The organism is Phytoactinopolyspora halotolerans, assembly GCF_010550675.1.
Classification (GTDB): Bacteria; Actinomycetota; Actinomycetes; order Jiangellales; family Jiangellaceae; genus Phytoactinopolyspora; species Phytoactinopolyspora halotolerans.
This window is the reverse complement of the sequence record NZ_JAAGOA010000030.1, coordinates 1-57,671: the sequence shown is the minus strand read 5'-3', so window position 1 is coordinate 57,671 and position 57,671 is coordinate 1. Positions and strand designations below refer to the sequence as shown.

Annotated in this window: 53 protein-coding genes (1 of these 53 running past the window's edge); 33 read left to right on the top strand and 20 right to left on the bottom strand. The window is 67.1% G+C overall.

Going from position 1 to position 57,671, the window contains the following annotated elements; genetic code table 11:
• Together G1H10_RS28915 and G1H10_RS28910 are read left to right on the top strand one after the other, a co-directional pair.
• Positions 1-698 carry the 3' portion of an ROK family protein gene (locus G1H10_RS28915; protein ID WP_163744525.1) on the top strand. The gene continues 259 nt to the left of window position 1, outside the view, so 698 of the gene's 957 nt are visible here — the last part of the coding sequence; its start codon lies beyond the left edge, outside the window; the stop codon is at positions 696-698.
• A complete protein-coding gene (locus G1H10_RS28910) occupies positions 695-1,747 on the top strand; it encodes a LacI family DNA-binding transcriptional regulator (RefSeq protein WP_163744524.1) in 1,053 nt (350 codons plus the stop codon). Before G1H10_RS28915 ends, G1H10_RS28910 begins: the two co-directional genes overlap by 4 nt.
• On the opposite strand, the gene G1H10_RS28905 is transcribed toward G1H10_RS28910, so the two are convergent.
• The 4 genes from G1H10_RS28905 to G1H10_RS28890 form a co-directional block, all read right to left on the bottom strand.
• Complete coding sequence (locus G1H10_RS28905) at positions 1,744-3,783, bottom strand: HelD family protein (RefSeq protein ID WP_163744522.1); 2,040 nt, start codon at positions 3,781-3,783, stop codon at positions 1,744-1,746. The two genes, G1H10_RS28910 and G1H10_RS28905, sit on opposite strands and share 4 nt — an antisense overlap.
• A 140-nt stretch (positions 3,784-3,923) precedes the next feature.
• On the bottom strand, positions 3,924-4,277 hold the full coding sequence (locus G1H10_RS28900) for a hypothetical protein (protein ID WP_163744520.1): 354 nt from the start codon (positions 4,275-4,277) through the stop codon (positions 3,924-3,926).
• 2 nt (positions 4,278-4,279) lie between these two features.
• Positions 4,280-5,869: a peptide chain release factor 3 gene (locus G1H10_RS28895; RefSeq protein WP_163744518.1), complete on the bottom strand. Its 1,590-nt coding sequence runs from the start codon at positions 5,867-5,869 to the stop codon at positions 4,280-4,282.
• Positions 5,866-6,267 (bottom strand): MerR family transcriptional regulator, encoded by a 402-nt coding sequence (locus G1H10_RS28890; RefSeq protein ID WP_163744573.1) that lies wholly within the window; start codon positions 6,265-6,267, stop codon positions 5,866-5,868. The genes G1H10_RS28895 and G1H10_RS28890 overlap by 4 nt, the downstream gene beginning before the upstream one ends.
• Before the next feature lie 154 nt (positions 6,268-6,421).
• On the opposite strand from G1H10_RS28890, the gene G1H10_RS33535 reads away from it, so the two are divergent.
• A complete protein-coding gene (locus G1H10_RS33535) occupies positions 6,422-6,622 on the top strand; it encodes a DUF2795 domain-containing protein (RefSeq protein WP_163744517.1) in 201 nt (66 codons plus the stop codon).
• A 13-nt stretch (positions 6,623-6,635) separates the two neighbouring features.
• Here G1H10_RS33535 and G1H10_RS28880 read toward each other — a convergent pair whose 3' ends face one another.
• Positions 6,636-7,595, bottom strand: coding sequence for an ADP-ribosylglycohydrolase family protein (locus tag G1H10_RS28880; protein WP_163744515.1), 960 nt, complete (start codon positions 7,593-7,595; stop codon positions 6,636-6,638).
• A gap of 411 nt (positions 7,596-8,006) precedes the next feature.
• Between G1H10_RS28880 and G1H10_RS28875 the strand changes: the two genes are divergently transcribed.
• The 3 genes from G1H10_RS28875 (at position 8,007) to G1H10_RS28865 (ending at position 9,786) form a co-directional block, all read left to right on the top strand.
• A complete protein-coding gene (locus G1H10_RS28875) occupies positions 8,007-8,213 on the top strand; it encodes a DUF2795 domain-containing protein (protein WP_163744514.1) in 207 nt (68 codons plus the stop codon).
• 455 nt (positions 8,214-8,668) lie between these two features.
• Positions 8,669-9,010: a hypothetical protein gene (locus G1H10_RS28870; RefSeq protein WP_163744512.1), complete on the top strand. Its 342-nt coding sequence runs from the start codon at positions 8,669-8,671 to the stop codon at positions 9,008-9,010.
• 62 nt (positions 9,011-9,072) lie between these two features.
• A complete protein-coding gene (locus tag G1H10_RS28865) occupies positions 9,073-9,786 on the top strand; it encodes a polyamine aminopropyltransferase (RefSeq protein WP_163744510.1) in 714 nt (237 codons plus the stop codon).
• Between the two features lie 90 nt (positions 9,787-9,876).
• On the opposite strand, the gene G1H10_RS28860 is transcribed toward G1H10_RS28865, so the two are convergent.
• From G1H10_RS28860 to G1H10_RS28845, 4 genes are read right to left on the bottom strand one after another with little or no spacing between them, the layout of a single operon-like run.
• On the bottom strand, positions 9,877-11,397 hold the full coding sequence (locus G1H10_RS28860) for an aldehyde dehydrogenase (NADP(+)) (protein WP_163744509.1): 1,521 nt from the start codon (positions 11,395-11,397) through the stop codon (positions 9,877-9,879).
• A gap of 58 nt (positions 11,398-11,455) precedes the next feature.
• Positions 11,456-12,115 carry an RraA family protein gene (locus G1H10_RS28855; RefSeq protein WP_163744507.1) on the bottom strand — a complete coding sequence of 220 codons (660 nt, stop codon included), beginning with the start codon at positions 12,113-12,115 and terminating at the stop codon, positions 11,456-11,458.
• Positions 12,112-13,359 carry an AGE family epimerase/isomerase gene (locus G1H10_RS28850; protein WP_163744505.1) on the bottom strand — a complete coding sequence of 416 codons (1,248 nt, stop codon included), beginning with the start codon at positions 13,357-13,359 and terminating at the stop codon, positions 12,112-12,114. The genes G1H10_RS28855 and G1H10_RS28850 overlap by 4 nt, the downstream gene beginning before the upstream one ends.
• A gap of 50 nt (positions 13,360-13,409) precedes the next feature.
• Entirely contained in the window at positions 13,410-14,237 is an 828-nt protein-coding gene (locus tag G1H10_RS28845; protein ID WP_163744503.1) for an IclR family transcriptional regulator, read from the bottom strand.
• Between the two features lie 142 nt (positions 14,238-14,379).
• Here G1H10_RS28845 and G1H10_RS28840 point away from each other — a divergent pair, with 142 nt between their 5' ends.
• The 13 genes from G1H10_RS28840 to G1H10_RS28780 all read left to right on the top strand — a co-directional run bounded on the left by G1H10_RS28840 (position 14,380) and on the right by G1H10_RS28780 (position 27,698).
• The gene (locus tag G1H10_RS28840) at positions 14,380-15,129 is read left to right on the top strand and encodes an SDR family NAD(P)-dependent oxidoreductase (protein WP_163744501.1); all 750 of its coding nucleotides are present in this window, start codon (positions 14,380-14,382) and stop codon (positions 15,127-15,129) included.
• 17 nt (positions 15,130-15,146) lie between these two features.
• Entirely contained in the window at positions 15,147-16,076 is a 930-nt protein-coding gene (locus G1H10_RS28835; protein ID WP_163744499.1) for an MBL fold metallo-hydrolase, read from the top strand.
• 18 nt (positions 16,077-16,094) lie between these two features.
• Positions 16,095-17,297: an enolase C-terminal domain-like protein gene (locus G1H10_RS28830; protein WP_163744498.1), complete on the top strand. Its 1,203-nt coding sequence runs from the start codon at positions 16,095-16,097 to the stop codon at positions 17,295-17,297.
• Positions 17,291-18,433, top strand: a complete 1,143-nt coding sequence (locus tag G1H10_RS28825) for an ABC transporter permease (protein WP_163744496.1) — start codon at positions 17,291-17,293, stop codon at positions 18,431-18,433. Before G1H10_RS28830 ends, G1H10_RS28825 begins: the two co-directional genes overlap by 7 nt.
• A gap of 49 nt (positions 18,434-18,482) precedes the next feature.
• Entirely contained in the window at positions 18,483-19,628 is a 1,146-nt protein-coding gene (locus tag G1H10_RS28820) for a sugar ABC transporter substrate-binding protein (protein WP_163744494.1), read from the top strand.
• Positions 19,625-20,488: an ATP-binding cassette domain-containing protein gene (locus G1H10_RS28815; protein ID WP_216853769.1), complete on the top strand. Its 864-nt coding sequence runs from the start codon at positions 19,625-19,627 to the stop codon at positions 20,486-20,488. The genes G1H10_RS28820 and G1H10_RS28815 overlap by 4 nt, the downstream gene beginning before the upstream one ends.
• Positions 20,485-21,357, top strand: coding sequence for a fumarylacetoacetate hydrolase family protein (locus G1H10_RS28810; protein WP_163744493.1), 873 nt, complete (start codon positions 20,485-20,487; stop codon positions 21,355-21,357). Before G1H10_RS28815 ends, G1H10_RS28810 begins: the two co-directional genes overlap by 4 nt.
• 180 nt (positions 21,358-21,537) lie before the next feature.
• On the top strand, positions 21,538-22,917 hold the full coding sequence (locus G1H10_RS28805) for an ABC transporter substrate-binding protein (protein WP_163744491.1): 1,380 nt from the start codon (positions 21,538-21,540) through the stop codon (positions 22,915-22,917).
• Positions 22,918-22,936: 19 nt separating this feature from the next.
• Positions 22,937-23,896: a carbohydrate ABC transporter permease gene (locus G1H10_RS28800; RefSeq protein WP_163744489.1), complete on the top strand. Its 960-nt coding sequence runs from the start codon at positions 22,937-22,939 to the stop codon at positions 23,894-23,896.
• The gene (locus G1H10_RS28795) at positions 23,893-24,801 is read left to right on the top strand and encodes a carbohydrate ABC transporter permease (protein ID WP_163744487.1); all 909 of its coding nucleotides are present in this window, start codon (positions 23,893-23,895) and stop codon (positions 24,799-24,801) included. Before G1H10_RS28800 ends, G1H10_RS28795 begins: the two co-directional genes overlap by 4 nt.
• A complete protein-coding gene (locus G1H10_RS28790; protein ID WP_163744485.1) occupies positions 24,798-25,805 on the top strand; it encodes a zinc-dependent alcohol dehydrogenase family protein in 1,008 nt (335 codons plus the stop codon). Before G1H10_RS28795 ends, G1H10_RS28790 begins: the two co-directional genes overlap by 4 nt.
• 139 nt (positions 25,806-25,944) lie before the next feature.
• Positions 25,945-26,868 (top strand): ABC transporter ATP-binding protein, encoded by a 924-nt coding sequence (locus tag G1H10_RS28785; RefSeq protein WP_163744569.1) that lies wholly within the window; start codon positions 25,945-25,947, stop codon positions 26,866-26,868.
• On the top strand, positions 26,865-27,698 hold the full coding sequence (locus G1H10_RS28780) for a DUF2705 family protein (protein WP_163744483.1): 834 nt from the start codon (positions 26,865-26,867) through the stop codon (positions 27,696-27,698). Before G1H10_RS28785 ends, G1H10_RS28780 begins: the two co-directional genes overlap by 4 nt.
• Before the next feature lie 20 nt (positions 27,699-27,718).
• Here the strand turns inward: G1H10_RS28780 and G1H10_RS28775 are convergent, their stop codons facing one another.
• Positions 27,719-28,378, bottom strand: coding sequence for a TetR/AcrR family transcriptional regulator (locus G1H10_RS28775; RefSeq protein ID WP_163744481.1), 660 nt, complete (start codon positions 28,376-28,378; stop codon positions 27,719-27,721).
• 136 nt (positions 28,379-28,514) lie between these two features.
• Here G1H10_RS28775 and G1H10_RS28770 point away from each other — a divergent pair, with 136 nt between their 5' ends.
• Positions 28,515-29,837: an MFS transporter gene (locus G1H10_RS28770; protein WP_163744479.1), complete on the top strand. Its 1,323-nt coding sequence runs from the start codon at positions 28,515-28,517 to the stop codon at positions 29,835-29,837.
• Between the two features lie 34 nt (positions 29,838-29,871).
• On the opposite strand, the gene G1H10_RS28765 is transcribed toward G1H10_RS28770, so the two are convergent.
• The 3 genes from G1H10_RS28765 to G1H10_RS28755 are packed head-to-tail and all read right to left on the bottom strand — an operon-like array spanning position 29,872 to position 32,461.
• Positions 29,872-30,516, bottom strand: coding sequence for a response regulator transcription factor (locus G1H10_RS28765; RefSeq protein ID WP_163744477.1), 645 nt, complete (start codon positions 30,514-30,516; stop codon positions 29,872-29,874).
• Positions 30,507-31,715, bottom strand: a complete 1,209-nt coding sequence (locus G1H10_RS34810) for a sensor histidine kinase (protein ID WP_216853765.1) — start codon at positions 31,713-31,715, stop codon at positions 30,507-30,509. The genes G1H10_RS28765 and G1H10_RS34810 overlap by 10 nt, the downstream gene beginning before the upstream one ends.
• A 20-nt stretch (positions 31,716-31,735) precedes the next feature.
• A complete protein-coding gene (locus tag G1H10_RS28755) occupies positions 31,736-32,461 on the bottom strand; it encodes a DedA family protein (RefSeq protein WP_216853764.1) in 726 nt (241 codons plus the stop codon).
• A 242-nt stretch (positions 32,462-32,703) separates the two neighbouring features.
• On the opposite strand from G1H10_RS28755, the gene G1H10_RS28750 reads away from it, so the two are divergent.
• Together G1H10_RS28750 and G1H10_RS28745 are read left to right on the top strand one after the other, a co-directional pair.
• Positions 32,704-32,910, top strand: a complete 207-nt coding sequence (locus G1H10_RS28750; RefSeq protein ID WP_163744475.1) for a hypothetical protein — start codon at positions 32,704-32,706, stop codon at positions 32,908-32,910.
• Between the two features lie 139 nt (positions 32,911-33,049).
• A complete protein-coding gene (locus G1H10_RS28745) occupies positions 33,050-33,691 on the top strand; it encodes an alpha/beta fold hydrolase (RefSeq protein WP_163744474.1) in 642 nt (213 codons plus the stop codon).
• Between the two features lie 70 nt (positions 33,692-33,761).
• Here the strand turns inward: G1H10_RS28745 and G1H10_RS28740 are convergent, their stop codons facing one another.
• From G1H10_RS28740 to G1H10_RS28725, 4 genes are all read right to left on the bottom strand, one after another.
• Positions 33,762-34,079 (bottom strand): hypothetical protein, encoded by a 318-nt coding sequence (locus G1H10_RS28740; protein ID WP_163744472.1) that lies wholly within the window; start codon positions 34,077-34,079, stop codon positions 33,762-33,764.
• A gap of 21 nt (positions 34,080-34,100) precedes the next feature.
• Positions 34,101-36,374: an outer membrane protein assembly factor BamB family protein gene (locus tag G1H10_RS28735; protein WP_163744470.1), complete on the bottom strand. Its 2,274-nt coding sequence runs from the start codon at positions 36,372-36,374 to the stop codon at positions 34,101-34,103.
• Positions 36,375-36,958: 584 nt separating this feature from the next.
• Positions 36,959-38,104 carry a sensor histidine kinase gene (locus G1H10_RS28730; protein ID WP_163744468.1) on the bottom strand — a complete coding sequence of 382 codons (1,146 nt, stop codon included), beginning with the start codon at positions 38,102-38,104 and terminating at the stop codon, positions 36,959-36,961.
• Positions 38,097-38,792 carry a response regulator transcription factor gene (locus G1H10_RS28725; protein WP_163744467.1) on the bottom strand — a complete coding sequence of 232 codons (696 nt, stop codon included), beginning with the start codon at positions 38,790-38,792 and terminating at the stop codon, positions 38,097-38,099. The genes G1H10_RS28730 and G1H10_RS28725 overlap by 8 nt, the downstream gene beginning before the upstream one ends.
• 87 nt (positions 38,793-38,879) lie before the next feature.
• Here G1H10_RS28725 and G1H10_RS28720 point away from each other — a divergent pair, with 87 nt between their 5' ends.
• Genes G1H10_RS28720 through G1H10_RS28710 form a run of 3 tightly spaced genes read left to right on the top strand, consistent with a single transcriptional unit; the run spans position 38,880 to position 41,775 of the window.
• Positions 38,880-39,623: a M15 family metallopeptidase gene (locus tag G1H10_RS28720; protein WP_216853763.1), complete on the top strand. Its 744-nt coding sequence runs from the start codon at positions 38,880-38,882 to the stop codon at positions 39,621-39,623.
• The gene (gene alr / locus G1H10_RS28715) at positions 39,620-40,753 is read left to right on the top strand and encodes an alanine racemase (protein WP_216853762.1); all 1,134 of its coding nucleotides are present in this window, start codon (positions 39,620-39,622) and stop codon (positions 40,751-40,753) included. The genes G1H10_RS28720 and alr overlap by 4 nt, the downstream gene beginning before the upstream one ends.
• Positions 40,750-41,775 carry a D-alanine--D-alanine ligase family protein gene (locus G1H10_RS28710; protein ID WP_163744465.1) on the top strand — a complete coding sequence of 342 codons (1,026 nt, stop codon included), beginning with the start codon at positions 40,750-40,752 and terminating at the stop codon, positions 41,773-41,775. Before alr ends, G1H10_RS28710 begins: the two co-directional genes overlap by 4 nt.
• On the opposite strand, the gene atzF is transcribed toward G1H10_RS28710, so the two are convergent.
• The 3 genes from atzF to G1H10_RS28695 are packed head-to-tail and all read right to left on the bottom strand — an operon-like array spanning position 41,672 to position 45,693.
• Positions 41,672-43,387: an allophanate hydrolase gene (gene atzF, locus G1H10_RS28705; protein WP_163744463.1), complete on the bottom strand. Its 1,716-nt coding sequence runs from the start codon at positions 43,385-43,387 to the stop codon at positions 41,672-41,674. The two genes, G1H10_RS28710 and atzF, sit on opposite strands and share 104 nt — an antisense overlap.
• Before the next feature lie 35 nt (positions 43,388-43,422).
• Positions 43,423-44,115, bottom strand: a complete 693-nt coding sequence (locus G1H10_RS28700; RefSeq protein ID WP_163744460.1) for a TetR/AcrR family transcriptional regulator — start codon at positions 44,113-44,115, stop codon at positions 43,423-43,425.
• A 54-nt stretch (positions 44,116-44,169) separates the two neighbouring features.
• On the bottom strand, positions 44,170-45,693 hold the full coding sequence (locus tag G1H10_RS28695) for a high affinity choline transporter 1 (protein ID WP_163744459.1): 1,524 nt from the start codon (positions 45,691-45,693) through the stop codon (positions 44,170-44,172).
• A 368-nt stretch (positions 45,694-46,061) separates the two neighbouring features.
• Between G1H10_RS28695 and G1H10_RS28690 the strand changes: the two genes are divergently transcribed.
• The 8 genes from G1H10_RS28690 (at position 46,062) to G1H10_RS28655 (ending at position 57,581) form a co-directional block, all read left to right on the top strand.
• Positions 46,062-46,967 (top strand): urea amidolyase associated protein UAAP1, encoded by a 906-nt coding sequence (locus G1H10_RS28690; protein WP_163744457.1) that lies wholly within the window; start codon positions 46,062-46,064, stop codon positions 46,965-46,967.
• Between the two features lie 14 nt (positions 46,968-46,981).
• A complete protein-coding gene (locus G1H10_RS28685; protein WP_163744455.1) occupies positions 46,982-47,611 on the top strand; it encodes an urea amidolyase associated protein UAAP2 in 630 nt (209 codons plus the stop codon).
• Positions 47,608-51,180: an urea carboxylase gene (uca, locus tag G1H10_RS28680; protein ID WP_163744453.1), complete on the top strand. Its 3,573-nt coding sequence runs from the start codon at positions 47,608-47,610 to the stop codon at positions 51,178-51,180. Before G1H10_RS28685 ends, uca begins: the two co-directional genes overlap by 4 nt.
• Positions 51,181-51,352: 172 nt before the next feature.
• Entirely contained in the window at positions 51,353-52,324 is a 972-nt protein-coding gene (locus G1H10_RS28675) for an SgcJ/EcaC family oxidoreductase (RefSeq protein WP_163744451.1), read from the top strand.
• Positions 52,325-52,395: 71 nt separating this feature from the next.
• Complete coding sequence (locus tag G1H10_RS28670) at positions 52,396-52,725, top strand: Rossmann-fold NAD(P)-binding domain-containing protein (protein WP_163744449.1); 330 nt, start codon at positions 52,396-52,398, stop codon at positions 52,723-52,725.
• Positions 52,726-53,280: 555 nt separating this feature from the next.
• Entirely contained in the window at positions 53,281-54,576 is a 1,296-nt protein-coding gene (locus G1H10_RS28665; protein ID WP_163744447.1) for an ice-binding family protein, read from the top strand.
• Between the two features lie 498 nt (positions 54,577-55,074).
• Positions 55,075-56,607: an HD domain-containing phosphohydrolase gene (locus tag G1H10_RS28660; RefSeq protein ID WP_163744445.1), complete on the top strand. Its 1,533-nt coding sequence runs from the start codon at positions 55,075-55,077 to the stop codon at positions 56,605-56,607.
• 47 nt (positions 56,608-56,654) lie between these two features.
• Positions 56,655-57,581 carry an MFS transporter gene (locus G1H10_RS28655; protein ID WP_163744444.1) on the top strand — a complete coding sequence of 309 codons (927 nt, stop codon included), beginning with the start codon at positions 56,655-56,657 and terminating at the stop codon, positions 57,579-57,581.
• The last annotated feature ends 90 nt before the right edge of the window (positions 57,582-57,671 follow it).

Genomic DNA, 57,671 nt, shown 5'->3' with positions numbered 1-57,671 from the left:
CGGTTCCGGGTCCTTTCGACTATGACCGCGGCGTTGCCTGGTTCGACGGCGTGGGAAAGTTCGCGTCGCTGTACGGCGTCGACGTCCGCGCCACGCTGGCGGAGCGGTTGGGAGTGCCGGCCGATCGCGTACGATTCACCAACGATGCCGACGCCTTCCTGCTGGGCGCCCTGTCCGGCGGCTCGATCGCAGGCCATTCCCGGTGCATGGCCCTGACCCTGGGGACCGGCGTCGGCTGTTCGTTCGCCGTGGACGGTCGGCTCGTCCCCGAAGCGGAGAACGTCATCCCCGGAGGCCGCCCACACGTGTTGTTCTATGGCGGTCGTCCCTTGGAGGATGTCGTGTCCACCCGTGCCATCGTCGCGGCGTACCGGGCGGCCACGGGCCGGTCGGTCGATGGGGTCAAAGAGGTGGCGGAACGCGCCCGCCGCGACGAGTCCGCGGCTCGGAGCGCACTCGACGACGCCATGGTGAGCCTGGGGCGGACGATGCGGCCCTTCCTGGAGAGCTTCGGCGCGACGGCGGTCGTCGTCGGCGGCTCCATCTCCCGCTCCTGGGACGTCATCGAACCGTCCCTGCGCCGCGGTCTCGGGTATGAGGAAGCACCGCCGTTGCTGGTCTATGAGCCCGACACCGAGGGATGCGCGCTGGCCGGCGCGGTCGCCGGCGCGTTCGCCAGCGAGGAAGGAGGAGCGTGACCGCCACCGCACCGGGACCGTCCCGCCGCCCGACCCTCAGTGACGTCGCCCGGCGGGCGGGCGTGAGCCCGATGTCGGTGTCCCGCTCGCTGCGCGGCGACACCGGGGTATCCGCCGCGACCCGAGCCAGAGTGCTCGAGGCGGTGGATGAGCTCGGATACCGGCCCAATGACTCCGCCCGCAGCCTCAAGCTCGGTCGCGGCTCCGATCTGATCGGCGTCGTGGTCACACACTTCTCGAACCCCTTCTACTCCCGTCTCGCGCTCGGCGTGGAGGAGGTCATCGAGAAGCGTGGCAAGCGGGTCATCCTGGGAAACACCGAAGAGGACCCGGACCGCGAGCGAGAGCTCGTACAGAACCTGCTTGAACGGCGCGTCGACGGCATTGTCGTGGTGCCCTCGAGTTACGACCACAGCCACATGAACGAGCCGGCGATGCGCGGCACACCGGTGGTGCTGGCCGGCCGGCCGCCCGTCGGCCTCGATGCGGACTGCGTCCTGGTGGACGACTTCGGGGGCGCCCACGAGGTGACGCGTCGTCTGCTGGCGGAGGGGCACAGACGGATCGCCTTCATCGGCACCCCGCCGGCCGCATACACCGGAGCCGAGCGGTACCGCGGCTACTGCGCCGCACTCGACGAGCAGGGCGTCCGGGTCACAAGTCGCTACGTCGATCGCTCCGGTACCGACACCGTCACGGCCGAGGCGGCCGCGGCGCGCATGCTGCGACTGTCGACGCCACCGACGGCGATCTTCGCCGCGAACAACCGCTTGGCCCTCGGCGTCCTGCGCGCCATCGGCTCCCGTGACCAGATAGGTTTCGCGGCCTTCGATGACCTCGAATACGCCAGCCTGCTGGACCGGAGCATGACGTACGTCAGTTTCGACGCCGAGCAGATGGGCCGCGGCGCCGGCGAGCTTCTCCTGCGGCGTCTGGATGAGCGGTCGGCCGGCGGAGAGGAACGGGCAGAGCGTCCCGCATCCAGGGTGGTCGTGCACGTCGATGTCGTCACCCAGCATGCACGAAGCCGGGAGCCCCGGCAGGATTAGGTGGCTGTGGCGGTGGTCGTGGCCGCGGAGGGGTCCAGTTCGGGCGGGAGCGGCCGGGTGTGGACGATGGTGAGTGAGGAGACGGCGCGGGTCAGGGCGACGTAGAGGTGTCGTAACCCGATGCTTGGCCGTTCCATGCCGTCGCTGGTCGCCTCGGCGATGTCGGTGGGCTCGACGAGCACGACGTGGTCGAATTCCAGACCCTTGGCGATAGCGGATGGGACGAGGTCAACGCGGTCACTGGTGGGCATGATCGCGCGGACGGCCTCGATCACGTGGTCGGTGGCAATGACTCCGACGTGACCTTCGTCGGCCAATGCGCGCTGAACGGCGTCGGCCGTCGCCGTGGGGATGTCCTCGGCGTGGATCAGTTCGAGTGCGCCGTCGGACCTGATGGAGCGCGCCGGCGAGACAGTCACGCCGAGATGTGGCAGGACTTGATTGGCGAGGTCGATGATCGCCGCGGGAACGCGGTACCCCGTGGCCAGTTCCGTGTGTTCGGCGTCGTCGTGAGCGAGGTGTCTCATCTGTGTGGGCCAGTCGGGTGCGGCCCAGGGGGTCGTCCCTTGTGCGAGGTCGCCGAGGACGGTGAGCGACCCGTTCGCGGTGCGCCGTGCGATCGCGCGGCACTGCATCGGCGAGAGGTCCTGCGCCTCGTCGACCACGATGTGGCCGTACGTTCGCTCCGGCGCAAGCGGGCGTAGCTGGGCCTCGATCTCGTCCAGCAGGAGGACGTCGGCTGCGGTGGGTTTGGATGCCCGGTTGGTGGTGTGGAGCAGATCGGCCTCGTCGGCCTTGAGTAACCCGGCGCAGACGTCGGATCGGAACGTCTCGTTGGTGGTGAGCCTGCGCAGCACCCTTTTGGCGGTCAGGCGTGGCCACACGGTGTCGAGGAACTGCTTGACGTTGGGGTGTCGCTTCATCGCGGCCTTCCAGCGGCCGTCAGCGGTGCGCCGGGTGCGGGACTCGTACTGGCTCATGAGGCCGTGCAGGATGGTCTGCTCGAGGGACTTGCGTCCGGCTTCCCAGGTGCGGGCGGAGGTGCGCGCCCGGTCGATGGCGTCGGTGAGGTAGTCGAAGCCGAGTGCCAGCCGGTTGCCTTCATAGGGGGCGACAAGGGGTTCCTCGGCGCGGCCGAGGTGCTGCCAGACCGCGCGCTGGCACACCTCGGCCATCCGTGCGTCGTGTTTGAGGAGCGCGACGTCGTCGGCATCCTGCCCTGGTGCGTCGGCAGCACCGGTGAGCCGGTCGACGGTCACCTGCCATACGGACCGCTCGCCGAGCGCAGGCAGAACCTGGGCGATGTAACTGAGGAAGTTCTCGTTCGGCCCGACCACGAGCATGCCGCTGCGTTCCAGCCTGTCCGTGTAGGTGTAGAGCAGCCAAGCCGCGCGGTGCAACCCGACGGCCGTCTTACCGGTTCCTGGTGCTCCCTGCACGCACAGGGTGGTGTCGAGGTCTCGCCGGATGAGCTCGTCCTGCTCGGGCTGGATCGTGGCGACGATGTCGCGCATCGGCCCGGTGCGTGGCCGCTCGATCTCCGTGGCGAGCAGATCGGACCCGCCTTCATGGCCGAGGGAGAGATCCTCGTCCTCGAATCCGGTCAGGACGGAGCCGCGGAAACCGAAGCGTCGGCGGCGGGTCACTTCCAGCGGCGTGTGCACCGACGCCCGGTAGAAGCGCTCGGCCACCGGGGCGCGCCAGTCCACCACCAGCGGTTGGGAGCCGTCGTTCTCGTCTGCGACGTGCAGCCGACCCACGTGGTAATCGGCGCCCGAATCGAACCACAGCCGCCCGAAGAACATCGGCACATCACGCTCCGCGAGCTCGGCCAAGCGACCGTCACGACGCTTGGCCATAGCTTGAGCCAGGTTGTGATCCGGGCCGGCATCATCGGCGAAGCGGTTTCGTTTGCTCTCGATGAAGTCGGCTTCGAACTTCTCCATGCGATCGACGGTCGATTGGCGCATGGCCGCCATGACCTCGCGCACGCGGTGGTGATGGTCGATCTCGGCCTGCAGGTCGAGCTCAGACACGGACAGAAGCCTCCTGGTGCAGTCGATTGATTCGGTGGCGTCGGTTGTCCCGAGTGACACGCACCTATGAGATGGGCGCTCGCCGAAGTGCCGACTCTACCGTGGCGTAAGGGTGACGGTCCGGTAAGGTGAGCGATCTCTCACTCCCGCTCATCGTGTGTATCCCTGGGCTGAGAGGCGGCCGTGATGTGGCCCGGCGGCAGGGCGTGCCCACGGAGGGTGTAGGTCTCGACCGCTTCTCGGTCGCAGACTGCGCATACCGGGACGTCTTGGCGGCCGACGATGGACTGGACGGTGGCCCGGCCCCCGGCCAGCACAGCACGCGGGACGGTGGAGATGTCGGTACCTGAGCAGGTAGCGCATCGCTGTGTCTCGTCGCGGGGCCACTCGGCTGCGCATCGTTCGCATCTGAGCATGATGCGGTCGTCGTCGACGCGTGTGCCGTATACGTCGTCGTCGGTGCCACATGTGGGGCAGTCGAAGGATCGTGTCATGATCAGGTCTCGCCTTCGCCGCCGGCGACCAGCGGTTCGAGGAGGAGGTCGGGGTGTCGTCGCTGTACGGAGGACAGTCGCCACTTGTCGCTGAACAGGGCGAGCAGCGCACCGTCTCCGCGTTCGAGCACTTCGACGTCGTGTTCGGCGTCGAGCGTGTCGCGGTCCTCGGATCGGGTGCGGCGTGCCAGGGAGTAGGGCAGGCGTTCCAGCCGTACGGCTGAGCCGAACTCGTGCTCGAGCCGGTGGGCGGCGACGTCGAACTGCAGTGGGCCGACCGCGGCCAGCACGGGGGCGGCGTCGCCGCGTAGGTCCGAGCGCAGGATCTGGACGACGCCTTCGTGCTCGAGCTGCTCGATACCTCGCCGGAACTGTTTGGACCGTCCCGTGTCAACGGCGCGGCAGACGGCGAAGTGTTCCGGCGCGAACGACGGCATGCCGGCGAACTCGACCGGTGCCTGCTTGTCGTGCAGGGTGTCCCCGGGCCGCAGCGCCGAGGCGTTGACCAGGCCCACGATGTCGCCCGGGTAGGCGAGGTCGAGGGTGTCGCGTTCCCGCCCGAAGATGGCTTGGGCGTATTTGGTGGCGAACGGGCGCCCGGTGGCGGCGTGGGTGACCACGGAGCCCCGCTCGAACCGCCCGGAGCAGACACGCATGAACGCGACCCGGTCCCGGTGTGCTTTGTCCATGCCGGCCTGGACCTTGAACACCAGCGCCGAGAAGGGCGCCTCCACGGGCCTCGGTGTGCCTGTCTTGTCGGGCCGAGCGGCCGGGGCAGGCGCCAGCTCGGCGAGGACGTTGAGCAGGTGGCTGACGCCGATGTTGGCTACCGCGGCGCCGAAGAGTAACGGTGTGGTCTTGCCTGCCAGGAACGAAGCGTCGTCGTGCTCGTCGAGTAGGGCAGCTTCCTCCATTGCCGTGTCCCAGTCGGCGCCGTATCCGCGGGCTTCATCGGGGGTGAGCCGGCGTTCAGCGGCGATGCGCGCTCCGCCCGGAGCGCGTTCGAAGGTCACCATGTCTCCGCTGCGGCGGTCGAGCAGTCCTCGGAAGTGCCCCGCTTCGCCCACCGGCCATGTCAGCGGGGTGGGCTGCAGCCCGATCCGGTTTTCGAGCTGGTCGCAGAGTTCCAGCGCGGTCAGGCCGGGCCGGTCCCATTTGTTGATGAAGGTGATCACCGGTATACCGCGATAACGGCACACGTCGAACAGTTTGAGCGTCTGCGGTTCGAGCCCCTTCGCGGCGTCGAGCAGCATGACCGCGCAGTCGACGGCGGCGAGCACACGGTAGGTGTCCTCGGAGAAGTCGGCGTGGCCGGGCGTGTCGAGCAGGTTGACCACGTAGTCGTAGTAGGCGAACTGCAGGGCGGCGGAGGTGATGGAGATCCCGCGGGTTTGTTCCATCTCCATCCAGTCGGACACCACACTCTTGCGTCCAGCCTTGCCGTGCACGGCGCCTGCTTCGGCGATGACCCGCGCGTGCAGGGCAAGGGCCTCGGTCAGCGTGGACTTTCCGGCGTCGGGGTGGCTGATGACGGCAAAGGTGCGTCGCCGCTTGGCTTCGGCCAGCAGCTGGCCGCCTGTGCTGCCGCTCATGACCGTTTGCCTGCGAGCCGTCGCTGACGGGAGATCTCACGCCGCAGGTCCGCGGAGAACGCATCGGCGGTTTCCAGTTGGACGCGCAGCGCGTCACAGCGTTCCTGTGTGATGGCTCGGTAGATCTTGAGCCGGTCGATGGCGTTCTGACGGTCCTCGGGGGATGTGTCGCTGTCGTTGAGCTGATCGATCAGTCTGAGGAGTTCGGCCATCTCTTCCAGCGAGAACTCGAGTGTCTTCATCCGTTTGATCAGGTTGAGGCGTGCCACGTCGGGTTCGGTGTAGAGGCGGAAGCCTCCTGGGGTGCGGGCGGACGGGGGCACGAGTCCGACCTGTTCGTAGTACCGGATGGTGCGCAGGGACAGCCCGACCCGTTCGGCGACCTCACCGATCTGCATGTGCTGGAGCGACACGACCACGCCTTCCGACGATCTTTGGTGAAGTTTCCAATTCTAACGCACGGGAGATATACGATGTCCGATTCAGCTGCACTGCTCAAATGAACACGGTCGATGTGCGAGTTATCTATGACGCCAGGGTAGAGTCCATGTTGTGAATGTCACGCGGGTGGAGATTGCCGACGCCGTTGGCGATGCCTTTGACACGTGCCCGGCGAACAAGGATGACCTGCTCGCGTGGGCGACCGCCAACCGCGCCCGTGTGGAGGTCATCCACGCACTTCAACAGTTGCCCGAGGCCACGTACCACGCGGTGCGTGAGCTGTGGCCGCACCTGTCCGACCTCGCCCGTTGACGACGTCCACGGTTCAGCTCGAGCGCCGTGGCCATGTTCGAGTGGCGAGGCGATCAGCTAGGTGCACGATGTGGTGGCGCCGTTCGAGGCGATGCAGCATCTTCTCTGGCAGGCTGTTCTCGCCCGCATACGCCCCGGCAAGTGACCCGGCCATCGCGGCGACCGTGTCGGTGTCACCGCCCATCGCGATGGCGAACATGATCGCGGCCACGGGATCGGCTGGATGCCGGAGGAAGGCCGCGATCGCAGCCGGGGCTGCCTCGCGAGCGGCGATGCCGGAGCCGGTCAGCCGCGCCACTTCGCCCGGTTCGGCAAGCCGCATCGACAGCGATACCGCGTCGAGAGCTCTTCGCATCTCCGGTGTCTGAAGCTGATCGGTGCATTGGGCCAGCACCGTGTGCGTTTGAGCGTGTACGTCTGCCGATGTGAATGCGCATCGAGCGGCCACGGCTACAAGAGCGGCACCGTCCTGGCCCTGGGGATGTGCATGTGTGATGGCCGCGGACCGTCGGGCGATCGCTGCGATCTCTGGTGCAGACAGCGGGAGCGTGGCCACCGGGGCGACTCGCATGGCGCCGCCGTTTCCGAGGGAGCCCGCACCGTCGAACGATGACACAGAGGCCTGTTTCCATGAGCTTCCTGCCAGTACGTCGCGGAAGATCTTCGGGGGATTGGCGCCGTAGCCGCGGTCCGGCTCGGCATCCCAGGTGTGTGCGAAGCGCAAGGCTAGCTGATCCTCGTCGAAGTCGTCTGGATGTCCGAGTTCTGCGAGGTAGGTGGCGAGCGCAAGCTGCAGCGCTGTGTCGTCGGTCCATGTCAGTGGCTCGTCCGCGTCTATCCATGCCTGGATCTCTTGAGCGGTGACGGTGGAATGCCCTTCGAATGGTGCACCCAGTGCGTCGCCGAGCGCGCCGCCGAGTAGGCATCCCCGTACTCGTCGCGTCCATATCAAAGCATCATGCTTAGCAAGCATCGAGTGGATCTCCTGAGGTGAAACATCGAATGGAAAAGTGCCGGGAGCCAGCCGCGGCACGAAGTTCCTTATTGGGGAGATTCCCGTGCGCCGTCCGCGGTGCATCATCCCCGGCAGGCCCGCGAAGCAACTCTACCTTTACGTGATGGTAGAGTCTACGCCCGTGATGTCCGGCGGTATCTCTTGGCCTACCGTCGGGCATCATCTCCTCGGCTGCATCCCATACCGCGCGCCGACATGCTTCATGCCGGCGCCGTGCGCTGATGGGCGCGCCTGCCGGGGGCGGTCGTCGGGTCAGCGCAGACCCGTGGGCTGGAATGGCGGACAACGCACGAGGTGCCGGCCGACGGGCGCATGTCCGTGCAGGAGAGAAACGGGCCGACACCAACACATACGACGGAGGTCACGACAGTGACGGTGAGCAGAATCGAGATAGCGGACATCGTCGAGGGGGTATTCGCCGACCCGCCGGTCGACAAGGACCAGCTGCTGGCGTGGGCACATGCCAACGGCGCGCGGGACGAGGTCATCGATACCCTTCGTCGCCTGCCGGATCAGCACTACCGCTCCCTGCGTGACCTGTGGCCGCACCTGGCAGGAGTGCCTGTTGAACTCTGAGATCGCACATGTCGAGCCGGCGACTCGGAGATCTCCGATCCTGACCTTGCGCCACGCTGGCAGCGCCCGTGTCTGACGTGCATCACATCGATGCGATCGTGTCGACCGTTCAGCAGAATCCGTCCCTGACCGACCGGCCTGTGGCCGTGGCCCGAAGCTTCTCCGCGCGATCTCGGACCTGGGCGGCGCAGCTACGCCAACGCTTGGGCGATTGCGACATCCGTGCGATCGACTTCAGTCCCGCATCGCAGCACGGTGACGTGCCACACGTATCCGCCTTCGTCTTGACCCCCGGCACGCCCACCGGCCCCGTACTTCAGGAAGCGGCACGGCAGAACGTGCCGATCATGAGTTTCGACGGCGACCACGTGGACGCGCCGCCGTTCGCCGTCGCTCGGGTCGAGGCTCCGGGGGCGCCTGCACGTCGGCACGTCACGACCGGGTGGATCCAACTCATGCCCGACAGCAGCACCTCAGCGTTGAGCATCAGCGTGGACGAGCGAGCGATGGGCAACAGCCTCGCGGCCGTGCTCACCGCGCGAGCCCTCGATCGTGGCATGGTCATCCAATTGCGGGCCGCATGGCACATCGAGAACTCGCCGGACCTCAAAGGCCCTATCGAGGCGATCGACGCTGACGTGCGCATCGTTGCGGGGGCGTACAGTGTCTATGCGAACAACGCCTTGGTCGACATACTCTCGCGCGGGGCGGTGATCGTGTTCGAGCGCTTCACCATTCGCGAAGTGAGGCGACGCGGCCGCAACGGATCAGAACCGGGCCGCCATCGTGATCGCTAGCGTCTGAGAACGGCGTTGTCGTGGTCATCGTTCATGCACCATGAGGTGAGTTGGGGAACCGTGTGAGCACGCGATTTCAGGAGATCGATAGGCGTTCGACGCCGTGGGGAGAGATCAGCCTGCGCCGACGGTGGGATCCAACTCTCGACATCGAGGTCTACGAAATCAAGCTGGACGATGACTTTCTCATGTCGAGCCTCTTCACGGTTGCCGAGGTCGAGATGGCTCGGCTCGCTCTTGCCGGGATGCCCGGGTCGGGCCTAGACGTGGCGGTTGGCGGCCTCGGCCTCGGCTACACCGCACACGCCGTTCTGAAAACTCCCGGAGTGACGTCGCTGTTCGTCGTCGAGGCTCTCGGCGAGGTTATTGAATGGCACGAGCGCGGCTCGATACCCGGAGGGGCTGAACTGACGTCGGACCAGCGCTGTGACCTCGTGCATGGCGACTTCTTCGCTATGTTGCGCGCTGAGAGCGGCCTGGATCCCAGGCAGCCGGGCCGGCGGTTTCACTGCGTCCTTGTCGACATTGATCACTCTCCGCGCCACGTGCTTCATCCCAGCCACGCGGCGTTCTATGAAACGACCGGTCTGCAGCGGCTTGCCAGGTGCCTTCATCCACATGGCGTGTTCGCCCTGTGGTCGAACGACCCTCCCGATGAGGAGTTCACCGACACGCTCTCATCGGTCTTCGCCGAGGTGAGGGCAGAGATCGTCAGCTTCCATAATCCGTTACAGAAGGCGGAAGCCACCAACACAGTTTACCTCGCTCGCTCATAGGCTGGCCGCCGGCTTCCGCAAGGCCGTCCCTGAATCGTCACGATCGAGATCATCCATGGACGGCGGCTTGGCGGGACGCTCGCACGCGCACTACTCGTCGGCCGGGTCTCGCGGTATGGTCAGCCGCCCGTTGATGCGACGAAGAAGACCCCATGGATTCTCATCGCGCAGCGCCTCGGGAAGCAGAGCGGCGGGGGAGTCCTGATAGGTGACGGGTCGTAGGAATCGCCGGATCGCTGTCGCTCCGACGGAAGTGTGCAGTGACGACGTCGTGGCCGGTGATGTCCCGCCGTGCTGCATCGACCACGTGACTGCCACGCCTGTCGGCCAGCCGTTGAAAACCAGCCGGCCGGCCGTGTCGCGCAGCCGCGCTATGATCGGGCCCAGCTCGGCGACCTCGTCGTCTTCCGCGTGCACGGTGGCCGTCAGGCTTCCGGGCAGAGCGTGCAGGCCTTGCGCGAGTTCCGCTGCGTCCCGGTACCGCACCAGCAGCGTCGTGGGTCCGAAGCACTCGTCGAGCAGCACATCCGGTTGGGCGAGCACTGCCTCGACGTCGGTTGCCAACACCACCGGGGACGTTGCTCTGTCCGCGCCGTCCTGCTCGGCCGCGCCTGCTACGACGTCGACGTTCCCGGTGGCGAGGAGCGCCCGCAGGCCGTCAGCGAACCCAGTGCTGATCCGTGTGGTGAGCATCCGGCCTCCGGTGGCCGGTGTGGCCGCCCGTATCGCGTCTTCCAGGCCGGTGCCTTCCGGGAGGAACACGACCCCCGGTTTGGTGCAGAACTGTCCGACGCCGAGGGTGAACGATCCGACGAGCCCGGCCGCTATCTGTCCGCCGCGCCGCTGGGCGGCAGCCTCGGTGATCACCACGGGGTTGATGCTGCCGAGTTCGCCATAGAACGGAATAGGGTCGGGGCGGGACGCGGCCAGGTCGGACAGTGCCCGTCCTCCGGCCGCGGATCCGGTGAAGCCGACCGCGGTGATGTGCGGATCGAGGACCAGGTCACGTCCGGTCTCGTACCCTTCGACCAGGCCAAATGTGCCGGTCGGCGCGCCGACGTCGGTCAACGCCGCAGTGACGATGCGCGCAGTCAGCCGCGACAGCCGGGGATGCCCGGGATGCGCTTTGACCACGACGGGACACCCTGCCGCCAGCGCGGATGCGGTGTCGCCACCGGCGACGCTGAAGGCGAACGGAAAGTTGCTCGCCGCGAACACCCCGACGGGGCCCAGCGGGTGCAGCATCCGGCGCAGGTCCGGCCGTGGCGGTGTGCTGTCGGATCGTGCGTGATCGATCGTCACCTCAAGGTAGCTGCCTTCGGTGACGACGTCGGCGAACATCCGCAACTGTCCCGTGGTCCGGCTCACCTCGCCACGCAGCCGTGCCTCGCCGAGGGCGGTCTCCTCGTCTGCGAGGGGTACCAACTCGTCCACAGCCGCGTCGAGTGCGTCGGCGACGGCAGCGAGCAGCCGTGCCCGATCACCGGGGGTGGCGTCGGCCAGGTCCGGGGCGGCTTCTGCTGCTGCACGCGTCACCGGGCCCACCGAGAGGCTCGCTGGGCCCGCTGCCGCACCTTCGTTGTCCGGGTTCCCGGCCGTCGTCGTACTCATGCTTATCTCCATGCGGTGTGTCGAAGTGCTGGGGTGAAGGTGACGACGGGATGTGCTGTCACATGACGCCGTGGCGTTCCCAGACGTCAGCAAGCTTGCCGCCGTCCAACAGCAGCTGACGCGCCATGTTCTCCGTTGTCGCCTTCTCCAGTGCACGGTGGGCCACGTCGTCGGCGATGTCGCGTGGCACGACGGTGACTCCGTCATCATCGGCAACGATCAGGTCTCCAGCCACGACGGTTGTTCCGCCTATGTGCACCGAAGCGACGGTCGCGTCAAGCGACACCCGGCCGAGGCTATCCGTCGGTCTGCTTCCTCGCGCGGACACCGGAAACCCTAGCGCACGGATCTTCGCGACGTCGCGAACGTATCCGTCGATCACCGCGCCCCGTGCACCGCGGCCGCGCGCTGCGCACGAGAACAATTCACCCCATGCGGCGGCCGGCCGGCTGGTTCCATCACCTACCGGCACGTCCCCGGGGCCGAGTGAATCGATGAAGTCGATCTCATTGCCGTAGGGGCGTGACGGAGGTTCGCCGACGCTGCGAGCGACGAACGGGCGAGCCCAGCCTACGATTCGGCCGGAACCTCCGATAGGCGCGATGCCCGGTAGCGCGGTCTGTTCGTGGAAGCCGAGTTGATCACAGATGTCGGAGAAGACGGCGCTGTATGTCTCTTCGGCGAGCACGTCGAGGTCGATATCTTGGGTCGAGGTCATAGCCGCACTCCAGTTTCCGCCAGGCCCCGGACGATCGATCCGGTGGTGGGCAGCAGTGGCACCAGGCATGCTTGCAAGGTGTGGTAGAGGTCCGGCTTGCCGAACCAGGGGTCGGTTCTCGGACTGAGCGAATCGTCCAGTTGATGGTGCCAGCTACCGAGCTCCCGGTCGATCAGGTGGTGTTCGCACCAATCCCAGACGCGCCGGTACCAGTCCTCGTATACCTGGTCACCGTCGATCATGCCGAGGAATGCCGCTGCTCCGATGCCTTCCGTGCAAGGCCACCAATACCGGTCACGGTCCACGGGCCGGCCCTCCCAATCCACCGTGAAGTAGAAGCCGCCCTGGGAGTGATCCCAGCCTTCGGCGGTCGCCTGTGTGAACAGTGATCGAGCCGCCTCGGGCATCCATGTTTCCTGCCGGCTGCCCATCTCCCACAGCTGCAGCACCAGCCGGACCCATTCCAGCCAATGCCCCACGGTGGACCCGTAGGGACGGAACACGTCGGTTCCGTAGTCGAAGTCGATCGACCAGTCGGGATGATAGTGCTCGGGTAGACGCCACTCATTCGATGCGGCGATATCTCGGATGAGCATTCGCGCGATGGAATGCGCCATATCGAGATATCTCTGCTCGCCAGTCGCCTCGTGGGCGGCCATCAGTGCCTCGGTCAGGTGCATGTTGGAGTTCTGGCCGCGGTAATCGCTTTTCGGTTGCCACTCCGCGGTGAATTCTTCGGCTGCCATACCGTATTTCGGATCCCAGAAGCGTTCCTCGAGGACGGTGGAGATGTCGGTCAGGAGGCGCTCGGCGTCCGGATGGCCGGCCACCTTGGCGGACGATGCGGCGAGCAGAACGAAGGCGTGTCCATATGCCTGCTTGCTGTCATCGACCGGACCAGCGTAGCCGTCGGACCAGCGGTAACCTCCACTCTGCCGGTCGCGGTGGCCGCTCCAGAGGAAATCCATGCCGTGGTCGACGTATCGCGCGGCGCCGGGACGCCCGAGTAGCGTCCCGATGGCGAAACAGTGCACGAGGCGTGTGGTGGTGAACAGGTTCCGCGTGGGCTCTGCCGCGGGAGGCCAGCCCGTGGGCAGCGGTTCACCGCGATCGTCGAGGTCGTGGAACCCGCCACGGGGGTTGATCGCGTATGGCTCGTAGAAACTGAACAGCCGGTCGGCTTCTCCGAGCAGCCATTGCCGATGGCTCGTATGCGTGACCCACCTGGTCGGGGTGAACAACATGTTCTCCTCTCTGGTTGCTCTCGACGCGCGAGGTGTAGCTGTGCGAAAGTTCAGTCCGGCATCGGCTGCTGCAGCATCAACGGAGGCGCGACGACGTCGGACAGCGCGGCGTAGAGGCGCTGGTAGAAGTACTCGGGCCCGGTTCTGTGCCACTCATCTGTCAGCACGACAATGCTGACCGCGCCGAGCGGCCGTCCGTGTGGTTCGAGAACCGCCATGCCGATGGCGGTGAGACCGATGACGTTCTCTTCGAGATCCAGACCATAGCCGTCTCTTCTGGCTTGGACGATTCGCTCCCACGCCTCCGGGAGTGTGGTCGGCGCATTCTGCGTGCGTGGTTTGAGCGCACCGCTGAATCTGGTCGCGAACGATTCGTAATCCGTGTACTCGCAAGCGATCATCGCCCTGCCCATAGCGGTGGTCAGCGCGGACAGGCGCATTCCCACGTATGTCCCGGGCTGGATGGGTTTACGGGACTCCATCTTCTCCAGATAGAGGATCTCGGTTCCGTCCAGCACCGAGATGTGGCACACCTCGTCGATCTCTTCGGCCAGCCGCAAGACTCTCGGCCGGAGAATCGCACGGATGTCGAGGTGCCTCGTGTAGGCACGAGACAGCTCAAATGACGTCGGTCCGAGCCGATATGAGCCGCTTTCGGGAATCTGGGCGACGAAATCGCGATGGCGTAGTGCCCGGAGGGTCGCGTGCAGGCTCGTCTTGTTGAGCTTGAGGCGCGTAGCGAGTTCTCCGAGGGACAGGCCGGCAGGTCCTGCCGCCGCCAGTTCCGCCAAGGTGGCAAGCGCCTTGTCCACGGCAGGCATCGGAGACGACTCCGGCTGGGGTTCCCCTCCGGGTTCTGCTACCTGCTGACGTGCCATGTGGTTCCTTTCCGTAAGCCGTCCCGGCGCCAGTGGCGCATCCGTTTTCGTCGATCGACGCTTGACGGGCATGCCGGGCGCTTCTAGGGTATGACGATATTGAACGACGATTGATGTTGTCAAACGCTACGAGGGAGTTGCGATGGCGCAGCTGAACGGAGTGATCGTCGCGACGGGTGCCGCTTCCGGCATCGGACGCGCGTCCGCTGAGGTCTTCGCCGAGCAAGGCGCCGTCGTGTTGGGGGTGGACGTCGCCGACGACGGCCTCGCGACGCTGCGGACCCGGAACATCGAGACCATCCATGCCGATGTCACGAGTCAGGCTGACTGCGTCCGGGTGGCCGAGCGCGCAGCCGAACTCGGCCCGGTTCGGGGCTTGTTCAACTGCGCCGGGCTCGAGCGGCATGGATCGGTTGTGGACACGCCGGAGGACGACTGGGATCGCGTGCAGGACGTCAACCTGAAGTCCATCTACCTCATGAGCAAGGCGGTCATTCCCCGTCTGCACAGCTCAGGAGGTGGCGCGATCGTCAACATGTCATCGATCCAAGCGCACGCGACACAGACCGAGGTCGCCGCCTACGCGGCCACCAAAGGCGGAGTCATCTCACTCACCCGGGCTATGGCGCTCGACCACGGCCCGGAGAACATCCGAGTCACAGCCATCTGTCCAGGCACCATCGAAACGCCGCTGGTACGTGCGAACGCCGAGTACTTCGACCCCGAAGATCCGCAGCGCCAACTCGCCGAATGGGGGCGCATGCATGCGCTGAACCGCATCGGTCAGGCCGGCGAGGTCGCGCGGTTCGCGGCGTTCCTCCTGTCTGACGAGGCGAGCTTCGTCACCGGCTCCTGGCATCTCGTCGACGGCGGGCTGCTCGCCTCGTTCTGATGCGGAAGGGAAGAGTCATGGAACAAGCCATTGAGCTCAGCGAGACGGTCGTGCAGATCCGCCAGGAGCTCACCCCCGAGATTCCGCTGTACATGCACGCCGTCATCGGCGCAGACGCCGTCGCGCTCGTCGACGGTGGGCTCCCGGCGTCCGGCGCGCACATCGACCGACTCCTCGAGAGCAGGCGGGGACGGCCGTTGCGCTACCTGGCCAACACCCATGCCCACCACGACCACATCGGCAACTTCCGGCGACTGCGCGACGTGCACGGCAGCCTGGCCGTCGCTGCCGCCGGTGCCGTGCCGTGGATCGAGGACGTCGACCGCAATCTGCGCGAGTTCGCCCTGCACCATCCGGACCTGGTGCCGGACACGCCTGAGCTGCGCGCTGAGCTAGCCTCCACCTACGCCGAGCAGGGCTGCCCGGTCGACGTGGTGGTGGGCGAAGGAGCCATCCTGCGCCTGGGTGGCGGGGTGGAGCTGGAAGCGTTCGAGCTGCCCGGACACGTCCACGCCGAACTCGGCTGGCTGGAGCGACGTTCCCGGTGTCTCATCCTCGGCGATACCGTGACCGGTACAGACTGGCCCATCTTCCACGGGCACCTCGACCCGCGAGCGTTCGCCGCCACCCTGCACAAGCTGCGCGCCCTCATCGACGAACGAGACATCACATCGGTCGCGATGTCGCACTACGCGCCTCGCGAGGCATCGGCGTTTCGCACACTGCTGGACGAGGTCACCACGTACCTGCAGCGAATATGGGCGGTGGTGCGCGAGCCGCTGGGCCGCGAGCCTGTCTCGCTGGAAGATGTGTGGCTTCACACCTGCCGGGCCATGGGCAAGGAGCCCGAGTTCCGCTCCGTTGCCATGGTCCGTGCTCATCTCGATGATCTGCTGCGCACGGGCGAGATCCGTCGCGTCGCCGCAGATCTCTACGTCGCCGCCTGATCACACGAGGGAGTGCACATGAAGATCACTGAAGTTGAAGCCGTCGAGGTGACCGTGCCGATCGAAGCCCCGCTTCGCTTCGCTTACGGCGTGCATCTGGCATTCACGCGAACCCTGGTCAAGATGCACACCGACGAGGGCTACGTCGGCCTCGGGGAGACGGCCGCCTCGAAGGAACAGGTCGAGCGGCTCAGCCGCCCGATACTTGGGCAGAATCCGTTCGATCTTGAGGTCATCCGCAACATCATCTCCAACCGTTTCTACTGGAGCCGAGAGCCGTTGACCGCTTCGGCGCTGGAGATGGCCGCGATAGACGTCATCGGGAAGGCCACCGGCCAGCCGGCGTATCGTCTGCTGGGCGGGGCGCTCCGTCCGCACATCGAGATGGCGGCCTACTGCTTCTACCGGTACCCGAGCGAGGACGGTACCCGTCCTGGCGTGACGACTCCCGAGGAGATGGCTGAGCACGCCGCGGACTTGGTGGAGCGTCGAGGCTTCAGGACCGTCAAGCTCAAAGGCGGTGTTCTGCCCGCGGCTGACGAGGTCGCCACGATGGAGGCCCTGCGTGAACGCCTCGGTCCGGACATTCGCCTCCGGCTCGATCCTCAATCCGCCTGGACCGTCGAGACCGCCGTCGAACTGGCGCCGCGGCTGGAACGCGTGGGATTGGAGTACTACGAGGACCCCGTGGCTGGAATGGCGAGTATGGCCACGGTCCGAGAACGCACCAGGTTGGCGATGTCCACGAATATGTGCGTGACCAGCTTCCAAGAGCTCGGTCCCGCCAAACAGATCGGCGCCATCGACGTGGTCCTGACCGATCCGTGGTACTGGGGCGGGCCCACACAGGTGCACACGCTCGACACGGTGGCGCGGACCATCGGCATCGGAGTGTCGATGCACAGCGGGATCGAGCTCGGCATCGGGATGGCCGTCATGGCACATACCGGAGTGGCCATGCCCGGTCTCACCGCGGCGGTCGATGCCCACTACCACCATCTGCTGGACGACGTGATCGCCGGAGACATGCTCTTGCCGGAAAAGGGCGTGCTGCAGCCCCCCGAGGGACCGGGCTGGGGGGTTGAGCTGGACGAGGCTAAAGTCGCGAAATACGCCGAGCTGCATGCCAGCGGCACCTATCGCAACGTCTACGTCGAAGGCAACACCGTCGGGCCGGATCCGTACCGGCCCCATTGGTTTCCCATCATTCCGGCGTGGTGACCGAACGGCGCCGCATGGGGCGCGTCACCGCGGTCAGCACATCCTCGCCCAGGCCGCCGCCGCGCGATGGCGGTCGGCCCACACACTCAGGAGCGGCCATGACCAAATTAGACATCGAATCGCACGCCAGGGAATCCCGCACGCCCTCGTCCCGAGAAGCAACGCGCGCCGCCCAAGGCCCGATCGGCACGTTCGCGGGCCGCATCGTTCGCGAGGCCAATCTGCTGATCATTCCGATGATCCTGCTCATCGTCGCGCTGTCGTTCTTCAGCGACGCCTTCTTCACCGGGCACAACCTCACGAACATCCTGAGAACCGCCGCGATCTTCGTGATCCTAGGTGTCGGGCAGACGTTCGTCATCACGTCGAAGAACATCGACCTGTCGATCGGCTCCATGATGGCGCTGGTGCTGTGCGTGACCGCGTCACTGATCATCGTACAAGACTGGTCACCTCACCTGGCCGTGCCGTTCGCGATCGCGATGGGTGCGGTGCTTGGTGTGCTCAACGGCATGGTGGTCACCAAGCTCAAGGTCCCCGCCCTGTTGGCCACTCTCGGAGGACTGATCGCGTATCGCGGAGCCGTCCAGGAATTCATGTACGGCGGCCAGTACGTTGGCCTCCCGGAACAGATCCTGATCCTCGGGCGGGGAATGTGGGGCCCCGTACCTGTCCCGGTCGCCATCGCGGGTTTCTGCGTTGCGCTGGGCTGGCTGCTCTTCCGATATACCAGGTTCGGCCGCTACACCGTCGCGATCGGCTCCAATGAGGAAGCAGCGAGGCGGGCGGGTATCAACGTCGATCGCTGGACGATCGGTGTCTTCGCCTTCCAGGGTGCCATGGTCGGTGTCGCCGCGCTCGTTCTCATGGGGCGGATGAATGCCGCGAACCCGAATATGGGGCAGCTCAACGAGCTTCATGTCATCGCCGGTGTGGTGCTCGGCGGCACACTCTTGTTCGGGGGGATCGGCACCATTCTCGGCACCGTGCTGGGCTTGCTGTTCATCGGAGTACTGGAGAACGGCCTGCTCCTCGCCGGCGCGGGATTCTACTGGCAGCAGATCTTCCTGGGCTTGCTGATCATCCTTGCCGTGGCTTCGCAGATGCTCCGAATCAAGCTTCAAGGCAGACATTGATGCGTTCGCGCCCCTGACACGCACCGTCCCACAACGAGGAGGGAACATCATGCGTTACCGAAAGACGACCTCATCGCTATTCGTCCTGTGTGCCGCAGCGCTGGTTCTGTCCGCCTGCGGCGCGGAACTGGACGAAACCGCGGATCAGGCGGTCGTTCCGGAGGATGAAGGCGACGACGGAGAAGGGCTGGACGTCGACGCGCAGGCCGAGGGTGATGGCCCGCTGATCGCCTTCGTGGCGTTCACTCAGGACATCACCGAGATGGCAGGCCAGCAGATCATCGGCCTCGAAGCGGCGTTCGAGGAGGCCGGCTTCGAGTACACGATGAACACGGCCGCTCCGGCTGGTGCAGAGGACCACGACGGGATGGACCGCATCCTTCAGGACACGGCGACTCTGGCGCCCGACTACGCGATCGTCAATCCGGCGTCGTACGCGTTGGTGGACGACAGGATCGCCGAGATCGAAGCCGCGGGCACGACCACCATCGTGGGGGCGATCGATCCCGGAACCCTCGAGGAATCGCCCGACGCCGATCCACTGACGTGGGTGGCCGTCGATGAGTATGCGATGGGTCACAACGGCGCGGAATTCCTCGCCCAGGGCTACTGCGAGGCAGGCGAGGACATCACCGTCGTCCCGTTCTGGGGCCCGGCCGCTTCGGAGATCTCGCAAGATCGTGTGGGCGGCGCACTGGATGCGCTCGACGACACTCTCGGCGAATGCGGGCTCGAGTACGAGGTTGTCGACGAGGTGTTCGCCGATTTCAATCGGGAGAAGGCATTCAGGTTCACCGAGACCATCGTCACTGCCCACCCAGATGTCGACCTGATCATCGGAGCCAATAGCAACACGGCCCTCGGTGTCATGGAGTCGCTGACCGCCCAGGGGCGCATCGACGACATCGACATTCTCGGCAACGGTGGCCAGCTGGACGAACTGGCCGCGATCTGCCGCGGGGACATCACCGCCGCCGGATTCCGCGACGCATATCAGATGGGCTTCGACATGGCCGAGGCCATCATGCGCGACTGGGAAGGGAACGGCGAGGAAGTGCCCGAGGTCACGCTGTCGGACCTGCCGGTCACCCATGATTGCGAATCGGTCTTCGACGCGGTGCCGATGCAGATGCTGGAGCACGAGGGGTTCCAGGACAACATCCCGGACGGCACGTGGGAGGAGTTCACCCGATGACGGACCAGCAGAACGCAGTGGACATGTCCGAACACGCTCCTGGACGGCTGGGTACACCCGCCGTACGGACCATAGGCCTGAGCAAGTGGTATGGCTCGGTGCGCGCGCTGAGCGAAGTGAACCTTGAGATTTATCCAGGCGAAGTGGTTGCCCTCGTCGGCGATAACGGGGCCGGGAAGTCCACACTCGTCAAGGCGCTGTCAGGTGCCTTTCAGCCGACATCGGGGGAGATCCACATCGACGGAGCCCCGGCGCGACTGCACACCCCGGCGGACGCGCGCAAGCTCGGTATCGAGACCGTCTATCAGGACCTCGCGCTCGTCGCCCACGTCGACGTGGGCGGGAACCTGTACCTGGGCCGTGAACCCACCCGATGGGGTGTCATCGGCCGTCTCTTCGGGATCTTGGACCTGCCGGCGATGTCGAAACACGCCGAGCGGGCGTTGGCCGAGTTGAAGGTCACGATCCCGTCGGTGCGCTCTCCCGTCGGGACGATGTCCGGTGGCCAGCGCCAGGCCACCGCCATCGCCCGGACCGCGCTGTGGGGCAGCAAGTTACTGATCCTCGACGAGCCGACGGCGGCGCTGGGTGTCCAAGAATCCGAGGAAGCACTTCAGCTGATCGAGGACGTCGCCGCCCAGGGCATCCCGCTGATCGTGGTGAGCCACAACATCGAGCACATCTTCCGGATCGCGACCAGGATCGTCGTGCTTCGGCAAGGAAGGCTCGTGGCGGATCTCGATCGCGGCGACACCTCGCCGGATGAGGTGGTCGGATATATCACCGGGGCCCGTACGTCCGCCGCGGTACCCGCCGATGCCGGCGACGACGTGGACACGGCTGGGAGCGGACCTCGATGACCTCCCTGGTGCATGTCGACGCGGACGGCACGCCGGCGTGGGCGGTGGCCCGTGGAGGCCGGCTGTATCGGCTGGATGCTGCGCTGGCCGACCTGCTGGCGCTGCCAGTGGAAGAGGCCAGGCACCGCTGCGAGGAGGCGGCGGACGAGGTGGTGGCGGACCGTGTCCTCCCGCCCGTGGACCGGCAGGAGGTGTGGGCTTCCGGGGTGACATACCTGCGCAGCCGTCAGGGCCGGGTCGAGGAGTCCGGCCACGCAGACGTCTACGATCATGTGTACGACGCCGAACGTCCGGAACTGTTCTTCAAGTCGACCGCTGAACGCGTCGTCACCCACGGCCAGACAGTCGGCATCCGCGCCGACTCCGATTGGAACGTACCGGAGGCGGAGCTGGGGCTGGTGCTGACCAGCGGCGGTGAGCTGTTCGGATATCTTCCCGGCAATGACATGAGCAGTCGGTCCATCGAGGGCGACAACCCGCTCTACCTTCCCCAGGCCAAGGTGTACAACAGCGCCTGCGCTCTCGGGCCCGAGATCGTTCCGGTATGGGAGGCGGGTGACGGCCCGTTCGAGATATCACTGTGCGTGTGGCGTGGCGACGAAGCCGTCGTGAACAGCAAGACGTCCACCGTGCAGATGCGTCGTACCGTCCCGGAGCTGGCCGGCTGGCTCTTCCAAGCTCTCGAGCACCCGTACGGCGCGGTGTTGCTTACCGGCACCGGTATCGTGCCCGATCGGCGTTTCACCCTGATGGAAGGTGACATCGTCACGGTCAGCATCGCTGGCATAGGCGAAATCAGCAACCCCGTGGTAACCGTCGGCCGTGTCCGTAGGGCCGACCTGACCGACGATGCAGGCCTGATGCCCTGACACGGCAGAAGCATGCCGTGGCCGTCGATGATCGCTGGAGCCTTCCAGCCTGAGCGAGTCTCCGCAACAGCGGATTCGGCTGGGTCAAACCCAAAGCGACGGCGTGAACCGTCGCGATCAACATTCATTTCCCGTCGTATAGCCCGCGTGATGCTGCGCGGTCGTAGGAGAGGACCGTCCATGTCTCGACAGAATCTGCGACGCGCGTTGAGCGTCGTTTCCGTACTCGGTGCGGTATCCGTTCTTCTCGCCTCATGTGCGGGGGCCGGGGGTAGTAGCGGCGGAGATGGGAGCGCTGGAGACGGTGACTCCGGGGCCGTCAATGTGTTGATGGTGGGCAATCCTCAGATGGAGGACCTAGCCCAACTTACCGAGGACAATTTCACCGCGGATACCGGCATCGATGTCAATTTCACGATCCTCCCCACGAGCGAGCTGCGTGACCGCGTCACACAGGATGTTGCGACGCAGGGCGGTCAGTATGACGTGGTGACTGTGGGCGGCTATGAGGTGCCGATCTGGGCGGAGAACGGCTGGCTCGCCGAGCTTGGCGATGCCGCCTCCGGGGATCAGAGCTACGACTACGGCGATCTGCTCGATCCCATGGTGACGTCGCTCGGGGGGCCTGACGGCGGCGTATACGCGTTGCCCTTTTATGGGGAGTCGTCGTTCCTGATGTATCGGACCGATGTGTTCGAGGACGAGGGCCTCACCATGCCCGAGCGTCCGACCTGGCCAGAGATCGCGGATCTCGCGGCGGAGGTCGACGAGGCGCGTTCGGACATGGCTGGGATCTGCCTGCGTGGGCTGCCGGGTTGGGGTGAGCTGTTCGCGCCGTTGACGACGGTGGTCAACACCTTCGGCGGAACCTGGTTCACTGAGGACTGGGATGCCGAGGTGGACGCGCCAGAATTCCGGGAAGCAGTGGAGTTCTACGTCGAGCTGGTCCGCGAACACGGGCAGGCGGGCGCCGCGCAGTCTGGATTCACCGAATGCCTCAACACGTTCGGTCAGGGAAACGCGGCCATGTGGTACGACGCGACCAGCGCCTCGGGTCCGCTCGAGGATCCAGCCGCCAGCAAGGTCGCCGGGGATGTGGGCTATGTGCACGCGCCCGTCGTTCAGACCGACGCCAGTGGATGGCTGTGGGTGTGGGCGCTGGCCGTCCCGGAGACGACCCAGCAGCCGGAGGCTGCGCAGGAGTTCGCGCATTGGGCCACGAGTAAGGAGTACGAGGAACTCGTGGGTGAGGAACTCGGTTGGTCGCGGGTGCCGGCGGGCAAGCGGCAGAGTACCTACGACATCCCCGAGTATGCGGAGGCCGCCGAGGCCTTCGGGCAGATAACGTTGCAGGCCATTGAGGAGGCGGACCCGGTCGACCCGGGTGTGCAGCCGCGCCCGACGGTGGGGGTGCAGTACGTGACGATTCCGGAGTTCGCCGATCTCGGCACCAAGGTGTCGCAAGAGATCAGCGCGGCCATCGCGGGTCAGGGGAGCGTGGAGGACGCACTCGAGAACGGCCAGGAGCTGGCCGAGACCATCGCCGAGAACTACCGCTGAACAGGGACGGGAACCTCTCATGGTGACCATGGCCGAGTCCGCTGCGGAGGTCGACGCCCGCTCGCGCATGACGAAAGGGGGGCGGCGACAGCGGTGGCTGCGACGTGCGCCGCTGCTGCCCGCGCTGGTGCTCGTCATCGTGGTGACACAGCTGCCGTTCCTGACCACGCTGGTCATCTCCTCGTTCCAATGGAACGTCCTGAGCCCAGGGCAACGCTCGTTCAGCGGCCTGACGAACTATGTCACGGTGTTCACCGACGAGCGACTGCGCTCCGCGGCGGTGAACACGGTGACCCTGACGGCATCGGTGGTGATTCTCAGCCTGCTTCTCGGGCTGCTGCTCGCGGTGTTGCTCGACCGGAAGTTCGTCGGGCGTGGCCTCGCCCGGACGCTGCTGATCGCGCCCTTCCTGGTCATGCCCATGGCCGCGGCGCTGCTGTGGAAACACGCGATCTACAACCCCGAATACGGGTTGATCAATGGAACGCTCAACGCCGTGTGGCAACTGTTCGGTGCCGACCGGGGACCGGTGATCTCGTGGGTGGACAGCTTCCCGATGCCGGCGCTCGTCGCCTCGCTCGTGTGGCAATGGACTCCGTTCATGATGCTGATCCTGCTCGCAGGCCTGCAATCGCAGTCGAACGACGTTCTCGAAGCGGCGCGTGTGGACGGCGCGTCGGGCGTCGCCACGTTCCGATTCCTGACCCTGCCGCACCTGCGCCGGTACCTGGAGCTGGCGGCGCTGCTGGGGGCGATCTACGTGGTGCAGGCGTTCGACCACGTCTTCACCATCACCCAGGGCGGGCCGGGTGCGGCGACCACCAACCTGCCGTACGAGATCTACCTGACCATGTTCCGCGAGTACGAGTACGGCGAGGCGGCCGCGGCGGGAGTCGTCGCCGTGGTGGGAACCATCATCGTGTCGATCTTCGCATTGCGGGTCGTCTCCTCGCTGTTCCACGAGGAGGTGACCCGATGACCGGTACCGTCTCTGCCGAGTTCGTCGACCGGAGGCCTGCCCCACACAAGACGGGCGTGCCACCGAGGCCGCGGCACCGTGGTGTGACGTCCGACGTACACCGTGGTGGGATCCGCTGGGCACTCGTCGCGTGGACGATGACGCTGTTATTTTTCGCGCCGGTGGCGTGGATGGCGCTGACGTCGTTCCACCGCGAGGTGGACGCCGCAACCAACCCGCCGTCGCTGTTCGCGGAGCTCACCTTCGAGCAGTACGGACAGCTCTTCGACCGGGGAGTCACGCCGTTCTTGATCAACTCGGCCATGGCCAGCTGCGTATCCACCCTTCTGGTGGTGATGCTGGCCGTCCCAGCGGCCTACGCACTGAGCATCAAACCGGTCAAGCGCTGGACCGACGTCATGTTCTTCCTGCTGTCGACCAAGATGCTCCCGCTGATCGCGGCGCTGCTTCCCGTCTACCTCGTCGTCCAGCGACTGAACATGCTGGACAACGTGTGGACCCTGGTGGTCTTCTACACGGCGATGAACATGCCGATCGCCATCTGGATGCTGCGATCCTTCCTGGCCGAGGTGCCGCGCGAGGTGCTGGAAGCGGCACAGGTCGACGGGGCCAATCTGCTGCACGTGCTCTGGCACGTGGTCCGGCCGATCGCGATGCCGGGGATCGCCGCGACGGCGCTCATCTGCATCATCTTCTCCTGGAACGAGTTCCTCTTCGCGCTCAACCTGACTGCTACGCGGGCTTCGACCGCGCCGGTCTTCCTCGTCGGGTTCATCACCAACGAGGGTCTCTTCCTGGCCCGGCTGTGCGCCGCCGCGACCCTGCTCTCCCTGCCCGTACTCATCATCGGCTTCGCCGCGCAGAATCAGCTCGTGCGCGGCCTTTCCCTCGGAGCGATCAAATGAAAGCAGTAGTCATCACCGCACCCGGCCAGGTAGAGGTCGCCACCGTGGACGACCCGCGGCCATCGCCGCGAGAAGTGGTAGTGGAAGTCGCGGGATGCGGCATATGTGGAACCGACCTGCACATTCTCGAGGGCGAGTTCGCGCCTTCCCTGCCGGTCGTGCCGGGACATGAGTTCGCCGGTGAAGTCGTGGCCGCTGGGGCAGACGTGAGCGAACTCGCGATCGGAGACCGAGTGGCAGTCGATCCGTCGTTGCATTGCGGCGAGTGTTACTACTGCGGCCGCGGGCGGGGCAACCTGTGCGAACGGTGGGCAGCCATCGGCGTCAACGCGGCGGGTGGGGCCGCAGACTACGCCGTCGCCCCGGCCGCCAACTGCGTGAAGTTGCCGCCACACGTACGCGCGGCCGACGCCGCCCTCATCGAACCGCTCGCCTGCGCGGTACGCGGATTCGACGTCTTGCACCGGCCTGTCGGGGATCGTTACCTCATCTACGGCGCCGGAACAATGGGCCTGATGAACCTCCAGCTCGCCAAGAACGCAGGAGCGGCCTCGGTCGACATCGTGGATGTGAATCCGGACAGACTGCTCACCGCCGAGAAACTCGGCTGCGACCATGCCGTGACCCGCGCCGACCAGATCGACATGCCCCGCGGATGGGACGTCGTGATCGACTGCACCGGCGTGATCTCAGCCATCGAAGACGGGTTACAGCGCGTCGGCAAGGGCGGAACCTTCCTACAGTTCGGCGTCGCCGCCGAACAAGCCCAAGCCAAGTGGGAACCATTCCGGATCTACAACAAAGAGATCACCATCACCGGATCGATGGCCGTGCTGCACTCCTTCGACCGCGCCGCGGACCTCTTCACCCGCGGACTCATCGATCCAGAGGCATTCATCAGCCACCGCCTCCCGCTGGATGACTACCCGGAAGCGCTCCAGCAGTTCACCGCCGGCAAGGGCCGCAAGATACAGGTCATCCCAGACGTCAATACAACAAGGTAAGCGGTCTCTCGGGGTGTGGTTTTCCGCAGCTGAGCATCTGAGGTTGTCCGGCGTTGTTGTGCGGTCGGCTTCATGGTGTCGCCGACAACTGGTCCGTAGCGTCGAAGCGATGATTCGAACTGATCGCGGGAGGCGCATGATGATCGAGGCGCTTGGTCTGACCAAGCGGTATGGCGATGTGCTGGCGGTGGACGACCTGAGTTTCCGGATTCCGCCGGGGCAGGTGACCGGATTTCTCGGGCCGAACGGTTCCGGGAAGACCACCACGATGCGGATGATTCTGGGGCTTGACCGGCCGAGCGCCGGTTCCGTGACGGTCAACGGGCACCGATATGTCGATCTGCCGGTTCCCATGCGTGAGGTAGGAGCGATGCTAGATGCGCGGGCGGTTCATCCGCGGAGAACGGCCTACAACCATCTGCGGTGTCTGGCGCGTAGCAACGGCATCGGCCGTAGCCGGGTGGACGCGGTGCTGGAGTTGGTGGGGCTCGACGGCGCGGCGGACACACGTGCGGGGACGTTCTCGCTCGGGATGGCCCAGCGGCTGGGGATCGCGGCCGCGTTGCTGGGTGACCCCGGTGTGCTGATTCTCGACGAGCCCGCCAACGGGCTCGATCCCGAGGGGATGCACTGGATTCGCGGTCTGCTGCGGGATCTTGCCGGTGAAGGGCGCACCGTCCTTCTGTCCAGTCACGCGCTGAACGAGATGACGCACATTGCCGACCACCTGATCGTGATCGGCCGAGGCTCGATTGTCGCTGACGCCTCGACGGAGCAGCTGTTGAAGAGCGACGACACGCCGCGCGTGCTCGTCCGGGTGGCCGACGGGTACGGCGAGTCGTTGAGTCGGGCGGTGGTGGAGGCCGGAGCGGACGTGCGCCGGATGGCCGATGGAGCACTGCTGGTCTCCGGGCTGGACAGTACACGCATCTCAGCGCTTGCCGCCGCCGGCGGGGAGGACATCTCGGAGCTCACCCCGCAGGTGGCTTCGCTGGAAGAGACGTTCATGCGGCTCACGGGGGCGTATGTGGACTACAGAGCGGTGGCGGGGGAGTGGCGATGAGTAATGCCGGAATGTCCGTCGCGGGCGCGGGCGCCTCCACGGCCACCGGGGTCGGGTTCGCCGACGTGTTGGCCGCCGAATGGCTGAAGGCGCGAACGCTGAGGTCGACGGCGGTCGCGGTCGCGGGGTTCGCGCTGATCGGCCTCGGCATGAGCACCCTGGTGAGCAGCGCCAACGCGGCCGAGTACGCCGATCTGCCGGCTTCGGAGCAGGCGGGTTTCCTGCCGCTCGGGATCGCGCTCTACGGCGTGATCCTCGCCCAGTTCGCTCTCGGTTCGCTCGGCATCTCGATGGTGACGCAGGAGTATTCCACGCGCACGATCTGGCCCAGCCTGGCTGCCGTGCCTCGTCGGAGCCGGTTGCTGGCCGCGAAGGTGACGGTGATCGCGTTGATCGCGCTGACAGCGGGCGTACTGACCGGGCTGGGCATGGTCGTCGTCGCTCAGGTGATCTTCGACCGCAACGACATCCCGAACGCGACACCTGAAGCGCTGGGGTATGCGGACGTGGCGCGCTCGGTGCTCGGCACCGGGCTGTATGTCTGTGTTCTGGCTGTGCTCGGCTTGGCCGTCGGCGTGCTCGTCCGCTCGGCTGCGGTGGCGATCGGCGCCCTGGTGTCCGGCGTGCTGCTGATCCCGTCGCTGGCGGAGTCGCTGCCCGAGCCCTGGGGCGAGACCGTCAGCACGTACTGGCCGAGCAATGCCGGACTTCAGCTCGTCCTCAACGGCGACGACGGCCTGTCACCGTGGGCCGGCTTCGGTGTGATGTGCGGTTTCACCGCGATTGTCGTGGCGGTGACGTTCGCGATGTTCCAGCGGCGCGACGCGTAGGGCGGGCCGGCGTCGTGATCTTACGGCGCGCTCGGTCGAGGCAGATGTCCGTGCAGGAAGGCGTGCACGCCCGCCCGTACCAACGCCGCGATCGCCGTCGGTTCGGCCTCGACTCCGCCACGGCGCGCTTCGGCGAGAGCCTCGCCCAGGGCAAGATAGATGTAGTGGCTGGCGGCGCGTTCCGGATCGGCGAAGCTGAGCAGCCCTTCGCTGCGCAACAGGCGCAGGTGGCGCGCGAGCGTCGCCTGCGCCCGTTCCGGCCCGGTGGCATGCCACGCGGCGTACACGTCGGCGGGTAGCTGCTCACCGGCGGCGTCGAGCCGGCGCACCAAGGAGAAGTGGTCGGCGTACCGGTCCTGCAGCCTGACCCAGTCGCAGCCCAGGTCGACCAGGGCATCCTCGAGGTCCGCTGTGCCACGGATACGGTCGAGGTGCTGGTCGATGAGTTCGGTCAGCGCATCTGCCACGGTCGTCGTGCTCTCGACGAGCACCTGATTGACGAGATCGTCCTTGCTGCCGAAGTGGTTGTAGATGGTCCGGGTGGACACCTGTGCCTGGTGCGCGATCGAGTCGATGCTGGTGCCGGCGTACCCGGTGTGCGCCAGCACCGCCCTGGTGGCTTCCAGGATCGCCTGACGCTTGGCGACGCGCCCTTTGGTGGGTGCCTCGTCGGTACTCATCGGCTCCCTTCTACAGCGCCCTATATACAACGCAGGTTGTAGTTTTCTACTACATACAGTGTAGCTTGGCTGCATGGCGGCGGACGGATCCAGGATAGAGCGTGCGGTCACCGTTGATCGGACCGCGTGGCCTGCAGTGTTCACATTTGCGCTGGCCACGTTGGTGATCGCGAGCGAGTCGACGATGGCCGCGTTCGCGCTCCCACTCATCGGGGCGGATCTGGACGTGTCCGTCGGCGCGACGGCGTGGATACTGCTGGCCTATGCACTGCCGCTGGCGGCGCTGGCCATTCCGCTGGGCCGGTGGATCGATTCGGCGGATCTGCGCACGGTCTTCATCTGGTCCCTGTCCGGTGTGGGGCTGGTCAGTGTCCTCACTGCGGTCGCACCGTCGTTCGGGCTGATCATCGTCCTGCGGGCGGTACAGGGGGTGGCTGCCGCCGCATATCTGGCCGGGTATCTGCCGATCGTGACGAAAACGGTCCGCGGCGATCAGCGGGCGCGGGCGATGAGCTATATCGCGACGATCATGACACTGGGGAGCATGGCGGTGACGCCGCTCGGCGGCCTCGTCGCTGATACGCTCGGCTGGCGAGCGGTGTTCGTGATCAAGCTGCCGTTGCTCGTCGCGGTCCTGGTACTGGGCCGTCGTACCATCCCGACGACGAGGGCGGCGTCGGGCGGTGCCGGGATGCCAGGGCCGAGCGTCGGTGTGGTGGTCGACGCGGTGCTCATCGGCGGAGCGATCACCGCCGGCCTGCTCGCCGCCAACCGTGCCGATGGTTCATGGCTGCTGGTCGCCGCATTGCTCGCGACGTCCACGGCGCTGATCTGGTGCTGGCTGCGTCTTCGGACGAGCCGGCCGGTCATCGCGCTCGTCCGTTCGCGACCGTTCGGCCTGACCGCGCTGTCGTTGCTGCTGCTCAGCGCCTTCACCGGGCTCACGTCGTTCTCGCTGCCGTACTTCGTCAGCGATGTCATGGGCGAGAGTCTGGCGTTGCTCGGCATCGCGACCCTCTTCTTCGCGGGCGTCGCGGCGGCGGTCTCACCGTTCGCCGGCCACCTCGCAGACCGGCTCGGGCCCCGGCCGGTCGCGGCGACCGGGGCCGCGATCATCGGTGCCGGGCTTCTGAGCATGCTCACACTCTCACCTGAAGCGACCGTGACCGACCTCGCCTGGCGGCTGGCGGTCGTCGGCCTGGGCGCAGCGCTGTGCAACGCTCCGACCACCACGGCGCTGCTGAACACCACACCGCCCGGGCAGGCAGGGATCGCCGGTGGTGTCGGCAATGTCGCGCGGACGATCGGCACCGCACTCGGTCCCGCCATCGCAGCCGCCATGTGGAGCATCAGCTCGACCGATACCGCCGGATTCCGGAGCGGCGTGGTCGCCCTTGCCGCCGTGACACTCGCCGCCTGCGTCACGATCCTGGCCGGCTCCGCCAAGACGCCGGCGTGAGGCCCCCGGGGGTGAGAATCGTCGCCGTGTGAGGTCATGCATCGAGGTAGCGGAGGATGGCGAGCACGCGTCGGCTGTAGCCGACCGTGTGTGAGAGATCGAGTTTGTCGAAGATCGCGTTGACGTGCTTTTCCACGGCGCTCTGGGAGACGTGCAACCGCTGTGCGATCGCCGCGTTCGTATGTCCTTGGGCCATCTCGTGCAGGACGTCGTGCTCGCGCTCGGTGAGCGCGTCCAGGAGCCTGGACCGGCTCGTCGTCGCGACGAGCTGCCGCACCACCTCGGGATCGAGCGCGGTAGAGCCGCTGGCCACGCGGTCGAGCGCATCGAGGAAGTCTTCTACTTGGGCGACCCGATCTTTGAGGATGTAGCCGACGCCGTCGGACCGCTCGGCCAGTAGCTTGGTCGCATATCGCCGCTCGACGTACTGGGAGAGCACGAGCACGCCGATGGCGGGCCAGTGCTGTCGGATCTCGAGCGCAGCGCGCAGACCGTCGTCGCTGTTGGCCGGCGGCATCCGGACGTCGGTGATGACGACGTCCGGCTGGTGCTCACCGACGGCGCGGACGAGTTCGTCGGCGTCCGCTACCGAGGCGGCGATCGTGTGCCCTTCGTCGTTGAGCAGCCGGGCCAGACCTTCGCGCAACAGCGTCGAGTCCTCGGCCAGGATCACTCGCACGGCAGCTCCGCGTGCACCACCGTGGGTCCACCGGTCGGGCTGTCGATGCGGAACCATCCGTCCAACGCCTCTATCCGGCGGGCCAGCCCGCGCAGGCCGCTGCCGGACGGATCTGCGCCGCCTGCGCCGTCGTCATGTACGCGCAGCTTGACCACCCTTTCCCGGCCGCTGATGTCGACGGTGATCACGTTCGCTCCGGAGTGTTTCGCGGCGTTGGTCATGGCTTCGCACGCCACGAAGTACAGCACAGTCTCGACGTGACGTGGTGGTCGGACCGGCAGATCGTATGACGTCCGCACCGGTACGCTGAACTGCTTGGCCACCATGGTCAGGACCTCATCAAGACCGGCGTGGTCGAGCGCGGACGGGTAAACGCGCCACGCGACGTCGCGCAGATCCTCGATGGCGCGTTGGGTGTCCTCGTGTGCCTGGCCGAGGAGCCGGTCGACCTTGTCGATGTCGGCACTGCGTCGCGCTCGCCCGAGCAGCATGCCGAGCGCGACCAATCGCTGTTGCAGCCCGTCGTGGAGATCCCGCTCGATGCGCTGGCGCTCGGCGTCGACGGCCGCGACCACCTCGGCGCGGCTCGTGGTGAGTTCGTCGACTCGGCGCTCGAGCGCATCCCGCGGGCTGCGAACCAGGAGTGTGTTCGCCAGCTTCAGATCCAGGGCCGCGATATTCGGGATCGCCTGCACCGGCACCATGAGCAGAGCCGCACCGATCACCACCTGCAGCACAAACTCGATCGGCGTCACCGTGCCGCCGACGGTGCCACGGAGCAGCACGCCAGCGAGGATGGCTCCGATCCCCAGCAGGCCAAGTGTCAGCGCGCTCAGCCCACCCGGCAGCAGACGGGCGGCGAGGTAACCGAAGACCCGTGAGCCGGCAGCCGGTATGAGGTCGCCGTGCGGCCCCGAGCGGTTGGATGTGGCGGTGAACCTCACCAGCCGGCGCCATTCCAGCGCGGCCAGCCGTTGCGCCTGCCGATGGAGACGCACCGTGACCGTGCGCCGCGCTGGACGGATGACCATGGCGACGAGTATGGCCAGCCCTGCGATCACCAAGAACGCCAGGCCTGCCAGGGCGGACAATGCGCCGAGCGCCACCCCGGCAAAGGTGCGCGCCCAGCCACGGGCGTACCGCGCCGCCAGCTCACGGCCCGGCCGGGCGGCGGTGCCGGGTGCCGCAGGCGTCTCCACCGGTTCCTCCTCATGTGGCGTCAGCGTCGTCGTCCGGAGTGTCGGGACGACTCCAGACGATTATCCGCGCCGCGGCGGTTCCGTCGCGTGCGGATCAGCCGGAAGACGATGAAATACCCCACGCCGACGGCGCAGACGGCGATGACGATCTTCTGGAAGACGCCCGAGTAGTCCTCGACCCGGTGCCAGCTCTCGCCGAGCTGATACCCGGCCACGACGAAGACGGTGTTCCAGATGAGGCTGCCCAAGGTGGTATAGAGCAGGAACACGGAAACGCGCATGCGTTCCACGCCCGCCGGGACCGAGATGAGACTGCGGAAGATCGGGACCATCCTGCCGAAGAAGACCGCCTTCGTGCCGTGCCGCGCGAACCATTCTTCGGTACGGTCGAGGTCGCTGACCTTGATCAGCGGCAACCGTTCGCCTATCGCCCGGACCCGGTCTCGGCCGACCAGGGCACCGATCAGGTAGAGGGCCAGCGCGCCGAGGACAGAGCCGAGGGTGGTCCACGCGATGGCAGCGATCAGGTTCATCTCGCCCCGGCTGGCGGAGAATCCGGCCAGTGGCAAGATCACTTCGCTGGGAATCGGTGGGAACAGGTTCTCCAGCGCGACGGCCAGACCAGCGCCAGGACCTCCAAGGCGCTCCATGAGGTCGACGACGAAGCCGACGATGCCGTCGGAGGAAGGAGCGCCGTCGTCGGCCGCGGATATCGATAACGTGGATGAGAACAGCGATTCGAACACAACCGAAACGCTACGTATCGGCGCAGCTCAGCGACATGAGGTTGGCCGTACACCTGAGCGGGGATCCCGCAGGGACGGGGTGTGGAAAACCGCACCCAAGCTGGCTTGGGGTATCCGTTCGTATCGTGCGTGTGCTGACGATCCGACGGTCGGAGGGCCTATGTCGACCATCTGGCGGGCGCCGAGCTCACCGGGTCGGTCTTGGCGGTGCTGCATGAGTCCTTGTCGCGACGCTGGAGAGCATGGATGAGGACTGGGACCGCAGGTTTATCGCGATGCGGCGCCTCATCGGCCGCACACCGGGCGAGGACGGCGACGGCCTCGATTACGACAAGGAACCCGCCGGCAAACAGCCTCTCACAGACACAGGTGCTGGCCGAAGCGGCGGGACCGTCCGGGCGGGCGTCCGCGATGAGTCGCGCGATTTCGGGGGATCGGTCGGGGTGTAGCTGACGAGGTAGACAGTCTCCTTGATGACGTTCACAATTGATGTCCTCGCCATGAAATGTTGGCTGGCCGGCGCTACCGCAGTGATCTCTTCACCGGTCACCGTCGCTGTCGCGACGGATGATGCCGTACGGTGATCCGATGACGACGTACGCCCTTATCCACGGCGGTGGCGGTAGTGCCTGGGATTGGCACCTCGTGGTAGCCCAACTGCGTCGGCGGGGGCACGATGCGGTCGCCGTCGACCTGCCATGCGAGGACGAGTCGGCCGGTTGGCAGGAGTACGTGGACGTGGTCGTCGATGCGATAGGGGACCGCGGCAATGTCGTGGTCGTAGGGCACTCCCTGGGTGGGTTCACCGCGCCGCTCGTCTGTGCGCGCGTACCCGTCGACCTGCTTGTCCTGATCGCGGCGATGGTCCCGTCGCCGGGCGAAACCTTCGCCGATTGGTGGGGCGACTCCGGCTACGAGGACAGCGGGTACGACGACGTCTTCTACCACGATGTCCCACCCGAGCTCGCATCCGAGGCGAAACGGCGAGAACGCGGAGAGAACTCACAGGCGCTCCAGCAGCCGTGCCCGCTCTACGCATGGCCGGACACACCGACGAGGTATCTGCTGTGCCGCGACGACCGCATGTTCACCGCGGCATGGGCGCGCCGGCACGCCCGGGAGCGCCTCGACGTCGCGGCGGGCGAGATCGACGGCGGCCATTACATATCCTTGAGCCGACCGGTCGAGGTGGCTGATCGGCTGGTCGCGTACGCCACCGACATTCGCTGATCACTCCCTGTGTGGAGTTGCGCCTAGCCGGTGATGTCTCGAAGAGCTGCTGTGTTTGCCGGACGGCCCGTCACGCGTTCGTTTGGTCGCACGCCTTATGTTCGCCGTCGCCGCGGTCCAGCCGGTCGATCCGCTCGACGCGCCGTTCCGCCAGATCGACAGTGACGAGCTTGGGTGGGGTCTGGCCGCGAGTGACGAAATAGCCGGTGGTGCCGTCAACCGCCGTCCCCACGATGGCCGCTGTCCGCGCGGCGGTGCCGTACAGCTCGGGAGGTGGTGCGGTACCAGCCAGCGCGGCGGCTGCTCGTGCTGGTGCGGTGACACCGGTGTATCCACCGGCGGCGAGCGCGCCGACGCCTACTGTGCGGAGGAACGATCGCCTGTTCACGTGGGACATGATGACCTTCCTTCAGGGCCGGGAAATGACGTGTGTCTGATCGAGTTCGACCCGGCCGCCTGGCAGGCCGCGGTGGCGGAGGGTGGAGAGTGAAAGCGTGACCGACTCGGTGTCGCGCACCGTGCGTAACACCGTGCATCGGCCGGCGTCGTCGGTCACACACACGGCCCGTGGCGCGGGTCGCGGCTCCCAGCGACCCTCGACGCGGACCCCGCTCAACGGTTCGCCGAACGGATCGGTCACGGTGACGGCGGCGTGTGCCCGCCAACGGTCACCGTCGCCCGCACCGAGGGGCATAGCGCCGGTTTCGGCGGTCAGGGACACGTGCGAGCGTGCGGGGACGGCGATCCGGACCAGCGTCCGGCCGCGGGTCGTGTAGAGGGTGGTGTCGTCCGGGGTGGCGACGACCGTCGGCCAGCCGTACCACTCGCCGGCCAAGTCCGAGGCCACCGGCGCGACGGCCGGTGCGTGCGAGAGATCGGTCCAGGTGATCCGGAAGACGGTGTCTGCGTCGCTGGTGTACACGCCGGTGGCGGTGAGGGTGAGCGGTCCGCCGCGGGCGCCGGCCTGTTTCGTCCAGGTGATCGTTCGGGTGGCCGGGTCGACCCCGAACAGCAGCCCCGTGGAGGTGACGCCGACGAGCTGGTCGCCGACGGTGATGAGATCGGTGATGGCGGTCGCGTCGGCGGGAGCCGGGATGGACCAGATGACGTCGCCGGTCGCGATGTCGGCAGCGGCGAGCTCCGCTCGCGTGGCGATCGGGTTGGTGCCCAGCCCGGTCTTGATGTCGCTGCCGAGGTAGGCAACGCCGCCGTCGGCCGTCACCGCGGAGACGGTCTGGTCGGGCACGATGTTGCGATAGACGTCCAGGTTCTCACTGCCCGCGTGATAGACGGCCAGCGCGCCGCCGTACTTGCCGTAATCGGGCTCCGTACCGACCAGGAGCCGATCCGCCTCCGGCTGGTAGTGAGAGTCTCGCGGCCGGGTCTGCTCGTTGCCGATGTCGGCCAGCTTGTCCAGTTCACCACTGCGCGGATCGAAGGAGTAGATGAGCGCCTGGGTGTACAGGGAGAGGTAGACGGTGTCTCCGGCCGGCATGATCGACTTCGCCTCGCCTGGGACGAAATGCCGGACGCTCTCGCCGGTCCTGATGTCGTGCACCTGGACGCCCCCGGACCCGGCGACGTAGACGTGCTGGTCGTCTGCCGCCATCGCCATGGGTCCCTCCGGGCTGGCCGGAACCCCGGCCGCGTCCAATGGGTAGCCGGTGATCGTTCCGGTGCTCGAATCGAATGAGTACGCCGAGCCGTCGACGAGGCCCCACACCAGGCCGTCGTGGTAGGTGAGGCCGCTCGCGGCCTTTTCCGGCGCGGGCACCGCGACCGCCTCGGCGGAGCCGCTCCATAGCGGGTACCGGTACAACGTGCCCGACGGGCGGGCGGCGAAGTACGCCTCTCCGGGCTCGGCGCCGGTGACGGCCACCACGAAGCGTTCGTTCGGCGCCTGGACCAGCTCATGCCGCTCCGGGTTCGTCGTGTCCAGGGCGAGGAGTTGCCCACGGGGTGAGATGCCACCCAACAGTGTGCCTTCGTGCAAGGCAAGCGACGACACGAATGTCGCACCGTCCAGCGAGGACGGTGTGATGTCGGCGACGGCTCCGCTGGACCGGTCGATGCGGACGAGGTGCGCGCGAGATCCGATGCCGGCGTAGAGGTAGTCCTCGTCGACCTCGAGCGCCCGGACGTAGTCCTGGCCCTGGACGATGACGCCCAGGTCGGTGACGGCGTCGGTGGCCGGATCGTAGGAGAAGATCCGTCCGCCCGACGATGCGTAGGTGCCGGTGTACACGACGCCATCAGGGGCGACGACCATCGCGTAGATGACCGCCCCCGAGCCGCCCGCGGTCAGAATCTCCTCGACCGTGCCCGTGGTCGTGTCCACCCGGTAGACCTTGGCCGGCGTGTACGTGCCGACGTAGACGTCGGTGCCGGACACCGCGGTCACCCAGGCGCCCGCGCCTTCCGGGAGATCGACCTGCGCGACGGCCTCTCGGGTCGCAGGGTCCAGGCCGACGACCGAGGTCGGAGAGGTCTGGCGGGTGGAGAACCAGAGGACGTCGTCGATGAAGTGTCCGGAACCGGTGGGCGTGGCGACGCTGGCCGGGCCGACGTCGTCGATCGCCCATTCCGTGTCGTCGGCACCGGCGGCGGTGCCGGCCGGGAGTAGGAGACCGGCGAGAAGGAGCGTAGCCAGGGTGAATCGACGGATCATCGGGTCGTCCTCCATGGTCGGATGGGCGTGCCTGGAGCGTGACGTGCGATCAGATCTGATTGGCAGAGTAATCAATCGAGCAGTTTTGAGCAATACTCAATCAGCGATTTTGGTTGACCACATATCAGGTTCGCGTGACCGAAATGGGGGCATGTTTCGACGATGTCCGCACGTCTGCGGCGCCGAGATGCCGGCGAGAACGGGCGCCGGTGAGAAGAAATCCCCCTTGCGAAGGACATCCGACAACCGGAGCCGCAGGTTTCCGGGCCTCGAGGGCGCATACTGGAATCAATGACTAGACGAATCCCGGCCAAGCGGCGACATCTTGCGAGCAGTCCCTTCCGACCTCAGCCCGAGCCAGCCATCGCGCAGTTCGCCCTCGGAGATCGAGTCTCACACGACACATATGGCGTCGGTCGTGTCACTGATCGGGAGACCGAGGCGGTGACCGTCGACTTCGGAAACCACACAGTCCGCATCGCCAGCCCTTTCCGCAAGATGGAAAGGCTGTAACCCGCGCTGGCGGGCGGGCCGGACACGGGGGGGTGCGCCGGACACAGGCTCGGCCGGGTGGCCGCGGGGCTGCTACCACGCTGTCATCATCGAGGACGACGTGCAACCGGCGCCGGCGGTGGTGCTAAGCCGTCCGACCCGCTAGCGTGCTGCGATGGGGCGGGTAGGTGCACCGTGACGCGCAGCCCGCCGGTGGCGCGGGGTCCGAGGGTGAGGGTTCCGTCGTGCGCTCGGGCGATGCTGTTGACGATCGCCAGGCCGAGGCCGACGCCGGCGTGGTCGGTGCGTATGCGTTCAGTGCCGCGCTGAAATGGCTCGATCAGCGTGGAGACCATCTGTGGCGCGAGTATCTTGCCGGTGTTCTCGACAGTGAGCGCCACGGTTGTGGCGTGGACGCTGGTCGTGACCCACACGGTGCCCTGTTCAGGTAGGTTGTGGACGATCCCGTTGTGCACAAGATTCGTCGTCATCTGCAACAGAAGCGCGTGCGAGCCGATGGTGGGGGTCTCCTCACCGGAGGTCTCGATGGTGAGGCCGCGGCTCTCCGCGAGGAGAAGGAGCGTCTCAGCGGCCTCTTCGGCTATGAGGGACAGATCGACGTGTTCCCGGGTGAAGGAGCGTCGGTCGGCGCGGCTGAGCAGGAGCAGCGCTTCGGTGAGGTCGATCGCTCGGGTGTTGACGGTATGGAGGCGGTCGACAAGCTCGCCGGTGTCACGGTCGAGATCCTTGCGAGCTATCACCTCGAGCAGTGTCTGCATGATCGCCAACGGGGTGCGCAGTTCGTGCGAGGCGTTGGCGGCGAACCGTTGCTGTTCGGCGACGTGCGCTTCGAGCCGTGCGAGCATCGTGTCGAAGGCGTCGGCGAGCTCGCGGAACTCGTCTCGTCGCCCCGGTAGCCAGATACGGTGTGAGAGCGATCCGCTCGCGGCCCTGCGCGTGGCGGCCGTGATGCGAGTCAGCGGAGCGAGCATACGGCCGGCGAGTATCCACCCTCCGACGAGACCGAACACCAGGAGAAAGCCCAGCATCGCAACTGCCTTGGGGACAAAGGCGCGCACGAGGTCGGAGCGGTTCGGAACGAAAGGACCGAGGGTTCTGATCGCACCGTCGGGGACATATCGCAAGAGGAACACCCACACCACCGCGAGGAGCAAGGCACCGGCAAGCATCACGAACCCGGCATAGCTGAGGGTGAGTTTGAGCCGGACGCTCAGACCAGGCGCCCTAGTCACGGCCGTCTCCCTGATGTCCGCTGCCGGAAGCCGTGTCGATTCGGTAGCCGACGCCGGGCACCGTGGCGATCAACCATGGTTCGCCGAGCCGTTTGCGCAGCGCGGAGACGGTGATGCGCACGGCGTTGGTGAACGGGTCGGCGTTCTCATCCCAGGCCCGTGCCAGGAGTTCTTCAGCGCTGACGACACCGCCTTCCGCGCCGACGAGGACGTCGAGCACGGCGAACTGCTTCCGGGTGAGTGCGACGTAGTGGCCGTCGCGGTAGACCTCGCGGCGGAACGGATCCACACGCAGGCCCGCGATCTCCCGCACCGGAGGCCGGCTGTGGGCACGCCTGCGGTCAAGTGCCCGGAGACGGAGCACGAGCTCGCGCAGTTCGAACGGCTTGGTGAGGTAGTCGTCGGCGCCGAGTTCGAACCCGGACGCCTTGTCGTCGAGCCGGTCGGCGGCGGTGAGCATGAGGATGGGCATGCCGCTGCCGGAGGCGACGATGCGTTCGGCGATCTCATCGCCGGACGGGCCGGGGATATCGCGGTCCAGGACGGCGATGTCGTAGGTGTTGATGCTCAGCAGCTCCATGGCGGTATCACCGTCACCGGCGATGTCGGCGGCGATCGCCTCCAGGCGCAACCCATCGCGGACGGCTTCGGCCAGGTAGGGTTCGTCCTCCACGATCAGCACACGCATGCTCCCGATGCTACGAGCCGGAACATATCGTCGGCGTATCGAAATCCACATACGTTCCGGCAACACCACGCTGCCTTGACTGGTGGCATGAGCTACAGCCGACCAACACGCAGTGCTGCCCGCCATACCCGATCGACCATCCTCGCCGGCATGGTGGTCGGCGGCGCGGTGGTCATCGGTGCCCTCGTCTACCACTCGCTGGAGTCCTCGCCCTCATCGGGCGCATCACCCGGCACCGACACGGCCGATCCCGACCCGGCTGTCCCCGACACAGCCGACCCCGACACCGCCGGCTCCGATACCTCGTCGACGGCCGCGGACGGTGATCGCAGACCTCCTCATCCTCCCGGCGGCGACCAGGGTGCCCATGGCGACCGCGATGTGGCGGACGGTGCCGTTCCCGACGGTGTGACGGCGTTCGACGACGAGTATCCCGGTGTGGCCAACCTCAACGCCGACCTGCTTGCGGCCCTGCGCCGAGCGGCGGCGGACGCCGCGGACGACGGGGTCGAGATCTTCGTCAACAGTGGCTGGCGTTCCCCTGCATACCAGGAACAACTCCTCCAGGAGGCGGTCTCGACGTACGGCTCGGAATCCGAAGCCGCCCGATGGGTCGCCACGGCCGACACGTCCGCGCACGTATCGGGGGACGCCGTCGACGTCGGGCGCTCTGACGCCACGGAGTGGCTCTCCGAACACGGCGCCGCGTACGGGCTGTGCCAGATCTACCGCAACGAACCCTGGCACTACGAGCTGCGCCCCGAAGCCATCGATGACGGCTGCCCGCGCATGTACGCCGACCCTACTCAGGACCCGCGGATGCAGCGGTGACCGGCACGCTCGGCATGTCCCGGCCCAGGTCCGCCGGCGTCCGACCGCCCACGCTGCAGACGCTCCCCGAGGCGATCGTCAGGAACACGGCGATCGCTGGGGCGCGCACTCGGTCCCGGATCATGGCAGTGGTCAAGGCGGACGGGTACGGGCATGGCGCCATCACGGTCGCGCGGGCCGCCATCGCCGCCGGTGCGCGCTGGCTCGGTACGACCGACATCGCAGAGGCATCGAGGCTGCGCGCAGGCGGGCTCACCGCGCCGATCCTGACGTGGTTGAACCCGTCCGGCGTCGACGCCGAGAGCGCTGCGGCGGGCAGGATCGATGTCGCGGTCGGGTCGGTCGACGAACTGCATGCCCTAATCGGGCAGACCTCGCCAACGCCTGTACGCATCCACGTGCATGTGGACACCGGCATGGCCCGGGAAGGCTGTCCGGAACATGAGTGGGACGCGCTGTTCGCGGGCGCCCAGCAGGGGGAGCGGCAAGGGAAGGTTCGCGTCGTCGGCCTGATGGGACATCTGCCGTCGGCCGACCACGCCGATCCCGAAGCGAACGCCCCGGCGGTGTCGCGGACGCATCAGGCCAGAAGAGCGGCACAGGCAGCGGGCCTCGATGTTCCGCTCGCCCATCTGGCCGCGACGTCAGGAACGCTGACCGATCCGGCCACTCATTTCGGCATGGTGCGCTTCGGAGCCGGGCTGGTCGGCATCGATCCGTCCGGAACCACCGAACTGCACGGCGCGTCTCGGCTGACCGCACCGGTCGTGCACTGCGCGGCCGTCGCAGCGGGCACACCGGTCGGCTACGACGGCGCGTACGTCACGGACGCGCCCACCCACCTCTGCGTTCTTCCGGTCGGGTACGCCGATGGCATCCCGCGAGAGATCTCTGCGGACGCCGCGGTGGAGATCCACGGACGACGCCGCCGGGTGGTCGGGCGCGTCTCGATGGACCAGACGGTCGTCGACACCGGCGCCGACGCCGTCCCGCTCGGCACGATCGCGACCGTGTTCGGTCCATCGGACGGGGCCACTCCGACCATCCATGACTGGGCCCGCTGGGCCGGAACCATCCCCCACGCCATCGTCACCGGAATCGGACCGCGCGTGAAAAGGACCTTCGCATGACACACCACGTCGTGGTCATCGGCGGCGGACAGAACGCCGAACACGAGATCTCGCTGGCGACCGCTGCGGCCGTCGCGGGCGCGCTGGACTCCCGCGGGTTCGAGGTCAGCAGCATCACCATCGGCCGGGACGGGCTGTGGAGCGACGCGAAGAAGCCACTCGGGACAAGTGCTGCCGCGTCGTTGGCCCAGGCGCTGGCGATCCTCGAACATGCGGATGTGGTCTTCCCCGCGGTTCATGGTCCGCTCGGGGAGGACGGGACGCTGGCCGGGTTATGCAGCCTCACGCAGACCCGTATGGTCGGATCCGGCGTGCGGGCCGGCGCGGTCGGCATGGACAAATGGGCGACCAAACTCGTCGCCGAAGCCATCGGGATACCCGTCGCCCCCGGGCGTCTGGTCCACGCGACGGATCTGGGAGACATCGGATTCGAGACCGAGGTGGTGGTCAAACCGGTCTCCGCCGGATCCAGTTACGGCGTCGCCTTGGCCCGGGATGCCCGCCAGCTGCACGAGGCGTTGCACGCGGCCTCGTGTTACGACGACCAGATGCTGATCGAGCGTGTCATCGAGGGTCGGGAGATCGACGTCGCCGTGCTACGGGAGGCCGACGGCAGCCGGTGGGCGGCACCCCCGCTGGAGATCCACACCAGCGGCGTGTTCGACACGGCGACGAAGTACGACGGAACCGCTCGCTTCACGGTGCCCGCCGACCTCGGCAGCACCGATCGTGGCGCGATCACGCAGGCGGCACTGGCCATGTTCGACGCCTTGGGCTGCTCCGGCGTCGCCCGCATGGACTTCTTCCTCACCGACAGCGGTCCCGTCCTCAACGAGGTCAACACGATGCCCGGGATGACGGCCGAGTCCCAGGTGCCGCGGATGTTCGCGGCCGCGGGAGTGCCGTACGGGGAGCTCGTCACCCGGCTGGTGACCGCCGCGACGGTACCTGGCTGTACGCCCGCCAACCGCCGAAATCGGAGATGTCCGTGCCCGCGGGGGCGCTGCATCCGAACCCGGTGACCCAGCGTCCGTCGGCGAGCTCGATCTTGCCCAGTGTCATGGGTGGCGGGAGTTCGGCGAGGAACGACCCGAGGCCGGCCGACGGTAGCAGCCACATCTCCCCGGCGAGGCTCGTGCCCGCACCGGAGGTCCGCACGACGGCAGGTTTGGGGATATCGCCCGGTAGCGCGTACATCGCATAGTGTGGGCTGGTCGCCACGTCGGTGACGAACCGGCCGCCGCGCCGGACCATCTCGTCGCACAACGGGAACCCGCGCATGTGGGCGCCGAAAACGATGACCTCGCACCCGAGGTCCGGATAGAGCCCGGGGGCGGTGCCGGTGAGCAGGCCGGCGACGTCGAGGCCCACCTGATCGTCGAACGCGCGGGTGACGACGGTGACCCCGAACACGCCGCCGTCGGCGGCACCCGCCGGCACGGCGACGCCGGCCATGTCGAGAAGATTCATGAAGTTCGTGTACCGGCCGAGGCGTGCGTTGACACCGATCGGATCCGCCTGTACCTGCGCGATCGTCGGATGCTCCGGGGCGGTGGGCACCAGCAGGGCATCGAATCCCCCGAGAATCGTGCGCGTGCGCAGCCGACGCGCGCGGACGCGCTGCTGATCCCGGACGAGTTCGGCTCCGGTGACCTCGCGGGCGTTCAACGCGATGGTGCGGACCGTCGGGTCGGTGCCCTCGAGCGGCTGTTCGACGTAGTCGCCGAACGAGGCGTAGCGCTCGGCGACCAGCGCACCGTCGTACAGCAGCTTCGCGGCGTCGAGGAACTCGGTGATGTCGAGCTCGCCGACGAGCACGCCCCGGCCGCGCAGGAGGTCCACCGCTTCGTCGAAGCGGGAGCGGGCCTCGGCGGAGAGTGCGTCGAGGTTCGCCCTCAGCGGGATGGCCACCCTGGGCGCCGGGGGAGCGGCGAGCCGGGTGTCCGCCGGCCACACGCGCGATGCGGGATCGCGCTCGCTCGGACCCGTCATGATCCGCATGACGCGCACGACGTCGGGCAGGGTCGGCGCGAACGCCGTGACGCAGTCGTAGGACGGACACGCCGGGACCACGCCGTCGACGGGCACGAGCCCGACGGTCGCCTTCATCCCGACGATGCCGTTCAGCGCGGCGGGTACCCGGCCGGATCCGGCGGTATCGGTGCCGAGTGCGAAGTCGGCGATTCCCAGCGCCACCACTACCGCGGACCCGGAGCTTGATCCTCCAGAGATGCGCTGCGGGTCGTGTGCGCTCCGGCAGGCTCCGTACGGGCTACGGGTCCCGACCAGTCCGGTGGCGAACTGGTCGAGGTTGGTCTTGCCCAGCAGGACGGCGCCCGCGTCGAGCAGGCGCCGCACGCTCGTCGCGGTGCGATCCGGCGTCCGCGCGTATCCCGGGCACGCGGCCGTGGTCGGCAGGCCCGCCACATCGATGTTGTCCTTGACCGCGAAGACGGTGCCGGCCAGCGGAAGATCGCGGCCGGCATCCGTGGCGGTGCCCACCGCGGAATCCACCGCGTCAGCGTCGGCGAGGACCTCGTCCATCGGGCGCAGATGGATCCACGCCTCCGGCCGGTCCGACTCGGACAGGCGAGCGTAGGCCCTGGTGACCCGATCGCGTGCGGATTCCGCCATGCCCTCTCCTACTTTCTATCGAGTGACAGAAAGTACTATGCGCGGGCATTGTTTCCGCGAAGTGAACGCAGGAGAGCCGTTGACTCGGCGTGCAGCGCCTCCCAGTCGCCGCCCCAACCGAGCGCGCGGATCACGGCGTCGGCGGTTCGCTGTGGCTCGTCGTCGTGGCCGGCATCGTCCCAGCGCAGGTTGACCAGGGTTTCGACGAATCGGAGCGGGATGTCCTCGTCGGCGTCGGGCAGGTTCTCCTTCCCGGCGGCGGCGAGCAGGTCGAGCACGTCGCGCGCGACGTCACGATAGGTGGAACGCAAGGTCTCGCGCATGCGCACGAACGGCCGGAACCGTTCGGTGCGCAGCTCGGGTAGCAGGTAGAGGGCGCCGATGTTCCACCGGCCCGTCCACAGCTGAGTCCCGTCGTAGGTGACCATCGCGTGCAACTGCGCGGCGGGGCTCGCCGAGGCCGTCCTGATCTGCTGGGCGGCCTCCAGGGTGGGGGCCACGGAGGTGCCCAGCAGCGTCTCGAGGATGTCGTCCTTGGTCGCGAAGTAGTGATACAGCGTGGCCTGCCGGACGCCGACGGCCTCGGCTATCTTCCGCGTCGAGGTCGAGGCGAAGCCGTACGTGGTGAACAGTTCGGCGGCGGCGTCGAGGATCTCCTCCTGCGCGGTCTCTCCCGGACGCCTCCGGTCGGCCAGGCGCGGGCGCCCGGCACTATTCGTCGTGGCCACGCCCTCATCTTGACAGGCGATCACTTCCGGATGTGCGTCGGTGCCCCGTGGACACTAGGCGCGAACCGGAGCCGGCTCGTGCGTCGCCTCGTCCGCGGTCTCCGCCCCGGCGTCCGTGTCCCGGACCGGAGCCGCGCCGACGACGAGCGGAACGGGGCGACGGCCCACCAGTGCGGCAGCCACGTAGACGACGAGTGACACGGCGGCGGCGATGAACGTCGACCAGCCGTCCATCGACTCCGAGAACGTGCCGTTCGAGACGTACAGGAGCGTGTTCTCGACACCGTAGATGGTCGGGGTGGCGACGAAGAGCGCGACGCGTACCGCCACACCGGCGACGATCGCCGCCATGGCGGCCGTCGCCGTTCCCCGCGAGCGCCAGTACAGCCCCAGGATGAACGGCACGACGAGCCCGGCCAGCAGCAGGTCGAACGTCAGCGTCAGGAGGATGCCCGTCTGCGGTATGCGCAGCGCCACCAGTGCGCCGAGCAGCGCCATGGGAATCATCGCGACGCGGGTCGCGGTCATCGCGCTGGCGGACTCCAGGGACGTCGCCCGGCCCATTCGCAGGATGTTCCTGGTGATCACGGCCGAGCAGGAGAGCAGGACGCCGCTCGCGGTGGTCAGCGACGCGGTCACGATACCGGCGAGAACGACGACGGCCAGCAGGGTGGGGGCGTGGTCGCCGAGCAACGTGTAGAGCACGGGTCCGGAGGCCGCCTCGTCGCCCAGTATGGCGACGGCGGTGAGGGCGACGAGCGAGAACGGGATGCAGATGATCAGGATCAGGGCGGCGCCGCTGAAGCATGCCTTCTGCGCCGTGCGGGGCGAGTTGGAGGAGAAGATGCGTTGCATGAGGTCGATCGCGACGAGATTGCCGAGTGCCAGCGCGACGATCGTCGCCCAGTTGATGACGGCGCCGTCGGCGGAGCTGGTCAGCTGGGACAGGTCGAACGGGCCGAGCCCGGCGGGTGTGCTGAGGCCGTGGGTGGCCACCATCCAGCCGAAGAGCCCGAGCATGCCGCCGAAGTTCACCACGATCATGCCGATGCCGATGTAGCTGCTGGAGAACATGCCACCGGCGATCGTGTAGCAGATGACGATCGGCACGGCCAGCAGGATGGCGGCGTTGTACGGGATGTCGGCGAAGCGATCCAGCAGGAAGCCGAGAGCGACGAGGTTGCCCGCGACCAGGATGCCGAATGCGCTGACGGTGAGGATCGACGCGGGTATCTCGATGCTGCGGCCGAACCTGCGCTCGAAGAAGTCGGGGAGTGTGACGATCTGGAAGGCGCGCATGGGTTTGGCGAAGAACACACCCGCGATGATCAGACACAGTGCGAGGCCCAGCGGCAGGGCGGCGCCGGCCCAGAAGCCGAACTCGGAGGCCAGGTCCGTGTTGCCGAGGATGCCGTTGGAATCGATGGCCTGGGAGGCGAGCAGGATCGCGACCACCGGCACGGCGAGCGTGCGCCCGGCCAGAAGATAGTTGTTGCTGCTGCCGTGCACCCGCCTGGCGGCGTAGACGCCGGCGACGAGCAGCGCGAGGACACACAGGATGACACCAGCGATGATCATGTTTGCCTCTGCGGTCGGATAGGGCCGGCATGCGAAGCCGGCGGCGGGCGGTACTGCGCTGCTGTGCGAGTACCTGTCGATTGACGGGGGAGTACCTGTCGAATGACAGGCGATTACCTGTCGAATGACAGAAAAGGCTACGGGCGCATCGGGCGCAGGTGTTTTCGCTCGGGTAAACCTTCCGTTACCGCCTCTCGGGGCAAAACTGCTGCTGGCGGAGACGGCTGTTTCCGAATGCGCACGACGGTTGCGTTCGATGTGTGCGGATGCGGTAACGCGGCCGAAACGAACGGTTACGCCGGTGTCACCACGAGGCTCTGTGCATGCGCGAATCTGTCAAGTGACAGATATTCAGCGGAGGGCACCTGATGACCGCACACACAGCAGCAGCCGCAAGTACGGCCACGACGAGTTCGGCCACGACGAGCACGAAGCCCAGCACAGCGACCACGAAGGGAGCACGCGAGCACGCCCGCGCACAGGCGGGAATCACGAGCGACGCCATGCCGACCATCCCTGCGTCCGCCTGGCCGGCACCGCCCGATGGCGTCGACGCGACCGCCCTGACCTGGGCAGAGACCGTCTCCGGCGGCCGCTACACCGCCAAGGTGCTGGCCCGCGGCACCCGGCTGCGGATCACCGACGTCGCGGGCAGCGCGTGCGCGCACCTACTGCTGTTCAACGCGGACCAACCATGGGAACGGCTCAACGTGGCCGACACGGTGAAGGTGCCCTGGCAGGCGTATCTCGGCACCGGCCACCCGCTGCTCACCGATCAAGGCCGGGTGATCGCCACCGTCGTCGCCGACACCTCGGGCAGGCATGACCTGCTGTGCGGCACCACCACCCTCGCATCGAACACGGCGAAATACGGCGACGGTTCCGTGCACTCCGCCACGCCGGCCGGGTTCGAGCTGTTCACCGTCGCCGCCGCGAAGTTCGGGCTCACCGTGCGCGACATCCCGCCGTCGTTGTCGTTGTTCCACGGTATCCGGGTTGCCGCGGACGGCACGCTGGTCAGCGAGGGAACCGCCGGGCGGAGAGCATACGTCGATGTGCTGCTGCACCTGCCCACCATCGTGCTGATCGCCAACACGGCGCACCGGCTGGACCCGTCGCCGCACTTCGCCACCACCGGTATCGAGGTGCTCGCCTGGCACGCCGGGAAAGAGCTGGACCGGCTGCCCAACACCGGCCCCGAGTACCAGCGCGCGGTGGCCAACACCGACGACTATCTCGCCGCCCGCGGCGCGCTGAAGACCCCGGCGATCTGACCCAGGAGCCCGACATGACCGTTCTCGACCAGACCGTGCCCGCGCGCGCCCCTTGGTCCGGCGTCATCAGCGCCGGCGACACCCTCACCATCGTCGATGTCGAGGGCAACCAGGCGGTGGACTGCATTCTCTACTCGGCGGCCGACATCGCCGTGCGCTACAGCGCACCCGAAACGATCGCGGCGCAGGGCAACGCCTACCTGACCAAGGGCAGCGTGCTGCGCGCCAACACCGGCGCCGCGCTCATGACGATCGTCGACGACGATTGCGAACGCCATGACACGCTCGGTGGTGCCTGCTCGCAGGAGTCGAACACGCTGCGCTACGGCCACCACACCAAGCACCAGCATGCGTGCGTGGAGAACTTCCTGATCGAGGGCGCGAAGTGGGGCCTGGGCAAGCGGGATCTCGTCTCCAATATCAACTGGTTCATGAACGTCCCCGTCGACCCCGACGGCACCCTCGGAATCGTCGACGGCATCTCGGGTCCGGGCAAGCGGGTGTCGCTGCGGGCCGAGGTCGACACGTTGGTCCTCGTCTCGAACTGCCCGCAGATCAACAACCCGTGCAACGGCTTCGATCCGACCCCGGTGCGCATGATCGTCACCCGTGCGCAGGCCCAGACCCGCCCGGAGCCCCGATGACCGATACGTTCGACACCCTGCTGATCGCCAACCGCGGGGAGATCGCCTGCCGCATCATCCGCTCGGCGCGCGAGATGGGCCTGCGTACCGTGGCGGTGTTCTCGGATGCGGACCGCGGGGCGGCTCACGTACATCTGGCCGACGACGCCGTCCACCTCGGTCCGACGCCGCCGAGCGAGTCGTACCTGAACGTCGAGGCGATCCTCGCCGCCGTCCGCAAGACCGGGGCGGGTGCGATCCACCCTGGATACGGCTTCCTGTCCGAGGACGCGGCGTTCGCCGAGCGGGCGGAGGCGGAGGGCATCGTCTTCGTCGGTCCCACCCCGGAGCAGCTACGGATCTTCGGGACGAAACACACCGCCCGCGACGCCGCGCAGGCAGCCGGCGTACCCATGATCGCGGGCACCGGCCTGCTCGCCGGCGCCGATGACGCCGTCGAGGCGGCCCGACACATCGGGTATCCACTGATGCTCAAGGCCACCGGCGGCGGTGGCGGAATCGGCTTGCAGGTGTGCTGGAACGACGGTGACCTGGTGGCCGGCTACGAGAAGGTGGTGCGGCTGGCGGCGCGCAGCTTCTCCGCCGCCGGGGTGTTCGCCGAGCGATACATCCAGAACGCCCGCCACGTCGAGGTGCAGATCGTCGGCGACGGCGACGGCCGGGTCGTCACGTTCGGCGACCGTGACTGCTCGCTGCAGCGGCGCAATCAGAAGGTCGTCGAGGAGGCTCCCGCGCCTGGGCTGCCGGACGAGCTGCGCCGGCGGTTGCACGAGTCGTCGCGAACGCTCGCCGCGTCGGTGAACTATCGCGGTGCCGGGACGGTGGAGTTCGTCTATGACGCCGAGCGCGGCGAGGCGTCGTTCCTCGAGGTCAACGCCCGTCTGCAGGTGGAGCACCCGGTGACTGAAGAGGTCACCGGCGTCGACCTGGTCCGGCTGATGCTGCAGATCGCCCAGGGCCGGAGCCTGGACGGATGGCCGGACGTGGTACCGGTGCGCGGCCACGCCGTCGAGGCGCGCGTCTACGCCGAGGACCCGCACCGCGATCTCCTGCCGTCGGCGGGGTTGCTCACCCAGGTCACACTGCCGTCGGGCGAGGGTGTCCGCGTCGACGGGTGGGCGGAGGCCGGCACGGAGGTCTCCACCGCCTACGACCCCATGCTCGCCAAGGTGATCGTGTCCGCGCCGGACCGCGCCGAGGCGTTCGCGAAACTGGGCGCGGCACTGCGGCGGGCCCGCGTCGACGGTATCGAGACCAACCTGGGCCTGCTACGCGCGGTCACCTCCGCGCCGGATGTGCTGGCGGTGGAGCACTCCACGGCGACACTCGCCGATGTCGCCGACGACGAGCCGCGCATCGTGGTCGAGCGGCCGGGCATGCAGACCACCGTGCAGGATGACCCGGGCCGCGTCGGCCTGTGGCAGGTGGGTGTGCCGCCGAGTGGTCCGATGGACGACCTCTCGTTCCGGCTGGGCAACCAGGCACTCGGGAACGACGAGGGTGTGCCCGGGTTGGAGTGCACGGTCTCCGGTCCGGCGCTGCGCTTCACGCACGCGACCACCGTGTGCGTGACCGGAGCCGAGGCGGCGGTCACCGTCGACGGGCAGGCCGTGCCGATGTGGCGTCCGGTCACCGTACCGGCGGGCGGTGTGCTCGACGTCGGACCCGTGGACGGTGCCGGACTGCGCAGCTACGTCCTCGTCGCGGGCGGGCTCGACGTGCCCCGGTACCTGGGCAGTGCGGCGACGTTCACGCTCGGTGGGTTCGGCGGGCATGGCGGGCGGGCGCTGCGCAGCGGCGACGTGCTGCGCGCCGTCGGGACCACGGTGAACGGCACGCCGGTGACGGAACGGCCGTCGTTCGGTCATCACTGGGAGATCGCCGTCACCGAAGGGCCGCACGCGGCGCCGGAGTTCTTCACCCGCGACGACATCGCGACCCTGTACGGCACCGATTACACCGTCCATTTCAACTCCGCCCGCACCGGAGTGCGCCTCATGGGCCCGAAACCGCGCTGGGCGCGCAGCGACGGGGGAGAGGCCGGGCTGCACCCGTCCAACATCCACGACAACGCCTACACCGTCGGGTCGCTCGACTTCACCGGGGATACGCCGATCCTGCTCGGTCCCGACGGACCGAGTCTCGGCGGCTTCGTGTGCCCGGTGACCGTCGTGACGGCACAGCGGTGGAAACTCGGCCAGCTCAAGCCCGGCGACACGGTGCGGTTCGTCCCCATACGCACCGCCGACGCGTCGTCGAGGCGGAAACTCGACCCGTCACGCTGGAGCATGCCGGTGCGCGGCGGTGACGGTGACGACGGCGTGCTGCTGCGCGAGACCGACCGTGGCGAGCTGCCGTCGCTGACCTACCGGCGCACGGGTGAAGACAACGTACTGGTCGAGTACGGCGACATCACCCTGGATCTCGAGCTGCGCGCCCGGGTGCACGCCCTGCACACCCGGCTGGAGGAAGCCGGGCTGCCGGGCGTCGTCGACCTGACGCCGGGTATCCGGTCTCTTCAGGTGCACGTCGATCCGGACGTGTTGCCGGCGCCGCGCCTGGTGGGGTTGCTGCGCGAACTCGAAGACGAGTTGCCGACCGCGGACGAGCTCGTGCTGCCCAGCCGGACGGTCCGGCTGCCGCTGTCGTGGGACGACCCCGCGACGCGGGAGGCGATCGAGCGCTACATGTCCGGAGTCCGCGACGACGCGCCGTGGTGCCCGTGGAACATCGAGTTCATCCGGCGGATCAACGGACTGGAATCGGTGGACGACGTCTACAACACCGTCTTCGACGCCGAATACCTGGTGCTCGGGCTCGGCGACGTCTACCTGGGGGCGCCCGTCGCGACTCCGCTGGACCCGCGCCACCGGCTGGTCACCACCAAATACAACCCGGCGCGCACGTGGACCCCGGAGAACGCCGTCGGCATCGGCGGGGCGTACCTGTGCATCTACGGCATGGAAGGCCCGGGCGGCTATCAGTTCGTCGGCCGGACCACGCAGGTCTGGCGCCGCCACGCGGCCAAGCCGTGGCTGCTGCGCTTCTTCGACCGCATCCGGTGGTATCCCGTCTCACCCGAGGAGCTCCTCGACATGCGAGCGGAGGTGGCGGCCGGCCGGCGGGAACTGGACGCGGAGAGCGGCGTGTTCTCCTTGGCGGAGTACCGCCGGTTCCTCGCCGACAACGCCGCCTCGATCGCCAGGTTCAGGGACCGGCAGGCCGCGGCCTTCGGCGCCGAGCGGGCGGCCTGGGAGGCGGCCGGCGAATTCGACCGACAGGAAGCCGCCGCGCAGGTGACCCCGCCAGTACCGGCCCAGGTATCGGTGCCGGAAGGCGGCGTGCTGGTCGAGGCGCCGTTCGTCGCGAACGTCTGGAAGGTGAATGTGGCGGCCGGCGATCCGGTGGAGGCCGGAGAATCCCTGCTCGCGCTCGAAGCCATGAAAATGGAGACGCCGGTGACAGCGCCCCGGGCCGGCGTCGTCGACCAGGTGCTCGTGGGCGCAGGCTCCCACGTCGTCGCGGGCGAGCCGCTCGTCGTACTGCGAGACGCGAGCCGGCGCTGGTGATCATGGAGTGACCATGGGTCCGTCGAGGTACGCGCGTACTTCCCCTGCCGGAAGCGGCTTCCACCCCGGAGTCGACCTTGGGACCACGACGCGGCGGAACGGATGCCTTTCTGTCCTAGCCGAGCGCTGCGGTGCGGGCCGCTGTGACCACGAGCAGAACCAGGAGAATCCCATGGGCCCGGACATCGGTGGCGTCCCCGCCGCACAAGCCGACGTCGATGCGATCGTCGAGCTTGTCGCCAAGGTCGAGCATGCCCAGCAGAACGCGCTACCGGACGAGTTCATGGACCTGTTCCACGTCGACGCTGTCTGGACGACCGCCCATGGCAAGCGACTGACCGGGATCGACGAGATCAGTGCTTTCACTCACCGCGTCCTGCCGGGTGCGCTCGAACAGGAGATCACAGCCGCCTACGAGGCCGAACACATGCTGTTCATCCGACCCGATGTCGCAGCGGTCAAGGTTCGCCAAGTCCCGATCTGCCGGAATGGTCGACCTGTCGACCTGGCCGCGGTGCAGTCGCCTGAGGAGCTCGTAGCGCACCAACCGGACAAGGTGCCCGGAGCGCCGCTCTATGTTCTGGCCAAGGAGACCGGCCGGTGGAAGATCGTCGCTGCTCAGAACACCAAGGTGATCGACCTCGAGACCTTCTCCGCGATGAGGGTCCTCGTCATCGGCGCGACCGGTTACATCGGCTCGGCCGTGCACGAACACCTGTCCGCTACGTGCGATGTCGTCTCGTTCGTCCGGAATGAGGCTACGTCCGCTCTGCCCGGGCAGGTGTGGCGCGGCGATCTGACCGAACCCTCGACATTGACGTCGGCGATCACCGATGATATCGACGCTGTGGTCTACGCCGCCGCGCCCATCGATGAGACAACGGACACCAACGCGATGAACGCGCTGATCACGGCGCTTCGCGGGACCGGGAGACCGTTGTTGTACACCAGCGGAGTCTGGGTGTTGGGACCATCAGGCCCGGATCCGGTGGATGAGGCCGCGAAGCCGAACCCATCGACATCGTCGGCTATCGGCCTCGGATCGAACACCTCGTCCTGGGAGCCGGCGCCGAGGGAGTCCGCAGCGCCGTCGTCAGACCCGGCATCGTGTACGGCCGGGATGGCGGTATTCCCTCCATCATGATCGGTTGGGCCAGGTCGGCCGGTGTAGGCCGATACCTGGGTTCCGTCGGCACCACGTGGCCGATGGTTCATGTGGATGATCTCGCAACGCTGTTCGGACTGGCGCTCGAGTCGGCGCCTCCCGCGACGCTGATCCACGGCGTCACCGAACCAGCGGTGTCGACGGTGATGCTCGCCGCGGCCGCCGACGTCGTGGCCAACGGCAACGGTACGGCCGAGCGCTGGGCTCACGATGAGGCCATCGGCACTCTCGGCGAGCAGTTCACTGAGGCGTTGTCCCTTCGTCAGGCTGTCAGTGGCGATCGCGCACGCGACCTTCTCCGCTGGCGGCCCCGGAGCCACTCCGCAGTGCAGGACATTCTCGACGGATGCACTCCAGAATCGGTGGGCAGCGGCGCATGAGGCGGGCAGAGCCTGTGGCGGCGGCAGCGGTAGTGGACTTCCTCCAGGTCGACGGTCGCCGACGCATGCTCATCTGAGGGCGCTCGCGCTCGCAATCGCGCTCGCGATCGCCGTGGGCGGGCGAAGGTCTATGGTCGAGGTGAATGCTCGTGCGGCGGGGGAGTGTGTGATAATCGAGATCGTGGTTGGCCTGCTGGCGGTCCTCGCTATCGCCGTCAACCTTCCGTAGCTGCTTTTGATCGTCATCAGCGCGATCGCCGCCGCAGCCACCGTCCTCGACACCGCCGTCAGCTTTTAACCGAGGGCGTGAGGTGCAGCAGGCCTTACATGCACGCTGGCGAGGAAGTGTCCGGGTCGACCGGACCTCGGTATTGCGCGGATATGTGTAGATTTATATAGATATGATCCGAGTATCTTTACGATCTCCTCAAGATTATTCTCCTTTGAAGGTTGCCTTTTTGTGTATTTCTGCTCTAGTGGGCTCAAGTATGGTTTGCGCCCCCGGCTCCTTAACCAAGACGTGAACCATGGAATATCTCAAGGGAGGGGTCTTCTATGGCCGGTAAACATACTCTTAGGTTTCGACGTTCACGGGCGGGACTGGCAGCGCTCACAGTGGCGAGCCTTGTCACCGTTCCACTGATCTTGAACGCGAATGTCGCGAGCGCCGCTGATGCGCCGGTGGGGCTGGGCACCGCTGGTGACTTCTCGGTCCTGGCCAGTTCTACGGTTACGAATACGGGCCCGACTACGATGGAGCAGGATCTCGGAGTGCACCCGGGCGATACTGCGACGGGCTTCCCGCCTGGAGTCGTCGAAGGGGAGACACATCTGGCCGACGCGGTAGCCTCTCAGGCGAAAAACGACCTGACTGTGGCGTACGACGACGCGGCCGGCCGGACACCTTTTACTAACCTGCCGTCGGAACTCGGTGACACGACTCTCACGGCCGGCGTCTACCGGATCTCAGCCGCGCAGCTAACCGGGCAGTTGACGCTCGACGCCCAGGATGACCCTGAGTCGGTGTTCATTTTCCAGGTCGACTCTACGCTGGTCACGGCATCGGACAGCAGTGTGCTCTTGGTGAATGGGGCATCGCCGTGCAATGTCTTCTGGCAGGTCGGTAGTTCGGCGACACTCGGCACCGACACCACCTTCGTTGGCACGATCATGGCCATGGCCTCGATCACGATGCAAACCGAAACGACCCTGGAGGGCCGCGCGCTGGCTCAGACCGGCGCTGTCACCCTCGATTCCAACACGATCACCGCGGGTGACTGCGATTCCGGCCCTCCAAATGGGGACGAGGACGGTGACGAGGACGGCACCGAGGATGGTGACGAGGACGGCACCGAGGATGGTGACGAGGACGGCACCGAGGATGGTGACGAGGACGGCACCGAAGATGGTGACGAGGATGGTGACGAGGACGGCACCGAAGACGGTGACGAGGACGGCACCGAAGATGGTGACGAGGATGGTGACGAGGACGGCACCGAGGACGGTGACGAGGACGGCACCGAAGATGGTGACGAGGACGGCACCGAAGATGGTGACGAGGACGGCACCGAAGATGGTGACGAGGATGGTGACGAGGACGGCACCGAAGATGGTGACGAGGACGGCACCGAAGATGGTGACGAGGACGGCACCGAAGATGGTGACGAGGACGGCACCGAAGATGGTGACGAGGACGGCACCGAAGATGGTGACGAGGACGGCACCGAGGACGGTGACGGGCTGCCCGACACAGGCAGCGGCTCGGTCTCCATCCTGACGGGGGCGGCCGCACTGCTGGTCGCGATGGCCGGAGGGCTACTCCTCTACCGTCAGCGGCTTGTACGGGCATGAAGACCCGCCCAGCCGAGTGACCTCTCCTGGCCCCGCAGGCGCGTGGCCAGGAGATACTCGTCCCAGCGGGGTGACAGATCGCGGCGAAGAGACGACCTGGCACGCCGACTGGTCATTACGGCTAGGCGGTGGCGGTGGCGGTGTCGGCTACGGGTTCATCATCCGCTACCAGCTCGGGCTCTACCGACGTCACCGGTGACAGCCCGAACCGTGGCACCCGCGATACGTGGGCACGTCACTCGCGGCCGAGCTCCGACGTGCTGATGTTGCGACGCTCGAACAGTTCTTCGGTAATCCGGGCGGTGATTACCCCGAGCGACATTCTGCGCCGCCGACCGGTCAGCGCGCCGCGCGGGTCCGGGTCGCCCGCAGCCGGCCGAGCGCGAGCTGGACGACGTCGTCGGCGTCTGCCGTATCCAGCGCCCGGTCCACCACCACCGCGACGAGCGATGTCCGCAGCTCCCGACCGGCCGCAACGGTGGTGGCGTAGGCTGGAACGTGTTCCGTCTGCTCGGGCTGCTGGGTGGCCTGGCTGCCGTGACCGACTTGGGAACCGGCGCCGCGCCCGACGAGTCGCTGCGTCGTTGCGTGCTGGCATCACGGCTGGCTCGGGAGGCGGGCTGCGACGCCGAGTGCATTCGCGAGGTCGTCTACGTGTCACTGCTTCAGCACCTCGGATGTACGGCATATGCACACGAGCTTGCGCAGGTCTGGGGAGATGACGTCGCGACCAACCGGCACGCCTTCCTGATGGGGTCGAACGGTCCACGCGAGATGCTGCGGGTGTGGATACCAGGGATGGCGGAGGCCACCGGCCGCTCACGCATGCACGTGTTCACCGCGACTGTGCGCGGCGTTCGCAAGGTCGATGCCAATGCTCCCGCGGCCACATGCGATGTGGCGCGCGAGGCGGCGCGCAGGCTCGGTCTTCCGGAGGCGGTACAGCACAGCCTCGGCCACACGGTGTCGATGTGGAACGGGAAGGGGTATCCCAAGGTCGCCGGGGTCGACATCCCGTTGAGTACGCGGCTGATGCACATCGCATCCGTGGCCGTGCTCTTTCTTCTACACGCCGGCGTGGATGCGGCCGTGGCCGAGGTGCGTCGGCGCAGCGGGAGCTCTCTGGACCCGGAGCTGGTCGGCGTCTTCCTCTCGAACGGACGGGAACTGCTGGCGGGCATCGAGACGATCGACGCGCATCAGGCGGCCCTGGACAACGAGCCCGATCCCGTGTTCATGGTCGACGAGGCGGACGTCGAGACGGTGGCGAGAACGTTCGGAGACCTGGCGGACCTGAAGAGCCCGTGGCTGCACGGTCATTCGTCCGCGGTGGCGACGCTGGCGGCCGACGCTACCGCGATTCTCGGGCTCAGCGACGACGTCCGTGACGTTCGTATAGCCGGCTACCTGCACGATGTCGGCCGGGTAGCGATCTCCAGCCGGATCTGGGACAAGACCGAGCCATTGAGCCCGACTGAACGTGATCAGGCGCGCCTGCACCCGTACCACAGTGAACGTGTGCTGGCGCGTGTTCCCATGTTCGCTGCCGTGGCCGATCTGGCCGGACAACACCATGAACGATGCGACGGCAGCGGTTACCACCGCGGCCTGACCGGCGAGCGGATGACCATGCCCGCACGCGTGCTGGGCGCCGCTGATGCGTACCGGACCTTGATCGAATCACGTTCCGATGCCGAGCCGATGCCGTCGAGCGCGGCGGCCCAACGACTCAGAGACGAAGCACGGGCAGGTTGCCTCGACGGCGACGCCGTGCAGGCCGTGCTCGAGGCAGCGGGCCATCAGCATCGGGGCCGCCGCGTGCGCACGGCCGGGCTGACCGAACGGCAGATCGAAGTGCTCCGGCTGGTGGCACGGGGCCTGTCGAACGCTGAGATCGCCGACCAGCTCGTCATCTCCCGGCGAACCGCCGAGAACCACGTGCAGGACGTTTACACCAAGATCGGCGTGTCGACCCGGGCGGCGGCTGCGATGTTCGCGATGGAACACGGCCTGGCCGGGGGCAGAAGTTAGGTAGGTCTACTCATGCCGCGGCGTCGTCGCGGGCCAAGACTGACTGCATGTCTACGTCTACCGCATCGTCCACGCCAACGTCGGGCACGGTCCCGGATCGGTTGTTCACGCCGGCGTTCATCGGGCTCACCGTCGCCGACCTGGCGTACTTCACCGCCGTCGGCATGTCTCTGCTGGTCCTGCCGCTCTACGTCACCGGCCCGGTGGAGTCGGGCACCGCGGGCGCCGGCGTCGCGTTCGGAGCGTTCGCGGTCTCGGCGCTCGCGCTGCGCCCGGTAGCCGGCCGCCTGGCCGATGCGCTCGGGCGCCGCCCACTGCTCATCACCGGTGCCGCGCTCTGTGCAGTGGGCATGGCTGCCACGGCGCACGTCAACACGCTCATCCTCGTTGTCGTGATCCGGCTCCTGCTCGGCGTGGCGGAAGCCGCGTTCTTCGTCGCGTCATTCGCCGCTCTCGCCGACCTGGCACCGCCGAGCCGGATCGGTGAGGCGCTCAGTTACAACTCACTGGGTCTCTACATCGGCATTGCCGGTGGCCCCCTGTTGGGTCAGTTCCTGGTCGGCGGATGGGGATACACCGTCGCGTGGTACGGGGCAGCGGCGCTGGCCCTGGTAGCGGTGCTGGCGGTTGCCTACATCGGAGAGACCAAGGTCAGCCGGACGGTCCCGGAACGGAGGCCGCGCCTGATCCACACCAAGGCCCTCGCGCCGGCGCTGGGATTCTTCGCCTCGGTGGTGGCGATGGGTGCCTTCCTCGCGTTCGCCGCCCTGCATGCCGGCGACGTGGGCATGGCTCGCGCAGGTATCCCATTGGTCGTGTACGGCGGCGTTGTCGTCGCCGGCCGTATCGCCTTCGCGCGGGTTCACGACCGCTTCCCGCCACTGATCCTGGGTGCGGCCGCACTAGCGGCAATCGCGTCCGGCCTGACGGTGGTGGCGCGTAGTGCCTCATGTCAAGATGCCCGCGAAAGTTGATCGGTGCCTCAGTTAAGAATGCCCGCGAAATCGGCATCAACTGACGGCTTTGATCCGGATGCCTTTGCGGACGTCGGGTAGGGCGGTGGG

Coding starts and splice junctions, on each gene's coding strand:
- G1H10_RS28895 (WP_163744518.1), bottom strand. CDS start 5,869: ATGAGCGGCAGCACAGGCGGCCAGCTGCTGGCCGAAGCCAAGCGGCGA.
- G1H10_RS28780 (WP_163744483.1), top strand. CDS start 26,865: ATGAGTAATGCCGGAATGTCCGTCGCGGGCGCGGGCGCCTCCACGGCC.
- G1H10_RS28735 (WP_163744470.1), bottom strand. CDS start 36,374: ATGGAGGACGACCCGATGATCCGTCGATTCACCCTGGCTACGCTCCTT.
- G1H10_RS28775 (WP_163744481.1), bottom strand. CDS start 28,378: ATGAGTACCGACGAGGCACCCACCAAAGGGCGCGTCGCCAAGCGTCAG.
- G1H10_RS28900 (WP_163744520.1), bottom strand. CDS start 4,277: ATGACACGATCCTTCGACTGCCCCACATGTGGCACCGACGACGACGTA.
- G1H10_RS28860 (WP_163744509.1), bottom strand. CDS start 11,397: ATGAGTACGACGACGGCCGGGAACCCGGACAACGAAGGTGCGGCAGCG.
- G1H10_RS28810 (WP_163744493.1), top strand. CDS start 20,485: ATGACCTCCCTGGTGCATGTCGACGCGGACGGCACGCCGGCGTGGGCG.
- G1H10_RS28685 (WP_163744455.1), top strand. CDS start 46,982: ATGACCGTTCTCGACCAGACCGTGCCCGCGCGCGCCCCTTGGTCCGGC.
- G1H10_RS28790 (WP_163744485.1), top strand. CDS start 24,798: ATGAAAGCAGTAGTCATCACCGCACCCGGCCAGGTAGAGGTCGCCACC.
- G1H10_RS28830 (WP_163744498.1), top strand. CDS start 16,095: ATGAAGATCACTGAAGTTGAAGCCGTCGAGGTGACCGTGCCGATCGAA.
- G1H10_RS28880 (WP_163744515.1), bottom strand. CDS start 7,595: ATGCTTGCTAAGCATGATGCTTTGATATGGACGCGACGAGTACGGGGA.
- G1H10_RS28675 (WP_163744451.1), top strand. CDS start 51,353: ATGGGCCCGGACATCGGTGGCGTCCCCGCCGCACAAGCCGACGTCGAT.
- G1H10_RS28820 (WP_163744494.1), top strand. CDS start 18,483: ATGCGTTACCGAAAGACGACCTCATCGCTATTCGTCCTGTGTGCCGCA.
- G1H10_RS28835 (WP_163744499.1), top strand. CDS start 15,147: ATGGAACAAGCCATTGAGCTCAGCGAGACGGTCGTGCAGATCCGCCAG.
- G1H10_RS28710 (WP_163744465.1), top strand. CDS start 40,750: ATGACACACCACGTCGTGGTCATCGGCGGCGGACAGAACGCCGAACAC.
- G1H10_RS28795 (WP_163744487.1), top strand. CDS start 23,893: ATGACCGGTACCGTCTCTGCCGAGTTCGTCGACCGGAGGCCTGCCCCA.
- uca (WP_163744453.1), top strand. CDS start 47,608: ATGACCGATACGTTCGACACCCTGCTGATCGCCAACCGCGGGGAGATC.
- G1H10_RS28720 (WP_216853763.1), top strand. CDS start 38,880: ATGAGCTACAGCCGACCAACACGCAGTGCTGCCCGCCATACCCGATCG.
- atzF (WP_163744463.1), bottom strand. CDS start 43,387: ATGGCGGAATCCGCACGCGATCGGGTCACCAGGGCCTACGCTCGCCTG.
- G1H10_RS28785 (WP_163744569.1), top strand. CDS start 25,945: ATGATCGAGGCGCTTGGTCTGACCAAGCGGTATGGCGATGTGCTGGCG.
- G1H10_RS28655 (WP_163744444.1), top strand. CDS start 56,655: ATGTCTACGTCTACCGCATCGTCCACGCCAACGTCGGGCACGGTCCCG.
- G1H10_RS28870 (WP_163744512.1), top strand. CDS start 8,669: ATGCCCGACAGCAGCACCTCAGCGTTGAGCATCAGCGTGGACGAGCGA.
- G1H10_RS28695 (WP_163744459.1), bottom strand. CDS start 45,693: ATGATCATCGCTGGTGTCATCCTGTGTGTCCTCGCGCTGCTCGTCGCC.
- G1H10_RS28845 (WP_163744503.1), bottom strand. CDS start 14,237: ATGGCACGTCAGCAGGTAGCAGAACCCGGAGGGGAACCCCAGCCGGAG.
- G1H10_RS28725 (WP_163744467.1), bottom strand. CDS start 38,792: ATGCGTGTGCTGATCGTGGAGGACGAACCCTACCTGGCCGAAGCCGTC.
- G1H10_RS28750 (WP_163744475.1), top strand. CDS start 32,704: ATGGATGAGGACTGGGACCGCAGGTTTATCGCGATGCGGCGCCTCATC.
- G1H10_RS28690 (WP_163744457.1), top strand. CDS start 46,062: ATGACCGCACACACAGCAGCAGCCGCAAGTACGGCCACGACGAGTTCG.
- G1H10_RS28890 (WP_163744573.1), bottom strand. CDS start 6,267: ATGCAGATCGGTGAGGTCGCCGAACGGGTCGGGCTGTCCCTGCGCACC.
- G1H10_RS28745 (WP_163744474.1), top strand. CDS start 33,050: ATGACGACGTACGCCCTTATCCACGGCGGTGGCGGTAGTGCCTGGGAT.
- G1H10_RS28800 (WP_163744489.1), top strand. CDS start 22,937: ATGGTGACCATGGCCGAGTCCGCTGCGGAGGTCGACGCCCGCTCGCGC.
- G1H10_RS28855 (WP_163744507.1), bottom strand. CDS start 12,115: ATGACCTCGACCCAAGATATCGACCTCGACGTGCTCGCCGAAGAGACA.
- G1H10_RS28815 (WP_216853769.1), top strand. CDS start 19,625: ATGACGGACCAGCAGAACGCAGTGGACATGTCCGAACACGCTCCTGGA.
- G1H10_RS28840 (WP_163744501.1), top strand. CDS start 14,380: ATGGCGCAGCTGAACGGAGTGATCGTCGCGACGGGTGCCGCTTCCGGC.
- G1H10_RS28805 (WP_163744491.1), top strand. CDS start 21,538: ATGTCTCGACAGAATCTGCGACGCGCGTTGAGCGTCGTTTCCGTACTC.
- G1H10_RS28850 (WP_163744505.1), bottom strand. CDS start 13,359: ATGTTGTTCACCCCGACCAGGTGGGTCACGCATACGAGCCATCGGCAA.
- G1H10_RS28665 (WP_163744447.1), top strand. CDS start 53,281: ATGGCCGGTAAACATACTCTTAGGTTTCGACGTTCACGGGCGGGACTG.